General features: G+C 70.6%; 39 protein-coding genes, 1 pseudogene and 1 riboswitch. Of the genes and pseudogenes, 19 read left to right on the top strand and 21 right to left on the bottom strand.

Features of this window, described 5'->3' with window-relative positions; translation table 11 throughout:
* Positions 1-31: 31 nt before the first annotated feature.
* The 5 genes and pseudogenes from ACFWM7_RS07570 to ACFWM7_RS07590 form a co-directional block, all read right to left on the bottom strand.
* Positions 32-735, bottom strand: a pseudogene (locus tag ACFWM7_RS07570) (hypothetical protein).
* A 308-nt stretch (positions 736-1043) separates the two neighbouring features.
* A complete protein-coding gene (locus ACFWM7_RS07575) occupies positions 1044-1763 on the bottom strand; it encodes an ABC transporter permease (protein WP_383256272.1) in 720 nt (239 codons plus the stop codon).
* 30 nt (positions 1764-1793) lie between these two features.
* Positions 1794-2705 (bottom strand): ABC transporter ATP-binding protein, encoded by a 912-nt coding sequence (locus ACFWM7_RS07580; protein WP_356565706.1) that lies wholly within the window; start codon positions 2703-2705, stop codon positions 1794-1796.
* Positions 2702-3610 (bottom strand): ABC transporter permease, encoded by a 909-nt coding sequence (locus ACFWM7_RS07585; protein ID WP_383256274.1) that lies wholly within the window; start codon positions 3608-3610, stop codon positions 2702-2704. The genes ACFWM7_RS07580 and ACFWM7_RS07585 overlap by 4 nt, the downstream gene beginning before the upstream one ends.
* Positions 3600-4643: an ABC transporter ATP-binding protein gene (locus ACFWM7_RS07590; RefSeq protein WP_383256343.1), complete on the bottom strand. Its 1044-nt coding sequence runs from the start codon at positions 4641-4643 to the stop codon at positions 3600-3602. Before ACFWM7_RS07590 ends, ACFWM7_RS07585 begins: the two co-directional genes overlap by 11 nt.
* Before the next feature lie 260 nt (positions 4644-4903).
* Here ACFWM7_RS07590 and ACFWM7_RS07595 point away from each other — a divergent pair, with 260 nt between their 5' ends.
* The 4 genes from ACFWM7_RS07595 (at position 4904) to ACFWM7_RS07610 (ending at position 9248) form a co-directional block, all read left to right on the top strand.
* Positions 4904-5764 (top strand): M24 family metallopeptidase, encoded by an 861-nt coding sequence (locus ACFWM7_RS07595; RefSeq protein ID WP_383256276.1) that lies wholly within the window; start codon positions 4904-4906, stop codon positions 5762-5764.
* A complete protein-coding gene (locus ACFWM7_RS07600; protein WP_383256278.1) occupies positions 5761-7533 on the top strand; it encodes an SDR family oxidoreductase in 1773 nt (590 codons plus the stop codon). Before ACFWM7_RS07595 ends, ACFWM7_RS07600 begins: the two co-directional genes overlap by 4 nt.
* Positions 7530-8507: a MerR family transcriptional regulator gene (locus tag ACFWM7_RS07605; protein ID WP_383256279.1), complete on the top strand. Its 978-nt coding sequence runs from the start codon at positions 7530-7532 to the stop codon at positions 8505-8507. The genes ACFWM7_RS07600 and ACFWM7_RS07605 overlap by 4 nt, the downstream gene beginning before the upstream one ends.
* A 174-nt stretch (positions 8508-8681) precedes the next feature.
* Positions 8682-9248, top strand: a complete 567-nt coding sequence (locus tag ACFWM7_RS07610; protein ID WP_383256281.1) for an RNA 2'-phosphotransferase — start codon at positions 8682-8684, stop codon at positions 9246-9248.
* A gap of 29 nt (positions 9249-9277) precedes the next feature.
* Here ACFWM7_RS07610 and ACFWM7_RS07615 read toward each other — a convergent pair whose 3' ends face one another.
* Positions 9278-10171 carry an LLM class flavin-dependent oxidoreductase gene (locus tag ACFWM7_RS07615; RefSeq protein ID WP_383256284.1) on the bottom strand — a complete coding sequence of 298 codons (894 nt, stop codon included), beginning with the start codon at positions 10169-10171 and terminating at the stop codon, positions 9278-9280.
* A gap of 181 nt (positions 10172-10352) precedes the next feature.
* Between ACFWM7_RS07615 and ACFWM7_RS07620 the strand changes: the two genes are divergently transcribed.
* Positions 10353-11495 (top strand): hypothetical protein, encoded by a 1143-nt coding sequence (locus ACFWM7_RS07620; protein ID WP_383256286.1) that lies wholly within the window; start codon positions 10353-10355, stop codon positions 11493-11495.
* A gap of 123 nt (positions 11496-11618) precedes the next feature.
* Entirely contained in the window at positions 11619-12488 is an 870-nt protein-coding gene (locus ACFWM7_RS07625) for a Cof-type HAD-IIB family hydrolase (RefSeq protein ID WP_383256288.1), read from the top strand.
* Positions 12489-12555: 67 nt separating this feature from the next.
* Here the strand turns inward: ACFWM7_RS07625 and ACFWM7_RS07630 are convergent, their stop codons facing one another.
* From ACFWM7_RS07630 to hisC, 5 genes are all read right to left on the bottom strand, one after another.
* Complete coding sequence (locus ACFWM7_RS07630) at positions 12556-14262, bottom strand: GAF domain-containing sensor histidine kinase (RefSeq protein ID WP_383256290.1); 1707 nt, start codon at positions 14260-14262, stop codon at positions 12556-12558.
* A 103-nt stretch (positions 14263-14365) separates the two neighbouring features.
* Positions 14366-17890, bottom strand: coding sequence for a thiol reductant ABC exporter subunit CydD (cydD, locus tag ACFWM7_RS07635; protein ID WP_383256293.1), 3525 nt, complete (start codon positions 17888-17890; stop codon positions 14366-14368).
* Positions 17891-17968: 78 nt separating this feature from the next.
* Complete coding sequence (cydB, locus tag ACFWM7_RS07640; protein WP_383256295.1) at positions 17969-18970, bottom strand: cytochrome d ubiquinol oxidase subunit II; 1002 nt, start codon at positions 18968-18970, stop codon at positions 17969-17971.
* A gap of 18 nt (positions 18971-18988) precedes the next feature.
* On the bottom strand, positions 18989-20500 hold the full coding sequence (locus ACFWM7_RS07645) for a cytochrome ubiquinol oxidase subunit I (RefSeq protein ID WP_383256297.1): 1512 nt from the start codon (positions 20498-20500) through the stop codon (positions 18989-18991).
* Positions 20501-20773: 273 nt separating this feature from the next.
* Positions 20774-21853, bottom strand: coding sequence for a histidinol-phosphate transaminase (hisC, locus tag ACFWM7_RS07650; RefSeq protein ID WP_383256299.1), 1080 nt, complete (start codon positions 21851-21853; stop codon positions 20774-20776).
* A 404-nt stretch (positions 21854-22257) separates the two neighbouring features.
* On the opposite strand from hisC, the gene ACFWM7_RS07655 reads away from it, so the two are divergent.
* The 3 genes from ACFWM7_RS07655 (at position 22258) to ACFWM7_RS07665 (ending at position 25778) form a co-directional block, all read left to right on the top strand.
* Complete coding sequence (locus ACFWM7_RS07655) at positions 22258-23370, top strand: LacI family DNA-binding transcriptional regulator (protein ID WP_383256301.1); 1113 nt, start codon at positions 22258-22260, stop codon at positions 23368-23370.
* Between the two features lie 195 nt (positions 23371-23565).
* Entirely contained in the window at positions 23566-24744 is a 1179-nt protein-coding gene (locus ACFWM7_RS07660) for a metallophosphoesterase (protein WP_383256303.1), read from the top strand.
* Positions 24745-24947: 203 nt separating this feature from the next.
* Positions 24948-25778 carry a hypothetical protein gene (locus ACFWM7_RS07665; RefSeq protein ID WP_383256305.1) on the top strand — a complete coding sequence of 277 codons (831 nt, stop codon included), beginning with the start codon at positions 24948-24950 and terminating at the stop codon, positions 25776-25778.
* Positions 25779-25914: 136 nt separating this feature from the next.
* Here the strand turns inward: ACFWM7_RS07665 and ACFWM7_RS07670 are convergent, their stop codons facing one another.
* From ACFWM7_RS07670 to thiC, 3 genes are all read right to left on the bottom strand, one after another.
* The gene (locus ACFWM7_RS07670; RefSeq protein ID WP_383256307.1) at positions 25915-26271 is read right to left on the bottom strand and encodes a DUF805 domain-containing protein; all 357 of its coding nucleotides are present in this window, start codon (positions 26269-26271) and stop codon (positions 25915-25917) included.
* A gap of 247 nt (positions 26272-26518) precedes the next feature.
* Positions 26519-26812, bottom strand: coding sequence for a winged helix-turn-helix transcriptional regulator (locus ACFWM7_RS07675; protein WP_383256308.1), 294 nt, complete (start codon positions 26810-26812; stop codon positions 26519-26521).
* A gap of 185 nt (positions 26813-26997) precedes the next feature.
* Positions 26998-28788: a phosphomethylpyrimidine synthase ThiC gene (gene thiC, locus ACFWM7_RS07680; RefSeq protein WP_383256311.1), complete on the bottom strand. Its 1791-nt coding sequence runs from the start codon at positions 28786-28788 to the stop codon at positions 26998-27000.
* Positions 28781-28914: riboswitch (TPP riboswitch) on the bottom strand. (Overlaps the previous gene by 8 nt.)
* 70 nt (positions 28915-28984) lie before the next feature.
* Between thiC and ACFWM7_RS07685 the strand changes: the two genes are divergently transcribed.
* A complete protein-coding gene (locus ACFWM7_RS07685; protein ID WP_383256313.1) occupies positions 28985-30334 on the top strand; it encodes a YibE/F family protein in 1350 nt (449 codons plus the stop codon).
* Positions 30335-30397: 63 nt separating this feature from the next.
* Here ACFWM7_RS07685 and ACFWM7_RS07690 read toward each other — a convergent pair whose 3' ends face one another.
* The 4 genes from ACFWM7_RS07690 to ACFWM7_RS07705 form a co-directional block, all read right to left on the bottom strand.
* Positions 30398-30835, bottom strand: coding sequence for an SsgA family sporulation/cell division regulator (locus tag ACFWM7_RS07690; RefSeq protein ID WP_024263706.1), 438 nt, complete (start codon positions 30833-30835; stop codon positions 30398-30400).
* A 101-nt stretch (positions 30836-30936) separates the two neighbouring features.
* The gene (locus ACFWM7_RS07695) at positions 30937-31713 is read right to left on the bottom strand and encodes an IclR family transcriptional regulator (RefSeq protein WP_383256315.1); all 777 of its coding nucleotides are present in this window, start codon (positions 31711-31713) and stop codon (positions 30937-30939) included.
* A gap of 387 nt (positions 31714-32100) precedes the next feature.
* Positions 32101-32313 (bottom strand): DUF5326 family protein, encoded by a 213-nt coding sequence (locus ACFWM7_RS07700; RefSeq protein ID WP_265600552.1) that lies wholly within the window; start codon positions 32311-32313, stop codon positions 32101-32103.
* Positions 32314-32469: 156 nt separating this feature from the next.
* Positions 32470-32787: a cupin domain-containing protein gene (locus ACFWM7_RS07705; RefSeq protein WP_383256318.1), complete on the bottom strand. Its 318-nt coding sequence runs from the start codon at positions 32785-32787 to the stop codon at positions 32470-32472.
* Between the two features lie 87 nt (positions 32788-32874).
* On the opposite strand from ACFWM7_RS07705, the gene ACFWM7_RS07710 reads away from it, so the two are divergent.
* The 5 genes from ACFWM7_RS07710 (at position 32875) to ACFWM7_RS07730 (ending at position 36608) form a co-directional block, all read left to right on the top strand.
* The gene (locus tag ACFWM7_RS07710) at positions 32875-33252 is read left to right on the top strand and encodes a phage holin family protein (RefSeq protein WP_383256320.1); all 378 of its coding nucleotides are present in this window, start codon (positions 32875-32877) and stop codon (positions 33250-33252) included.
* A 144-nt stretch (positions 33253-33396) separates the two neighbouring features.
* Positions 33397-34521 (top strand): cystathionine gamma-lyase, encoded by a 1125-nt coding sequence (locus ACFWM7_RS07715; protein WP_383256322.1) that lies wholly within the window; start codon positions 33397-33399, stop codon positions 34519-34521.
* 44 nt (positions 34522-34565) lie between these two features.
* A complete protein-coding gene (locus ACFWM7_RS07720) occupies positions 34566-35045 on the top strand; it encodes an NUDIX domain-containing protein (protein ID WP_383256324.1) in 480 nt (159 codons plus the stop codon).
* 107 nt (positions 35046-35152) lie between these two features.
* Positions 35153-35683, top strand: a complete 531-nt coding sequence (locus ACFWM7_RS07725; protein ID WP_383256326.1) for a DUF2269 domain-containing protein — start codon at positions 35153-35155, stop codon at positions 35681-35683.
* A gap of 4 nt (positions 35684-35687) precedes the next feature.
* Positions 35688-36608 carry a GNAT family N-acetyltransferase gene (locus tag ACFWM7_RS07730; protein WP_383256328.1) on the top strand — a complete coding sequence of 307 codons (921 nt, stop codon included), beginning with the start codon at positions 35688-35690 and terminating at the stop codon, positions 36606-36608.
* A gap of 73 nt (positions 36609-36681) precedes the next feature.
* Here ACFWM7_RS07730 and ACFWM7_RS07735 read toward each other — a convergent pair whose 3' ends face one another.
* Complete coding sequence (locus ACFWM7_RS07735; RefSeq protein WP_383256330.1) at positions 36682-37893, bottom strand: MFS transporter; 1212 nt, start codon at positions 37891-37893, stop codon at positions 36682-36684.
* A gap of 140 nt (positions 37894-38033) precedes the next feature.
* Here ACFWM7_RS07735 and ACFWM7_RS07740 point away from each other — a divergent pair, with 140 nt between their 5' ends.
* Positions 38034-38492 carry a MarR family winged helix-turn-helix transcriptional regulator gene (locus tag ACFWM7_RS07740; RefSeq protein WP_383256332.1) on the top strand — a complete coding sequence of 153 codons (459 nt, stop codon included), beginning with the start codon at positions 38034-38036 and terminating at the stop codon, positions 38490-38492.
* A 41-nt stretch (positions 38493-38533) separates the two neighbouring features.
* Positions 38534-38986: a GNAT family N-acetyltransferase gene (locus ACFWM7_RS07745; protein ID WP_383256335.1), complete on the top strand. Its 453-nt coding sequence runs from the start codon at positions 38534-38536 to the stop codon at positions 38984-38986.
* A 59-nt stretch (positions 38987-39045) separates the two neighbouring features.
* Here the strand turns inward: ACFWM7_RS07745 and ACFWM7_RS07750 are convergent, their stop codons facing one another.
* On the bottom strand, positions 39046-40422 hold the full coding sequence (locus tag ACFWM7_RS07750; protein WP_383256337.1) for a serine hydrolase domain-containing protein: 1377 nt from the start codon (positions 40420-40422) through the stop codon (positions 39046-39048).
* 167 nt (positions 40423-40589) lie between these two features.
* Here ACFWM7_RS07750 and ACFWM7_RS07755 point away from each other — a divergent pair, with 167 nt between their 5' ends.
* A complete protein-coding gene (locus tag ACFWM7_RS07755; protein WP_383256339.1) occupies positions 40590-41303 on the top strand; it encodes a dienelactone hydrolase family protein in 714 nt (237 codons plus the stop codon).
* A gap of 6 nt (positions 41304-41309) precedes the next feature.
* Here ACFWM7_RS07755 and dnaB read toward each other — a convergent pair whose 3' ends face one another.
* Complete coding sequence (gene dnaB / locus ACFWM7_RS07760) at positions 41310-42785, bottom strand: replicative DNA helicase (protein ID WP_205080941.1); 1476 nt, start codon at positions 42783-42785, stop codon at positions 41310-41312.
* Positions 42786-43243: 458 nt separating this feature from the next.
* On the opposite strand from dnaB, the gene ACFWM7_RS07765 reads away from it, so the two are divergent.
* Entirely contained in the window at positions 43244-44581 is a 1338-nt protein-coding gene (locus tag ACFWM7_RS07765; protein WP_383256341.1) for an MATE family efflux transporter, read from the top strand.
* The last annotated feature ends 131 nt before the right edge of the window (positions 44582-44712 follow it).

A 44712-nucleotide genomic window follows, 5' to 3' on the forward strand; every position in this document is an offset into this window, starting at 1 on the left:
GCACCGTACCCACGGTGCCGGGCCGCCTCGTTCAGCGCCGGCCGCGCTGCCCGTTACGGCGGCGCAGATCCTTCAGCTGCCCGGCGAAGGCGTCCATCCGCCCGTCGAGCTGCACGACGTCCTGCTGCACATCCGCCAGCCGCAGACTCATCGCGCCGACCACCTGGTGCGTCATCTCCACCTTCCGGTCGAGGCTGTCGAGCCGCTCGGACATCCGCACCAGCACCGGCCCGAGCTCCTGCAGCGCACTGCCGACTCCGGTGAGGCAGCTCTCGATGCGCGTGACGCGGTGATCGAGGGAGGCGTACTGCGTGCGGAGCGACTCCTCGGCGTCGAGGAGGTACGTACGCACGCAGCGGGCGATGTCGCTGTCGCGAAGAAGCATCGCGATGTTGAGGACGGTGCGACGGGTGTAGAGCCGCAGCTGCGTGGCTGCCTGTGGATAACTTTCCACCCCCTCACCGGCCCATAGCGACACCATGTCGCTGTGGAAGGACCGCAGCTCAGCGCCGCGCAGCACGCGCAGGCCGTTTTCGGTGAGCCCTTCTGATGCCGGTCGGTCAGCCTCCTGACCGCCCCTGTGGATACTTCGAAGTAACGAGCCACGTCCTCTGTGCGAACGTGAATTCCGTCCGGGAGCATGACAAGGCTCTTCACCTTGTCGAGGACATCGACGCGCCCCATCTGCTCCCCGCGCAGCGCGCGCGATTCGAGCAGGGCGACTTTCGTGGGCATGGGTGTGCCTTTCGTACGAGGGAATGACGAGGACGGCCCACACCCCGGGCTTCAGGGGTGGAGGACGCTCACGGTTGCCACTCACTCGATGACCGGTCCGGTGGGCTGAGCCTCACCCGGTGCCGGCATTCCTCGATTTCACGATCCCTACGACGCCACGGATTCCAATTGCCTCCACGCACCCTGCTCAACGACCCGATAAACGTACGGTTACCGCGCACACCTGTCCGCTCATACGACGACCCCCGCCCTTGTCGGGACAGGGGCGGGGGTCGTCGGGGCGCGGCAGGGGGCTCAGACCGCAGGCCTCACTCCTCGCCCGCCAGCTTCAGCGTGCGCAGCTTCTGGCCCGCGTACCAGGTGGCGGCCGCCGTGACCGCGACCAGCAGGACCGTGGCGAGCGGCAGGCCGACCTCCGAGGTCACCACGCCGTTGCCCGAAACCTTCTCGGCCACCGCCAGGGACCACTGCTGGACGCTGAGCGTGCGCGCACCGGCCACCAGGCTGCCGAACAGGGTCTCCCAGACCAGGGCGTAGACCAGACCCAGGACCACCGCGTGCCGGCTGACCGTGCCGAGCAGCAGGAACAGAGCGCTGTACGCGATCGAGGCGACCAGCGCCGCGATCGTATAGGCGACGGCGATCTGCTGGCCGTTGCCGTTGAGGATCAGGCCCGCGAGCAACGTCGGCAGCGCGGAGAACACCATGGTCACCGCGATGGCCACGATCAGCTTGGTGAAGATGATCGTGGGCCGCTTCACCGGCTTGGCGAGCAGGTAGACGATCGAGCCGTCGTCGATCTCGGGGCCGATCGCCCCGGTGCCCGCGATCACGCCGATCAGCGGCACCATCGTGGCGATGGCGAAGCCGCCGAGGACGTCCGAGGCGACCTGGTCATCGGCCCCGGCGAACATGCGCACGGCCGCGGCGATGACCAGCAGCAGTGCGGGCAGGACGAACAGGATGGCGGCCCGGCGCCGGCCGAGCAGGGCCCGGTAGGTGAGCCGGGCGACTGTGGGGTCGTACATGACGGTGCACAGCTCCTTTCAGGCCACTACTCAGGCCGCTACGAGATAGGAAAAGACCGATTCGAGGGACTCGTCGGACGGCGAGACGGTCAGCAGCCGGATGCCCTGCTCCCGGGCGACCCTCGGCAGCAGTTCGGTGAACCGCCCGAAGTCGACGGCCTGGATGCGCAGCGCCTTCTCGGTCAGATCGACCTCGATGCCCGCCGTGGACGGGTCGGCGATGAGCGCGGCCGCCAGCGCACGGTCGTCGCTGGAGCGCACCAGATAGCGGTGCGGCCGGTCCTTCATCAGCCGGCGGATCTTGCGGAAGTCGCCGGAAGCGGCGTGCCGGCCCGCCACGATCACCTCGATGTGCGAGGCCAACTGCTCGACCTCTTCGAGGATGTGGGAGGAGAACAGGACCGTGCGGCCCTCGGCGCCCATCCGCCGCAGCAGCTCCATCAGCTGCATGCGCTGACGCGGGTCCATTCCGTTGAACGGTTCGTCCAGGAGCAGCACCGAGGGCTCGTGGACCAGCGCGGAGGCCATCTTCACGCGCTGGCGCATGCCCTTGCTGTACGTGGCGATCTTGCGGTCCTGCGCGTACTCCATCTGGACCGTGGCGAGCGCCTTCTGCGCCTCGGCCCCGCCCAGACCATGGAGTTCGGCGTTGGCGACGACGAACTCCTTGCCGGTGAGGAAGTCGTACATCCCCTCCCGCTCCGGGACGATACCGATCTCCTTGTAGACGGCCTCGTTGCGCCAGATCGGCCGACCGTCGAGCGTGACCTTCCCCGTCGAGGGGGCGAGGAATCCGCCCATCATGTTGATGAGGGTGGACTTCCCGGCGCCGTTCGGGCCGAGCAGTCCGGTGACGCCGGGCCCCACGGTCATGGAGACGTCGTTGACGGCGACCACGTTGCCGAACCAGCGCGAGGTGTGGTCGATCTCGATGGTGGTCACAGCCCGACCCTCCGGTAGCGGCGCATCAGGACGGCGTACGAGCCGGCGACGAGCGCGAGAACAACGATCAGGTAGACCACGCCGGCGCCCGCGCCCGGACCTTCCCCTCCGGGGAAGGCGGAGGTCGCGCCGAGGAACGCGGTCTGGATGCCGTCGATCAGGGAGATCGGCGAGAAGAGGCCGAGCCACTGCACGGCCCCCTCCGAGCCGGTCTCCCAGGCGATGACCTGGATCGTGGAGACGGCACCGTAGGTGATGGTCAACAGGGCGATCACCGCCGCGACGCCGAAACCGCGCCGCGGGGTCAGGGCGGCCATCACGAGGCCGAGCCCGGCGAACAGCACGGACAGCAGCGCCACCGACACCAGTCCCTGGCCGAACCACTTGGTCTGATCGGCGAAGTCGAACTTCGCGAGCAGAGAGCCCACGTAGAGGACGAGCAGCGGCGCCCCGGTGAGGATGAAGAGCGCCGAGGCGGTGGCGGCCAGCTTCGCGACCACGTAGTCGGCGCGTTCGATCGGCCGCGAGAAGTACAGGGGGACGCTCTTGAAACGGAGGTCCCTGGACACCGCCTGCGGGGCCTGGGCGGCGATGAAGAGGCCGATGACGGCCTGGAGGTAGATCGCGTACGAGGTGTACTCGATCACCAGCTTGCTGGCGTCCGGCGCGGCCATGGAGACCGCCACCAGGATCGCCGCGACCAGGGTCATCACGCCGAACAGCAGCATGGGAAGCACCTTGGACTTGGCGGAACGGCCCAGTCCGAAGGAGCCCCGCAGGGTCTGCGAGAACAGGGAGCGGCGGGCGTAGGCCCGGCCGAGCCGCGGTCCGTCGTAGGAGCGGTAGCCGATGTTGTGGATCCGGGAGGCGTCGCGCCCGGTCGCGGTGCCGGTCTCAGTGCTCATCGCGACCGCTTCCCTTCTGCTGGACGACCTGCTGCGCGGACTGCGGTACGGCCTGTCGCGCGGCCTGCTGTACGACATCGGCGGCGGCCGGGACGGCGGCGGCGTGCGCCCCGCCCTGTTCGGTACGGAACACCTCGGCGATCTGGTGGCGGCGCTGTTCCATGCGGACGAGGCCGAGCCCGAGCCCGGCGACACTGTCGCGGACCAGGTCGTACGTCTCCTCGCCCGTCGCCTCGATCAGCAGGATGTGGCCCGCGCCCGGCAGCCCCTCCGTGTCGATCCCGTCGTGGCCGATGAGGGTGACCCCGGCCTCGGTGAGGGCCTTGCGCAACGCGCCGGTGCCGTCGGGGTGGGTGTCGCTGTCGGTCACCTCGACCGCGAGGGTCGCGGTGGTCTGGGTGAAGTCGCTGGTGGAGCTGGAGCGCAGGAGGGTGCCGCCGTCGATGACGACGACGTGGTCACAGGTGCGTTCCAGCTCGCCCAGGAGGTGCGAGGTCACCAGCACGGAGATGCCGAAGTCGGTGTGGATGCGGCGGATGAGGCCGAGCATCTCGTCCCGGCCGACGGGGTCGAGGCCATTGGTCGGCTCGTCGAGCAGGACCAACTGGGGGTCGTGGACGAGCGCCTGGGCCAGCTTGACCCGCTGCTTCATGCCGGTCGAGTAGCCGCCGATGGGGCGGTAGCGCTCCTCGTAGAGCCCGACGTGGCGCAGGGTGTCGGCCGTGCGCTCACGGGCCGCCGTGGGCGGCAGCCCCGACATGCGGGCCATGTGCACGACGAACTCGGTCGCCGAGACGTCGGGCGGCAGGCAGTCGTGCTCGGGCATGTACCCCACCCGTTCCCGGATGGCGGCGCCGCTGGTCGCGACGTCGAGCCCGAGCACCGCGGCCCGGCCTTCGGTGGCGGGGGAGAGACCCAGCAGGATCTTGATCAGTGTGGACTTGCCGGCTCCGTTGGAACCCACCAGACCGGTCACACCCGGTCCGATGTCCAACGTGAGCCGGTCAAGCGCGGTCACCCGGGGGAACCGCATGCTCAGGGCTTCGGTAGCGATTACGGCTGTCACGGACACGACGTTAGTGGCGCGGGCCACAGGGGTCGTCAGCCCTGACGGCTGGATCCGCGTCAGACTCCAGGCGTACGCGCCCGTAGGGGGATGCGCCATGGATCCAACGCGGAGCCGGGGTTTTCCACAGGCCGTCCACACCACTTGACGCAGCCGCCGGACATTGTCACATTCATCAGTGTCACGTTACGGGCACGTACCGCACACGGCAGGGAACGGACGGTGGCATGACCGGCTCGACCAAGGCAGTGCAGGACACCAACACCCCGGAGCTGCGGGGGTTCAGAGAAGTCCAGCGCCTGGCCTACGCCTGCGCGGAGGCGGTCGCCGGTCAGCTGCGGTCGGGGGTGACCGAGCGCGAGGCGGCCCGGATGCAGCGCGTCTGGCTGCGCGAGCGCGGTGTGCGCGACTGGTTCCACCTCCCGTTCGCCTGGTTCGGCGACCGTACGGCCTTCGCCGGTTTCAAGGTGCCGCTGCAGTTCTTCCCGACCGACCGGAAGCTGGAGCCGGGCATGCCGTTCATCCTCGACATGGCCCCGGTCTACAAGGGGTTCACCGCCGATGTCGGATACGCGGGGAGCCTCGGCCTCAATCCGCTGCACGACAGGCTGCTGGCCGATCTGGAGGCGCACCGCGAGCTGATCCTGCGGGAGGTGCGCGATCGCCGTTCGCTGCGCGAGATCTACGAGGACGTCGAACGCCTCATGACCGCACAGGGGTACGCGAACAGACACCGGGCCTACCCCTTCGGCGTGATCGCCCACAAGGTCGACCGCGTCACCGAACGCCGTTGGTCACCCCGGGTGTTCGGCTTCGGCACCCAGGCCCTGAAGGGTCTCGTGAGTGACGCGCTGCACGGCCACCGGGACGGCTGGTCGCCGCTGTGGAGCCCCTACCGCTTCTCCGACCACCCGCCGCAGCCGGGCCTGTGGGCGGTCGAACCCCACCTCGGATTCCGGGGTACGGGCGCGAAGTTCGAGGAGATCCTGGTCGTCACCGACTCCAAGGACCCCGAACAGAGCGCTTTCTGGCTGGACGACGATCTGCCGCACGTGCGGCGCTGGGCCGAGGAGAAGGTGGCGGCGTGAATCTGTCTCAGGCGCGTGAGCGGACCGTGCTTACGGGAGGCGTCGAGCTGTGCGTCGCCGAGCTGGGCGAAGCCGGCCGGCCGACCGTGGTGCTGGTCCACGGCTATCCGGACAGCAAGGAGGTCTGGTCGGACGTCGCCGTACGGCTGGCCGAGCACTGGCACGTGGTGCTGTACGACGTACGGGGGCACGGCAGGTCCACCGCCCCGAAGCCCCTGCGCGGCGGCTTCACCCTGGAGAAGCTGACCGACGACTTCCTCGCCGTGATCGACACGGTCAGCCCGGACCGGCCGGTGCACGTGGTCGGTCACGACTGGGGGTCCGTCCAGTCCTGGGAGTTCGTCACGGTCGGCCGGACCGAGGGCCGGATCGCCTCCTTCACCTCGATGTCCGGGCCCTCCCTCGACCACTTCGGGCACTGGATCAAGCGCCGCATGGCCCGCCCCACCCCGCGCAGGGTGGGCCAACTGCTCGGCCAGGGCGCGAAGTCCTGGTACGTGTACATGCTCCACACGCCGGTCCTGCCGGAGCTGGCCTGGCGCGGCCCGCTCGGCAAGCGCTGGCCGGGGATCCTGGAGCGGCTGGAGAAGGTGCCCGCGGGCGACTACCCCACCGCCTCCCTGCCCGACGACGCGGCGCACGGCGCCTGGCTCTACCGCGACAACGTCCGCGCCCGGCTGAGCAGGCCCCGCGCGGACGCCTTCGCCCACGCACCGGTCCAGCTGATCACGCCGACCGGGGACTCCTTCCTCTCCGAGCGGCTCTACGACGGTCTGGAGGACTGGGCCCCCCGGTTGGTACGCCGCTCGATCCCGGCCAAGCACTGGGTGCCCCGCACCCGGCCGGACCAGCTCGCTTCCTGGATCGGCGAGTTCGTCACCGCGAACGAGTCCGGCGGGCGGGACGGCGGGCCCGTGCAGCAGCCGGTGGCGCAGAGCCCCTACGCACAGCGGTTCGGGGGTCAGCTGGTCCTGGTGACGGGCGCGGCCTCCGGGATCGGGCAGGCCACGGCGTTCGCGTTCGCCGAGGCGGGCGCCCGGATCGTGGCCGTGGACCGTGACGCGGAGGGGGCGGCCCGGACCGCGGAGATGGCACGGCTGATCGGGGCGCCCGCGGCCTGGGGCGAGGCGGTCGACGTCAGCGACGAGGCCGCGATGGAGAAGCTCGCCGCCCGGGTCGCCGCCGAGTACGGCATCGTCGACGTCCTGGTCAACAACGCCGGGATCGGGCTGTCCGGCTCCTTCCTGGAGACCACGAGCGAGGAGTGGAAGAAGGTCCTCGACGTCAATCTTTGGGGGGTCATCCACGGCTGCCGGATCTTCGGCAAACAGATGGCGGACCGGGGCCAGGGCGGCCACATCGTCAACACCGCGTCGGCCGCCGCCTTCCAGCCCTCACGGGCGCTGCCCGCGTACAGCACGTCGAAGGCGGCCGTGCTGATGCTCAGCGAGTGTCTGCGGGCCGAGCTGGCGGAGAAGTCGATCGGGGTCAGCGCGATATGCCCCGGCATCGTCAACACCAACATCACCGCCACCGCGCGTTTCGCGGGGGCCGACGCGGCGGAGGAGGAGCGGCTGCGGAAGCGGTCGAGCCGGCTCTACGGGCGGCGCAACTACCCGCCTACGAGGGTCGCCGACGCGATCCTGCGGGCGGTCGTGCGCAACCAGGCCGTGGTGCCGGTGACCCCGGAGGCGCGCGGCGCACGGCTGCTGTCCCGGCTGAGCCCGGGAGCTCTGCGCTCCGTCGCCCGGCTGAAGCCGCCGCTGTGAGCGGCGCGGGGCCGAGGTCCGGTGCGTCGTCGGCCGAGGGCCGGGGAGAGGCCGAATACCGGATCGAGGACCTGGCCCACGCCAGCGGGGCCACGGTGCGCACGATCCGCGCCTACCAGGACCGCGGGCTGTTCCCGACGCCCGAGCGGCGCGGGCGGGCCAATGTGTACCGGGAGACCCATCTGGCCCGGCTGCGGCAGATCGCGGACCTGCTCGACCGGGGATACACCCTGGCCAGCATCAAGGAGTTGCTGGAGGCGTGGGACGCGGGGCGGGGGCTCGGCGGGGTGCTCGGGCTCGTCGCGGAGGTGCACGGCCCGTGGACGGACGAGGAGGCCGACCGGATCAGCCGCCGGGAGCTGGACACGAGGTTCGGCGGCCGGCAGGACGACGAGGCGATCGCCGAGGCGGTGGAGCTCGGCGTGCTGGAGCGCGTGCCGGGGCGGGACGACGAATTCCTCGTCCCCAGCCCGCAGGAGCTGGCGGTGGCCGTCGAGTTGTACGCGGCGGGCGTGCCGCTGACGGCAATCTCCGGCCATCTGCGGGAGCTTCGCGGCCAGGTGGAGCACATCGCCTCCCGTTTCCTGGAGTTCACCACCGAGCACGTCTTCGCGCGCTATCTCGGCCACCGGCCGCCCACCGACTCCGACGCGGCGGAGGCGGCGTCCTTGGTGCGACGGCTGCGGCCGCTCGCCCAGCAGACGGTGGACGCCGAACTGGCCCGCGCCATGAGGACGTTCGCCACCCGGCACCTGCACCATCACCTCGGCGCGGAGGAGACCGCGATCGCCGAGAACGCGACGCGTCCGGTGCTGCTCCCGGCCCGGACAACGCAGGCTGTGCGGGAGCTGGTTGGCGCGGAGCAGGTGGCCGCCTTCGTGGCAGCCGCCACCGAACGGGAGGTGCAGGCACGCGCCTTGGACGACCTCACAGCAACTCATGCCAAAGCGGGCGAAATTGACAAAAAGTCTTAAAGGTCAAGAGAGTTGTCCACAGATCCGTCAAATAGCTTGTGGATAACTCAAGTTGGCTGTGGATCAAACCTGACGGAGAAGAAAGACCGAAGAAGCGAAGAAGAACGACTGCCGGAAGAAACGACGAGTCGAAATACGGATGCACCGACAAGCCCACCCGGGCACTCTGACGCCATGGACGAACGTCGCACCGTCAAGGTGTCCAAGTACCTCTCGAAGCATCTGCGGCACCAGCCGGAACGCATCGGCCTCGCCCTCGACGACCACGGCTGGGTGGCGGTCGAGGAGCTGCTGCGCGCCGCGGCCCGGCACGGATTCCCGCTCTCGCGCGCCGAGCTCGACCACGCCGTCGCCACCAACGACAAGCGACGCTTCACCGTCGAGGGCAGTGCCGGGAGCGGCGTCGAGGGCGACCGTATCCGCGCCAACCAGGGCCACACCGTCGCCGTCGACCTGGACCTGCCGCCGACCGAACCGCCCGCGTACCTCTACCACGGCACGGTCGCCCGGGTGATGGACGCGGTCCGGGCCGAGGGCCTGCGCCCCATGACCCGCCACCACGTCCACCTCTCGCCCGACCGGGAGACGGCCACCCGGGTCGGCGCCCGCCGCGGCCGTCCCCTCGTCCTCACCGTGGACGCGGGCGCGATGCACCGCGCCGGCCATGTCTTCCGGGTCAGCGCCAACGGGGTCTGGCTCGCCGACGCCGTACCCCCGCAGTTCCTGCTCCTGCGCGCCTGAGGGCCGCAGGAGCGGCGGCCGCGGGGCGGTTATGCCAGCTGAGCGGGCGCCTCGGTCGCGATGCGCTCGAAGACCTCCGGGTCGACGTCGAAGACCGAGTCCGGGATCGGGGCGTGGACGACGATCTCGGTGAAGCCCAGCTCCCCGTGGCGCCCCGCGAAGTCGACGAAGGCGTCCACGGACTCCAGCGGGGCCGTGCGGTCCGGGGTGAACCCGGTCAGCAGGATCCGGTCCAGCTCGCCGGCGTCCCGGCCGGTCTCTGCGCAGGCCGCCGTGAGCTTCTCGTTCTGCGACCGCAGCGCGGCCCGCGACTCCTCCGGGGTGCCGTTCTCGTACAGCTTGGGGTCGCCTGTGGTGACCCAGGCCTGCCCGTGGCGGGCGGCGAGCCTCAGGCCGCGCGGCCCGGTCGCGGCGACCGCGAAGGGCAGCCGGGGACGCTGGACGCAGCCGGGGATGTTGCGGGCCTCCAGCGCGGTGTAGTGCGTCCCGCGCTCGGTCACCGCGTCCTCGGTGAGCAGCCGGTCCAGGAGGGGCACGAACTCCGCGAACCGGTCGGCGCGTTCGCGCGGGGTCCAGGCCTCCTGCCCCAGGGCGGTGGCGTCGAAGCCGCTGCCGCCGGCGCCGATGCCGAGGGTGACCCGGCCGCCCGAGATGTCGTCCAGGGAGATCAACTCCTTGGCCAGCGTCACCGGGTGGCGGAAGTTCGGCGAGGTCACGAGGGTGCCCAGCCGCAGGCGTTCGGTGACCGTCGCCGCGGCGGTGAGCGTGGGCAGCGCCCCGAACCACGGGCCGTCCCGGAAGGTCCGCCAGGACAGGTGGTCGTAGGTGTAGGCGGTGTGGAAACCGAGCTCTTCGGCCCGCTGCCAGTTCTTCTGCCCTTCGGCCCACCGGTGGATGGGGAGGATCACCGTGCTCAGACGCATGCCCCCGACGATACGCGGGCTGCCCGCCACCCCGGACATGCCGCCGGAACGGTTGCCGGAGCGGGGTCATATCGTCGGTGGGTTTGCCGGACGCCGCGACGGTGTTCACGCACTTCATGAAGGCCGGAGCCGAACGCGGCGGACGCCTTGACGCTGGCAGGACGAACGGAGGGAACAGCTGATGGACGGTATCGACGAGACCGACACCACCCCGGCGCGGCGCTCCCCGTTGCGGAGACTCCTGCGCAGCCGCACGGCCCGCACCGCCTCCGTCGCCGGCGTGATCGGCGCACTGCTGGGCGCCGGCGTCGTGGCCTGGCGGACGGACACGCTGCCGCTCGTCGGGCCCCGGCCGTGCTGGGACTCCCTCGACGACTCGGCCATGACGGCTCTCTTCGCCGACCGCAGGACCGAGGTCGAGGAACAGAAGCTGCAACCCGACCCGCAGGGCGACAGGCTCATGTACGGGAACTGCCGGATCACGAGCTACGGCACGGGCAGCGGCGAGGAGAGGGCCGTCCGGCAGGTGACCGTGCACGTCCGCCGGCTGGACTCGCTCTTCGGCACCGACAGCCGCACGTGGCCCGCGGAATTCCTCGCCGCGAACATGGCGCCCCTGGGAGAGGATCTGCCCGGCATGGCTTCGGGCCTGCGCGCCTGGGTAGCCCTGCCGCAGAGCTGCACCGGAGGCGGGGACAGCGGCCCGGCTGTGATCGACGCGGGACGGGGACAGCCGGGTCTGGACCTCGACTCGGCGTACGACCCGGCCGAGCGGGCCGCGCTCGCCCGCACGGTGGTGGCGGTCGCGAACGGCGTCATGCGTGACTTCGGCTGCAGCGGCTCCTACCCCGCTCCCGCGGAGCCGGCCGACCCCGTCGACTGGGCCGACGCCGATCCCCGGGCGTTCTGCGGGATCAAGGGGTTCGTCCTGCCCGCCCACCACGAACTGCTGACCACCACACGCACGGTGGCCGGTGACGGCGGCCCCGCCCGGGTCTGCGATGCCTCCTACGACCGTGGCCGGACGTCCGCCCGGTTCACCACCGTGGTCGAACCGCTCACCGCGAACATCTTCGCCGGGGACCTGCTCGACGGCGGGCCACGGATCAAGGGCACCAAGGGGTACGGAACACTCAACGCCACCCGTGCCGTCTACCAGGCCGCATGCAAGAGCGGGCGGGTGGTCTTCATGGTGGAGCAGCTGAAGAACATGGGGTCGGCCGCCGCCGCTTCCTTCACCCGTGACCTTCTGCCCGCCTACGTCGCCGCCGAAGCCCGGCGGATCGGCTGCGGGCCCGAGAAGGTCACCCTGCCGAAGGGGTGACCTTCACCCCTCCCGACGACCCTTTGGCATATGCCAAAGGGGTGTTCCGCAGTTCAGGAGCGGTCCCACTCACATGTGCGCCCTTCCGCACGCACGTGCAGCCTTGTGAGCGAGAATGGTCCGGTGACCTCAGTGACCGATGCGCCTCTCCCCGCCGTGACCCGTCTGATCGCCACCGACCTCGACGGCACCCTGCTGCGCGACGACAAGACGCTGTCCGCGCGCACGGTCGCGGCCCTCGCGGCGGCCGAGGAGGCCGGCGTCGAGGTCTTCTTCGTCACCGGCAGGCCGGCCCGCTGGATGGACGTCGTGCGGAGCCACGTCCAGAGCCACGGCACGGCGATCTGCGCCAACGGCGCCGTGGTCACCGATCTGCGGACGGACGGCGACCTCCTCTCCGTACGCGCGCTGGAGCGCGGTGCCGCCCTGCACGTCGTGCGCACGCTGCGCGAAGTGGCCCCCGGCACCTCCTTCGCCGTCGAGATGACCACCGGCATCAACTACGAACCGGCCTACCCGCCCTTCCACCTGGACCCGGGCGCCACGGTGGCCATCGCCGAAAAGCTGCTGCACGAGGACGCCCCGGGCACCGGCGCGCCCGTGCTGAAGCTGCTGGCCCACCACACCGAGCTGGCGCCCGACACGTTCCTCGACCTGGCCCGTACGGCGGTCGGCGACCGGGCCGCCGTCACCCGCTCCAGCCCCTCCGCGCTCCTGGAGGTCAGCGGGCTCGGCGTCTCCAAGGCCACCACGCTCGCCGCCTGTTGCGCCGAGCGCGGTATCGCGCCCGCCGAGGTGGTCGCCTTCGGCGACATGCCCAACGACGTCGAGATGCTCAGCTGGGCCGGCGCCTCCTTCGCGATGGGCAACGCCCACCCGGACGCGCTGGCCGCCGCCTCGGGCCGGACCGCGACCAACGAGGAGGACGGGGTGGCCCTCGTCATCGAGCGGATCCTCGCCGCCCGGGCGGAAGCCCGCGCAGAGGCCCGCTGAAACCTTTCGGCACACCGGGGCGTGGAGGCCCCGCCGTCGGCACACCGGGGGCGGCGAGGCCCCGCCCTCACAGCGGCGCCTCCCACACCACCGTCGTACCGCCGCCGTCCTCCCCGATCCCCGCCTCCAGCCGGCTCGCCCCGCCCAGGGACTCGGCCCGGCGGGCCAGATTGCGCAGCCCGCTGCGGCGGCCGCCCTCCGGGACGCCCACCCCGTCGTCGGCCACCGAGAGCCGCACCGCGCCCCGCCCGTCCGGCAGGGCCACCGTCGCGTCGACGACCACGTCGATCAGCGACGCCTCCGCGTGCCGGAACGCGTTGGAGAGGGCCTCGCGCAGCGCGGCGACCAGGTTCTTGCCGGTCAGCTCGCCGACGAGCGAATCCACCGGGCCCAGGAAGCGGTGCGAGGGCTTGAAGCCGAGCGGGACCGCCGCCATGTTGATCTCCCGCAGCACGCGGGTGCGCAGCCCCGAGGGAGCCTCGGCCGGCTCCTGCTGAAGCGCGAAGATGGCCGTACGGATCTCCTGGATCGTCACGTCCAGCTCGTCGACCGCCCGGCCGACACCGGTCCGCACCTCGGGCACCACCGACCGGCGCTGGGCGCTCTCCAGCATCATCCCGGTGGCGAACAGCCGCTGGATGACCAGGTCGTGAAGGTCGCGGGCGATCCGGTCGCGGTCCTCGTACACCGCCAGCCGCTCTCGGTCCCGCTGCGCCTCGGCCATCATCAGCGCGAGCGCCGCCTGGGAGGCGAACTGCGTGGCGAGCGTTCGCTCGGCCCCCGTGAACGGGCGCGCGCCCCGGAGTCTGGGGGTGGCCAGCGCGCCGAGCACCCGGCCGCCGCTGTGGAGCGGCAGCATCATGCTGGGACCGAACCGGCCGGCCAGCCTGGTGATCATCCTGCCGTCGGTGGCCGCGTCGTCGATGAACACCGCCTCCCCCGCGAGGAGTTTCGTCACCACCGCGCTCCGGACCGGGATGATCACCCCGAGCGAGGACGAGGGGTCGTCGGACGACACGGCGACGATCTCCAGACCGCCCTCCTCGGCGGGCAGCAGCACGATCCCGGCGGCGGCGTCGGCGAGCCGGCGGGCCTGTTCGGCGACCACCGACAGCGCCTCGTCGGCGTCCCCGCCCGACAGGAGCGCCGTCGTGACCGCGACCGAACCGTCGATCCAGTGCTCCCGCTGCCGCGCCGCCTCGTACAGCCGGGCGTTGCCGATGGCGATCCCGGCCTCCGTCGCGAGCACCCGGACCATGTGCAGGTCGTAGTCGCTGAACTCCGCGCCGCCGTGCTTCTCGGTGAGGTAGAGGTTGCCGAAGATCTCCCCCTGGACCCGGATGGGCACCCCCAGGAAGGACCGCATCCGGGGGTGGCCCGCGGGAGACCCGGCGCACCGCGGATCGGTGGACAGATCGGCCAGCCGGACCGGTGCGGGGTCGTGGATCAGCGCGCCGAGCAGGCCCCGGTGGCCGTCGGGCCGCCGCCCGATCTCCTCGGCCACCTCCTGCGGAACGCCGTACGTGACGAAGTCCGACAGGCCCTCGCCCAGCTCGTCGACGACGCCGATGGCGGCGTACCGGGCGTGGGCCAGCTCGGCGGCCGTCTCGCAGATCCGGTCCAGGGTGGAGTGCAGTTCCAGCCCCGCGCCGACGGAACGCATCGCCTCCAGGAGCTGCGGCACCCGCGCGGTCAGCTCGGTGGACAGCCCCTGGAGGCTGCGGGTGGCCCGGGTCGCGGCGTCGAGGGAGTCCTTCGGGTCGGGCTCTGCCATGGCCCGAGCCTAGTTAGTGCCGATAGGGGGCGAAAGTCGAGAATGCACGGGATGACCGGAACGGCGGCGGGCGCCCGACGCCCGGTTCGCGTCCCCCACGGCCCTACGACCCCGCCCCCACCGTCTCCCGTTCGCGCTTCAGCATGCGGCGCAGCGGCCCGTCCTCGGCGGCGAGTTCGGCGTACGGTCCGCGCTGCACGACCCGGCCCGCGTCCAGCACCAGCACCTCGTCGACCGCCTCCAGGCCGGTCAGCCGGTGGGTGATCAGGACCGTCGCACAGCCCCGGGTCGCGTCCAGCAGATCGGCGGTGAGGGCGTCGGCGGTCGGCAGGTCGAGGTGTTCGGCCGGCTCGTCCAGGACGAGGACGGGGAAGCCGGCGAGGAGCGCGCGGGCCAGGGCCAGGCGCTGGCGCTGACCGCCGGAGAGCCGGGCTCCGTGCTCGCCGACGGCCGTGTCGAGGCCCTCCGGCAGGGCCAGCACCCAGTCCAGCAGCCGGGCCCGGGAGAGCGCGTCGCGCAGTTCGGCGTCGGTCGCCCCGGGGCGGGCCAGACGGAGGTTCTCGCGGATCGTGCTGTCGAAGACGTGCGCGTCCTGGGCGCACAGCCCGACCGAGCGCCGGACCGTGTCCGACTCCAGCGCGGACGCCTCGACGCCGCCGAGCCGGTACGTCCCCGACGAGGCGTCCAGGAAGCGCAGGAGGACCTGGGCGAGCGTCGTCTTGCCCGAGCCGGAGGGGCCCACGACCGCGATGCGCCGTCCGCGCGTCAGCGTCAGGTCGAGCGAGACCAGCGCGTCGTGCCCGGCCCCCGGGTAGCGGGCGCTCAGCCCCCGCACCTCCAGCGGGAAGGGGGAGGCGGGCTCATCGGCGGGGGCTTCGGGCTCCTGTACGGGTACGGGGGCGTCCAGCACCTCGAACACCCGCTCCGCGCTCCGGGCGACGCGCTGGCGGTACTGCACGGCGAGCGGCAGTCCGGCGACGGCCTCGAAGGCGGCGAGCGGGGTCAGCACCACCACGGCGAGCGCGACGCCGGACAGCCGGCCGTCGTTCACGGCGGGGACGGCGACGCACGCGGCGGCCACCACGGTGAGCCCGCAGACCAGGGCGGACAGACCGCCGCCCAGCGCCGTCGCCGCGGCCGCGCGGGAGGCGATCCGGGTCAGCAGCGTGTCGGCCGCGCGCAGCCGCTGCTGCCGGGCGGGCAGCGCTCCCGCGACCGTCAGTTCGGCGGTTCCGCCGAGGAGGTCGGTGACCTGGGTGGCCAGGGCGGCGCGGGCGGGCGCGAGCTGACGCTCCGTACGGCGGGCGCAGGCGCCGCTGACGAGCGGGACGCCGACCCCGGCGACCAGCAGGCCGACGGCGAGGATCACGCCCGCCTCCGGGAGCAGCCAGCCGGTGAACCCGGCGGCCGCGGTCCCCACCACGACGGCGGTCCCGGCGGGCAGCAGCCAGCGCAGCCAGTAGTCCTGGAGCGCGTCCACATCCGCGACGAGCCGGGACAGCAGGTCGCCTCGGCGTGTGGTGCGCAGACCGGCGGGGGCGATGCGTTCGAGGCCCCGGTAGACGGCGACGCGCAGTCCCGCGAGGAGCTTCAGCACGGCGTCGTGCGAGACGAGCCGCTCGGCGTAACGGAAGACCGCCCGGCCGATGCCGAAGGCGCGGGTCGCGGTGACCGCCATCATCAAGTACATGACCGGCGGCTCTTCGGAGGCCCGGGAGATCAGCCAGCCGGAGACCGCCATGAGCCCCACGGCCGAACCGACCGCGAGGCTGCCCAGCAGCAGGGCCAGGGCCAGCTGCCCGCGCTGCGCCCCGGCCGACGCGCGGACCCGGGCGAGCGCCCGTCCGGCCCGGCTGCCGGTCGGCTCGGGGGAGCCGGGGGACTCCACCGGGCGGGCGGTCGGCAGCTCTCCGCCCGCGAGGGGCTCGGGGACGGCGGGACCGGGGGCCGCGGGGTTCCGGGCGGGCTCCCCGTACGCCTCCGCGCGGGGCTCGGCGCGCGGCTCCAGCGTGACCACCCGGTCGGCGACCGCCAGCAGCGCCGGGCGGTGCACCACCAGCAGCACGGTCCGCCCGGCTGCAAGCCTCCGTACGGCGTCGACGATCCCCGCCTCGCTCTCGCCGTCCAGGCTCGCGGTCGGCTCGTCGAGCAGCAGGAGCGGCCGGTCGGCGAGGAACGCCCGGGCGAGGGCGAGGCGCTGGCGCTGTCCCGCGGAGAGCCCGGCGCCGTCCTCGCCGAGCGGCGTCAGCATCCCGTCGGGCAGTGCGGCGACGAAGTCGTACGCGCCCGCGTCCCGCAGCGCCCCGACGATCGCCTCGTCGTCGGCGTCGGGCCGGGCGAGGCGGACGTTCTCGGCGACCGTGCCCGCGAAGAGGTGGGGGCGCTGGGGAACCCAGGCGATACGGCTCCGCCAGCGGTCCGGGTCCAGGGCGGCGAGGTCCCGGCCGCCGACCCGTACGCGCCCCTCGTCGGGGCGGGCGAAGCCCAGGATCACGTTCAGCAGGGTGGACTTGCCGACCCCGCTCGGGCCGACCAGGGCCACGGTCTCCCCCGGCTCCACGGTGAGCGACGCGGCGTCCAGCGACGGTTCGGGGCGCCCCTCGTGGCGTACGGTCACGTCTGCCAGCTCCAGCCGCAGCGTGTCCGGGACGTCCTCGGTGCCCGGGGTCCGTGGCTCGGTCTCCAGGACCGCGAAGATCTCCTCGGCGGCCGAGAGCCCCTCGGCGGCCGCGTGGTACTGCGCCCCGACCTGGCGGATCGGCAGATACGCCTCCGGGGCCAGGATGAGGACCACGAGGCCGGTGTAGAGGTCGAGTTCGCCGTGGACGAGCCGCATGCCGATAGTGACGGCGACCAGGGCCACCGACAGCGTCGCCAGGAGCTCCAGGGCGAACGAGGAGAGGAAGGCGATCCGCAGGGTGCGCAGGGTGGCCCGGCGGTAGTCGGAGGTGATGGTGCGGATCGACTCGGCCTGGGCCTTGGCCCGCCCGAAGACCTTCAGGGTCGGCAGCCCGGCGACGACGTCCAGGAAGTGGCCGGAGAGCCGGGACAGCAGCTGCCACTGGCGGTCCATCCGGGACTGGGTGGCCCAGCCGATCAGGATCATGAACAGCGGGATGAGCGGCAGCGTGACGACGATGATCGCCGCCGACACCCAGTCCTCGGTGACGATCCGGGCGAGCACCGCCACCGGCACGACGACCGCGAGACCGAGCTGCGGGAGGTAGCGCGCGAAGTAGTCGTCGAGCGCGTCGATCCCCCGGGTCGCCAGCGCGACCAGCGAGCCGGTGCGCTGCCCGCTCAGCCAGTCGGGCCCCAGCCGCGTGGCCCGCTCCAGGAGTCGGCCACGCAGTTCGGACTTGACGGCCGCGCTGGCGCGATGGGCGGCCAGCTCGGTGAGCCAGGCGACCAACGCCCGGCCGAGCGCGACCGCCGCGAGCAGCAGAAGAGGGGTGCGCAGCTCGGTGACCGTGAGCCCGTCTTCGAACCCGCCCACCACGATCTCGGCGATGAGCATCGCCTGGGCGATGACCAGCAGGGCGCCGACCAGGCCGAGGGCCACCGCGGCTGCCAGGAAGAGGCGGGTGGCCCGTGCATGGTGGAGCAGACGCGGATCGATCGGTTTCACGTGAAACATCCCCCCGGCGGGGTCGGTGAGCTCTGCGGGATCGAGAGCTGCCGCGGGCCTCGCGGCAGCTCACTGGAGTCAGTGCGCGTCGGCGATGTGCTGGGTGCCGATGCGCTTGCGGAAGACCCAGTAGGTCCAGCTCTGGTAGAGCAGCACGATGGGCGTGGCGATGCCCGCGCACCAGGTCATGATCTTGAGCGTGTACGGGCTGGACGAGGCGTTGGTGACCGTGAGGTTCCAGGCGTCGTTCAGCGAGGATGGCATGACGTTCGGGAAGAGCGTGAGGAAGAGCATCGCGACCGCCGCCGCGATGGTCACGCCCGAGAACGCGAACGACCAGCCCTCACGCCCCTTGGCGACGGCCCCGATCGCGGCCAGCAGCGCCACCACCGCCACGACCAGGGCGCCCAGGCTCCAGCCGTCCCCGTTGTCGGCCTGGGTCCAGAGCAGGAAGCCCAGCGCGAGCACCGCGGTGACCGGCCCCAGCTTCAGCGCCAGGGCGCGGGCCCGGACCCGTATGTCGCCCGCCGTCTTGAGGCCGGCGAACACCGCCCCGTGGAAGGTGAAGAGGGTGAGCGTGACGAGGCCGCCGAGGATCGCGTACGGGTTGAGAAGGTCCCAGAAGTTGCCGACGTACTCCATGTCGGCGTCGATCTTCACGCCCCGGACGATGTTCCCGAACGCCACGCCCCACAGCACCGCCGGTATCAGGGAGGTCCAGAAGATCGCGGTCTCCCAGTTCGTCTGCCACCGCTCCTCGGGCCGCTTGGCCCGGTACTCGAAGGCGACGCCCCGCACGATCAGGCAGAACAGGATGATCAGCAGCGGCAGGTAGAAGCCGGAGAAGAGGGTGGCGTACCACTCGGGGAAGGCGGCGAAGGTCGCGCCGCCCGCACTGAGCAGCCAGACCTCGTTGCCGTCCCAGACGGGCCCGATCGTGTTGATCAGGACCCGCTTCTCCTTGCGGTCGCGGGCCAGCAGCTTGGTGAGGACCCCGATGCCGAAGTCGAACCCCTCCAGGAAGAAGTAGCCGGTCCACAGGACGGCGATGAGCACGAACCAGACGTCGTGGAGTTCCATGTCTCAGCTCCTCTGCTCTCAGTACGAGAAGGCCATCGGCCGGTCGGCGTCTTCTTCGTCGTGACCGCCGATCTTCGTGGGCGGGTTGAGGTCGTCCTCGGTGAGTTCCGGCGGCCCGGCCTTGATGTACTTCACGAGCAGCTTCACCTCGATCACGGCGAGCACCGCGTAGAGCAGGGTGAAGACGATCATCGAGGTGATGACCTCGCCCTGCGAGACACCGGGGGAGACCCCCGCACGGGTCTGGAGCACTCCGTAGACCACCCACGGCTGGCGGCCCATCTCGGTGAAGATCCAGCCCCAGGAGTTGGCGATCAGCGGGAAGAGCAGCGTCCAGAGCGCGACGAGCCAGTAGAGCTTGGTGAGCCGCGGGCTCAGCGCCTTGTTCTTGAACAGGACCAGATTCGGCACCTCGTCCTCACCGGTCCGCAGCGCCGGTGGCAGCAGGAACTTCTTCCGGGTCAGCCAGAGCCCCAGCAGTCCGAGGCCGAAGGAGGCCATCCCAAAGCCGATCATCCACCGGAAGCTCCAGAACGCGACCGGGATGTTGGGACGGTAGTCGCCGGGCCCGTACTTCTCCTGCGACTCCTTGTTGATGTCGTTGATGCCGGGGACATAGGAGTTCGGGTCGTTGTTGGCGAGGAAGGACAGCACCCCGGGCAGCGAGATCTCCACGGAGTTGTGGCCCTCGCTGACGTCCCCGTACGCGAATATCGAGAAGGGCGCCCGCTCCTGGCCATCCCACAGCGCCTCGGCGGCGGCCATCTTCATCGGCTGCTGCCGGAACATGACCTTGGCGAGGCTGTCGCCGCTGACGGCGGTGAGCAGTCCGGCGACCACCACGGTGATCAGGCCCAGCCGCAGCGAGGTCCGCATCACCGGGATGTGCTTCTTGCGTGCCAGGTGGAACGCGGCGATGCCGACCATGAAGGCCCCGCCGACCAGGAACGCCGCCGTGATGGTGTGGAAGAACTGGGTTACCGCGGTGTCCTGGGTGAGCACGCGCCAGAAGTCGGTGAGCTCGGCGCGGCCGCGCTCCTCGTTGATCCGGTAGCCGACCGGGTGCTGCATCCAGGAGTTGGCCGCCAGGATGAAGTAGGCGGAGAGGATCGTGCCGAACGAGACCATCCACATGCAGGCGAGGTGGATCTTCTTCGGCAGCTTGTCCCAGCCGAAGATCCACAGACCGATGAAGGTGGACTCGAAGAAGAAGGCGATCAGCGCCTCGAAGGCGAGCGGAGCGCCGAAGATGTCGCCGACGAAGCGTGAGTAGTCGGACCAGTTCATGCCGAACTGGAACTCCTGGACGATGCCCGTGACGACGCCCATGGCGATGTTGATCAGGAACAGCTTGCCCCAGAACTTGGTCGCCCTGAGGTACTTCTCGTTCTCCGTCCGCGCCCACGCGGTCTGCAGGCCGGCGGTGAGCGCGGCGAGCGAGATCGTCAGGGGGACGAAGAGGAAGTGGTAGACGGTGGTGATGCCGAACTGCCATCGCGCCAGGGTCTCCGGCGCCAGAGCGAGGTCCACGTCGTCAGTCTCCTTACATCGCCGTGGTCACACCGGCACTGCGCCCCTTTGATCCACCCGATTACGGAGGAAACGGGGCACGCTTGTGAACGCGTTCACATTCACAAGCAATTATGGCGCACACACTTTCGGAGCCTTCGCCGGGGGTACCCCTTTTCGGCCCCCGCCCGCCGGAAGCAGGCCCCCGTTGCCCACGCAAAGGGCCCCGGACCTCGTCGATCGAGGTCCGGGGCCACCGGCGGCAGGGGCGCGGGCGGCGCGCCGCGAGAGGCGCTACAGCTCCGCGCGGAACGCCTCCGCCGCCTTCAGGAACAGGTCGTTGCCCTCGGTCTCGCCGATCGTGACCCGTACGCCCTCGCCCGTGAACGGCCGGACGACCACACCGGCCCGTTCACAGGCCCGCGCGAAGTCGACGGTCCGCTCGCCGAGCCGCAGCCAGACGAAGTTCGCGTGCGACTCCGGCACCGTCCAGCCCTGGCGCCCCAGCTCGGCGCTCACCCGGGTGCGCTCGGCGACCAGCGAGCCGACCCGGCCCAGCAGCTCGTCCTCGGCGCGGAGCGAGGCCACCGCCGCGTCCTGGGCGAGCTGGCTCACGCCGAAGGGGACGGCGGTCTTGCGCAGCGCGGCCGCCACCGGCTCGTGGGCCACGGCGAAACCGACCCGCAGCCCGGCCAGACCGTACGCCTTGGAGAAGGTCCGCAGCACGGCCACGTTCGGCCGCTCCCGGTAGATCTCGATGCCGTCGGGCACGTCGGCGTCGCGGATGAACTCCTTGTACGCCTCGTCGAGCACCACCAGCACATCGCTCGGCACCCGGTCGAGGAACCGTTCCAGCTCTCCCCGGCGCACCACCGTGCCGGTGGGGTTGTTCGGGTTGCAGACGAAGATCAGCCGGGTCCGGTCGGTGATCGCGTCCGCCATCGCGTCGAGGTCGTGCACATCGCCGTCGGTCAGCGGCACCTTGACCGAGGTCGCGCCGCTGACCTGGGTGATGATCGGGTACGCCTCGAAGGACCGCCAGGCGTAGATGACCTCGTCGCCTGGGCCCGAGGTGGCCTGGAGCAGCTGCTGCGCCACGCCCACCGAGCCGGTGCCGGTGGCGAGATGCGCCAGGGGCACACCGAAACGCTCGGCCAGCTCGTTCATCAGGCCGGTGCACGCCATGTCCGGGTAGCGGTTGAAGTTCCCCGCGGCGGCGAGCGCCGACTCCAGGACACCCGGCAGCGGAGGATAGGGATTCTCGTTGGAGGACAGCTTGTACGCGACCGGTCCGCCGGCCGCCGCCGGCTTCCCCGGCACATAGGCGGGAACGCCGTCCAGCTCGGCGCGCAGCTTGGGGCTCGTCTCGCTCACCGCAGGTCCTCCTCGACCGTCCGTTCACAGCAATACTGCACACCTTATGAGGATTGGGCCCCGCCGCGAATGGCCCGAGCGGGAAATCGACCGCAGTGCCCGGGAATGGGACCTCGCGCGGGGCCGGCTCGCGGCCCCGCCGGGGGGAGTGTTTCCCGTTTCGGCGCGCGCCGGTGGCTCGCGCCGTGGCGCGCGTCCCCCGAAGTGGTGAGTTGAGACCTCTTCGAGACATCGCACATACAGCAGGCTGCCCGCTCCCAGTACCTGAAACACGTATGCAGTAAGGCCCAACTCCCTTGCATTGCAAGGAATATGATGGACAGTGACCTTGCAGAAACGTGCCTGTCAACGTGCGCATATGCGACCGGACCGACCACCCCTCGGAGCCCTACTATCGGCTCGCCATGACAGCAGCAGGGAAGCACCAGGTGAGCCGGACGGAGACCCCCCGGCGCAGCGGCCGCCCAGGACGGGCGGGGATCCGTGATGTGGCCGCCGCGGCCGGCGTCTCGATCACGACCGTCTCCGACGCGCTCAACGGCAAGGGCAGGCTCCCGGACGCCACCCGCCGCCATGTCCGCGAGGTCGCCGAGCGCCTGGGCTACCGCCCGTCCGCCGCGGCCCGAACCCTCCGTACGGGCAAGTCGGGCCTGATCGGCCTGACCGTGACCACGTACGGGAATGAACCTTTCACCTTCACCGAATTCGCGTACTTCGCGGAGATGGCGAGAGCCGCGACCTCCGCGGCGCTCGCCCGCGGCTACGCCCTCGTCATCCTCCCCGCCACCTCCCGGCACGACGTCTGGTCCAACGTCGCGCTCGACGGGACCGTCGTCATCGACCCCTCCGACCAGGACCCGGTCGTCACCGAACTCGTCCGCCAGGGACTGCCCGTCGTCTCGGACGGCCGCCCGGCCGGCACGCTCCCCGTCACCGCCTGGGTCGACAACGACCACCGGGCCGCCGTGCTCGACCTCCTCGACCACCTCGCCGCCGCCGGAGCCCGCCGCATCGGCCTGCTGACCGGCAACACCACCGACACCTACACCCGGCTGTCCACGGCCGCCTACCTCCACTGGTGCGAGCGGGTCGGCCAGGATCCCGTCTACGAGTCCTACCCGGCCCACGACCCCTGCGCGGGGGCGGTCGCCGCCGACCGGCTGCTCGCCCGCCCGGACCGCCCCGACGCGGTCTACGGGCTCTTCGACCCCAACGGGACCGACCTCCTGGCGGCGGCCCGCCGCTACGGGCTGCGCGTCCCCGAGGACCTGCTGCTCGTCTGCTGCAGCGAGTCCACCGTGTACGCGGCCACCGAGCCGCCCATCACGACGCTCTCGCTGAAGCCCCGCCGCATCGGCACGGCCGTCGTCCAGCTGCTCATCGACGCCATCGAAGGGGTCGAGCACGACGGGCCGGTGGAGCAGGTCATACCGACGGAGCTCATCGTCCGGACCTCCTCGCAACGCCGCCCACCGCGCACCACGGTCAGCGCGCCGCGCTCCCCCAGCGGGGATTGATCGCCTCTCAGCGGGGATTGATCGGCTCTTTTCGGACCAATCGGCCGGTGAACCGTGCGTGCGCCCGGATTCACCACCCCTGGTGCGTCACACAGATCGATCCGCATTCCTATGATGGGCGCACGACACCGCGGACCACCTCTACCAGGCAGGGCCCGTCAGGTGTACGGCGGCGCGACGGTGGTGGAGGGGTCGATGACTCAGGGGGCCGGTCAGGAACCCGTGGTGCGGACGGCGACGTTGCGTGACTTCCGGGTTCCGCCGTATGCGCAGACACCCGTGCCACCGCAGGCACAGGTGGCACCTCCTTCCACGGTGCCACCGCGTGCGCCGGAGGCGCATCCGTCGCCGCCGGACGCGCTCGCGCCACCGCCCGGCGCATCCGTGCCGCCGCACGCCCCCGCCCCGCACCGCCCGCCGCACCCCGGGAACGCCGTCGTGGGCGACGAGCAGCCGGAGGGTTACACGCCGACCGAGCGGGACCTCCCGGTCATCCGCCGCGGCGACACGGTCCAAGTGCAGACGGCCGAGCCGCGCCCCGTCTCCGACGACGGCCGCGGCCCGCTCTTCGTCGTCGGCGACGTCCACGGCTACCTGGACGAGCTGCTGGCCGCCCTCGGCGAGCAGGGCCTCATCGACGCCGACGGGAGCTGGGCCGCGGGCAACGCCAGGCTGTGGTTCCTCGGCGACTTCACCGACCGCGGCCCCGACGGCATCGGGGTCATCGACCTCGTCATGCGGCTCTCCGCCGAGGCGGCGGCGGCCGGCGGCTACTGCAAGGCCCTGATGGGCAACCACGAACTGCTGCTGATCGGCGCCAAGCGGTTCGCCGACACCCCCGTCAACTCCGGGGCCGGCACCGCCACCTTCCAGGCCGCCTGGCTCCTCAACGGCGGCCAGAAGACCGACATGGAGCGCCTCCAGGACGTCCACCTCCAGTGGATGTCCCGGCTCGACGCGGTCGTCGAGGAGGACGGGCATCTGCTGATGCACTCCGACACGACGGCCTACCTCGACTACGGGTCCACCATCGAGGACGTCAACGACACGATCACGGCCATTCTCACGCGCAACGACGCCGACGAGTGCTGGGACCTCTTCCGCAAGCTCACCAAGCGGTTCGCCTTCCGGGACGAGGGCGGCTCCCAAGCGGTGCGTGAGCTGCTGACGATGTACGGCGGACAGCGCGTCGTCCATGGTCACAGCCCCATTCCGTATCTCCTGGGCGAGGTGGGAACGGAGGAGGGCGAGGACAGCTCGGGGCCCGTGATCAACGGGCCGCACGTGTACGCGGACGGCCTCGCCATCGCCATGGACGGCGGCGTGACCATGGCCGGAAAGCTGCTGGTGGTCCAACTCCCCCTGCATGGCTGACCTTCGGCGGGGAAGGCGCTTCAGGTTCAGCCTGCGCCAACCCCGCCGATCGCCGGGCCCGTCACCGGGCCCAATTCTGGAAACACCCTGTCACCCCGTGCCGTGAGCGCTCTACCATCGGCCTATCAGTGGCAGGCTCTCCTCCGTTTCCGCCCGATCGCCCGGTCCACCGCGGGCAGCCGGGCACGACGGAGCATCGGGGGATGCAGATGACAAGCGCTCCGCACCTGCTGGCCGAGGACGGACCCGAGTACGAGCGGATCCTGGGCGACGCACTGCGCCACGCTCACGAACGCCCGGACCTGGAGGGCGTCGGGGACCGGCTCAACACCGAACAGCTGCGCACCATGGCGCTCGGCGCCACGGCGCTGATCACCGCGGCCGCGGCCACCGAGTACGAGCACTACGTCAAGGCCCGCGGCGAACTGCGCCGCCCCTCGACCGCCGAAGGCGCCGACGGGATCCCGGGTCTGGACGGGCCGCAGAGCACGGCGGCCGGAGCGGGCGCCGGCATAGGCGCGGTCATCACGGTCCTGACCCCGCTGCTGGCCGGCACCGCGGCCGTCATCTTCCTGCTCGTCGGCTATCTGCTGAAGGCGGTCAGCCCCTCGGTGGCCTTCGGCGACTCGATGGTCGCGGCCGGGTGGTTCTTCGCGGCGGTCGCCGCCGCGGCGATCCTCGTCGCGGCCGTCGGGCTGCTCGTCACCGCCCTCCGCAACGGCGCCACGTCCCTGGCCGCCGAGGAGGAGGAGCAGGAGCTTCCGGAGGAGGTGGCACGGGCCAGGGAGGCGTGGCGCCACGCCCTGCTGGAGCGCGGCATCCTCCCGTTCCTCCGGGACGCCCTGGCCGACCCCACCGCGGGGCCCGCCGCCCGGACCCCGCACCGTTCGCCCAACCGCATCCCGAAGATCGGCTACAGCAGGCCGGACTTCTCCGGCCCGGACGACGGCCCGGCGGCCGGACCCCGGCCGACCTTCACCAGCCCCGACTTCACGAGCCCGGACTTCGGCGGCCCGGAAAACCAGCCGGACTGAGACCGACGCGGAGCACGAGGCGGACCGGGCCGAAACCGACGCGGGGCACCAGCCGCACCACCGAAACATGCGCGGGCCGGGGCGGCAAGTGCCGCACCCGGCCCGGGAGATGCTCCGGACGGACCGGAGCGGTGGATCAGATGGCCTGCGGAGCCAGCTTCGGGTTGACGCCGTACTCGTTCGTCTCCGGCTTGCCCTCCGAGGCGAGGAAGACGATCAGGACGATGGCGCCGACGAAGGGGACGAGCGCGATCAGCAGCCACCAGCCCGAGCGGCCGGTGTCGTGCAGACGGCGCACGCTGACCGCGAGCGACGGGATGAGAACCGCGAGGGTGTAGATGGAGGCCAGGAAGTCCACACCGATCATCATGCCGATGATCAAAAGCACCAGGCTGATGACGAAGTTGATGAGCGTGAACATCCAGTACTCCTGGCGGCGCGCGCGTCCGCTGAAGCCTGCGTAATTCTTGAGCACTGCCAGGTACCAGTTCATGGTGATTCCCCTCCCCGGGCCCCGTTCGGGGCCGCCAACTTTCAGCCAAGCAAGCCGGAAAGTAAGCCACAAATAAGGAACGGGTCAAGACCGGTTGACGCAAAGGGGAAACGTACATCCAGCTGCCGCACGACTGTGTCCATACTGTCGCTTAACAAGATGGCTAGACATGCCAAACCACCGCTAAACACCCTTAGTTGCTTGTAAGGCGCAGAACATCCGGAGCCCCGGAGGCCCCCGCCCGGGGTCAGACCTCGGTGCCGCGTGATCGGACCGGCGGACGGCCGCCCGGAGCCGGCACCGTGGCCAGCAGCGCCTCGCCCGTCGCGTAGAGCTCGATCAACAACGGCCGGAGCGCCCGACCGCGTCCGGTCAGGGTGTAGCTCGTACGCACGGGGAATCCGCGCCGACGCTCCACCGGCAGCAGGCCGCGCTCACGCAGTTCCGTGAGCCGCTGGCTGAGCGCCTTCGCCGACAGCTCCGGCAGGCGCGCCCTCAGCTCGGAGAACCCGAGCGGGCCGCCCATCAGTTCGCGCAGCACCAGGATGGTTCAGCGTCCCGACACCGCGGCGAGGGCGGCCCCCTGTGGCAGGCCCGCCCGGGAACGCAGCGGGGACGACGGCCGGATCCCGTTGAGAACCCGACCGCCGTCCCCGACGAGGAGCCGACCGCCGGGGACGAGCCGGCGGTCGGGGACGAGCCGCCGGCCGGCCCCGTTCGTGCAGGTCAGTCCGCGATCGGCAAGTAGACCCGGTTGCCGGCAGCCGCGAACTCCCTCGACTTCTCGGCCATGCCCTCCTCGATCTCCTCCTGCGAACCGCCGTGCTGACGGCGGATGTCCTGGGAGATCTTCATCGAGCAGAACTTCGGCCCGCACATCGAGCAGAAGTGCGCCGTCTTCGCCGGTTCGGCCGGCAGCGTCTCGTCGTGGAACTCCCGGGCCGTGTCCGGGTCGAGGGCCAGGTTGAACTGGTCCTCCCAGCGGAACTCGAACCGCGCGTCCGAGAGCGCGTCGTCCCACTCCTGGGCGCCCGGGTGCCCCTTGGCCAGGTCAGCCGCGTGGGCGGCGATCTTGTAGGTGATCACGCCGGTCTTCACGTCGTCCCGGTTGGGCAGCCCCAGGTGCTCCTTGGGCGTGACGTAGCAGAGCATCGCCGTGCCCCACCAGGCGATCATCGCGGCGCCGATGCCGGACGTAATGTGGTCATAGGCGGGCGCGACGTCCGTGGTCAGCGGGCCGAGCGTGTAGAACGGCGCCTCCTCGCAGATCTCCTGCTGGAGGTCGATGTTCTCCTTGATCTTGTGCATCGGGACATGCCCGGGGCCCTCGATCATGGTCTGGACGCCGAACTGCTTGGCGATCGTGTTCAGCTCGCCCAGCGTGCGCAGCTCGGCGAACTGCGCCTCGTCATTGGCGTCCGCGATCGACCCGGGGCGCAGCCCGTCCCCCAGCGAGTATGTGACGTCGTACGTCGCGAGGATCTCGCAGAGCTCCTCGAAGTGCTCGTAGAGGAACGACTCCTTGTGGTGCGCGAGGCACCAGGCCGCCATGATCGAGCCGCCGCGCGAGACGATCCCGGTCTTACGGCGGGCCGTCAGCGGGACGTACGGCAGGCGCACTCCGGCGTGCACCGTCATGTAGTCCACGCCCTGCTCGGCCTGCTCGATGACCGTGTCCTTGTAGATCTCCCAGGTCAGCTCCTCGGCCCGGCCGTCCACCTTCTCCAACGCCTGGTAGAGGGGCACCGTTCCGATCGGTACGGGGGAGTTGCGCAGCACCCATTCGCGGGTGGTGTGGATGTTGCGGCCGGTGGACAGGTCCATGACCGTGTCGGCGCCCCACTTGGTCGCCCAGGTCATCTTGTCCACCTCCTCCTCGATGGAGGAGGTGACGGCCGAGTTGCCGATGTTGGCGTTGACCTTCACCAGGAACCGCTTGCCGATGATCATCGGCTCGATCTCGGGGTGGTTGACGTTGGCCGGCAGCACCGCCCGGCCCGCCGCGATCTCCTCGCGTACGACCTCGGCCTCGACGTTCTCCCGGATCGCCACGTACTCCATCTCCGGGGTGATCTCCCCCCGGCGGGCGTACGCGAGCTGGGTGACGGGACGTCCGTCGCGGCTGCGGCGCGGCTGGCGCGGGCGGCCGGGGAAGACGGCGTCGAGGTTGCGCAGCCCGCCGCGCGGCGAGGTGTGCTTGAGCCCGTCGTCCTCGGGGCGGACGGGCCGGCCCGCGTACTCGGCGGTGTCGCCGCGGGCGATGATCCAGTTCTCCCGCAGGGGCGCGAGGCCCCGGCGGACATCGGTGTCGATTCCGGGATCGGTGTACGGCCCCGACGTGTCGTACAGCGTCACGTCCTTGCCGTTGGTGAGGTGCACCTGTCGGACCGGCACCCGGAGGTCAGGGCGCGAGCCCTGGACGTACCCCTTGTGCCAGCCGATGGACTTCCCGGCCTCGTCGCCCGTGCTCTCGGCGTTCTGTTTCGAGGCAGGCGTGCGTGCGTCCGCTGTGGTCATGAGACCTACTCCCTACGCCGGCATTACCCGGTAACAGGTTCGGCGGTCGGCGCAGCGTGTCCCGTACGGATGTACGGCGGTCAGCGCCCTCTCAGCCCGGTGCTCCGAGCTCCCGCGTGTGCAAAGGTGCCTCCACGCTAGCGTCCTTTCCGGCGAGCTGACCAGAGGGCCCCTCTGTTCTTGCGATGATCGCCCCGTGACCTCCCCCCAAAACGACCCCGCACCCCAGCCGCCGTCCCCGGGCCACAGCCACGGCCACTCGCACAGCCACGGACCCGCCGCCCCGGTCTCCCGGCACCTGCGCAAGGTCATCGCCGCCGTGCTGATCCCGTTCGCGACGGCGGTCGTCGTCGGCCTGATCGCGTTCTGGCCCGGCGGCGCACCCGACCACGAGCGCACCGGCGTCGGATTCGACCGCCAGACCCAGGACGGCAAGGTCGTCCAGGTCGTCCAGGTCGACTGCGCGGACGTCAACGCCGCGCAGGTGCCCCCGACCGGCGACACCTCCACGCCCTCGGGGCGGGAGGCCGTCAACGAGCAGGAAGGGGAATGCGCGAAGGCCACCGTCGAGGTGACCAGCGGCGACGACAAGGGCCGTAGGTTCGTCGAGGTGGTCCAGCCGGACGCGCCCCGCCAGCTGAAGGAAGGTCAGGGCGTGGTCGTGGCGTACGCACCGGACGCGCCGCGCGACCTCCAGTACTCCGTGACCGACGTGAACCGGAAGGTCCCGATGGCGCTGCTGGCCGGGATCTTCGCCTTGGCGGTGGTCCTGGTGGGCCGGATGCGCGGGGTGATGGCGCTGGTGGCGCTGGCCGTGTCGTTCGCCGTGCTGACCCTGTTCATCCTGCCGGCGATCCTTCAGGGCTCGAATCCGCTGGTCGTGGCGGTGATCGGAGCCAGCGCGATCATGCTGGCGGCCCTCTATCTGTGCCACGGGGTGACGGCCCGTACGTCGGTCGCGGTCGTCGGCACGCTGATCTCGCTGCTGCTGATCGGGCTGCTGGGCTCCCTGTTCATCGGCTGGGCGAGCCTGAGCGGCAACACCGACGACAACACGGGCCTCATCCACGGTCTCTACCCGGACATCGATATGAGCGGTCTGCTGCTGGCCGGTGTCATCATCGGTTCGCTCGGGGTGCTCGACGATGTGACGGTCACCCAGACCTCCGCCGTCTGGGAACTGCACCAGGCCGACCCGGAGATGGGTTGGAAGGGGCTGTACCGGGCAGGTATCCGGATCGGAAGGGACCACATCGCCTCGGTGGTCAACACCCTGGTGCTGGCGTACGCGGGCGCGGCGCTGCCGCTGCTGCTGCTCTTCTCCATCGCCCAGAGCAGTGTGGGGACGGTGGCCAACAGCGAGCTGGTCGCCGAGGAGATCGTCCGCACGCTGGTCGGATCGATCGGCCTGGTCGCCTCGGTGCCGGTGACCACAGTGCTCGCCGCGCTGGTCGTCTCCGCGGACCGCGCGGGGTCGGGCGGCGCACCGGCGGCTACGGCCGCACCCGCACGGACCGGCCGGGGCCGTCGACGTAAGACGGGGTGACGGGGCATCGAGACGGAGTGGCGGGGCATGACGACGGGGTGACGGGGCATCGGGTGCGCCCGGTCAGCCGGCGTTCTGCTCCTCGGCGAGGATGCGGCCGAGCGCATCCTCCAGGTTCCCGTCGAAGTCACCCAGCGTGTGCTCCTGGCCGAGCGGCACCAGCTTGTCCGTCCGGTCGAGAAACGCCACCAGCGGCGCCGTCCCCGCCCGGAACAGCGCACGGTCCGCGCCGACCTGAAGCCGGATGTGCACATCTCCGAGCCCCTCGGGCTCGGTCGGGCCGATGTGCACATCTCCGTCGCCGCTCGGGCTGTTGAGCCCGTCCAGCAGCAGTTCGCGGCCGAACGCCCAGGTCACAGGGGCATCGCCGGGCAGGTGGAACGTCATCCGGATGGCGTACGGATCGCCGACCTCGTACCGGAGCTCCACCGGAATACGGAACGAGAGCTCCTCGGAGACGAGGAAGCTCATCATGACCTCTGCTTGAACCGACTCGCGCATCGTTCAACCCCGCAGTAGATGAAACTGGCCAGGAATGATCCCCCATGGCCCTATTGACGCCATCGTGGTGCACGCGATAGCAGATCACAAGGAGTGATTTTTCAGATACTGATAGAGAACACGAACGAACGCAAGAGGCTGGCGACTTCGCCACGTAGCTGTTCGACTGCGGGCAGCAACCGATCTTCCCGATCCAGGGGTACGGAAATGGCCATCGCCGCAATGGTGGCACCGGCCGTGACCGGAATCGCGGCGCAGACGGTCCCCAGCGTGTACTCCTGGCGTTCGATGACCGGTTCACCTCGTCGGAGGGTGCGCAGCCGTTCCAGAAGCGTGGCGCGATCTCGCACTGAGTAACGGGTGAGGGGGCGCACGGGGTGCCGGTCGAGGTGGTCCTCGCGGGCCGTCTCGTCGAGTTGGGCGAGCAGACACTGGCCGATGGCGTGCGCGTGGGCGGTCTCCCGGAACGAGGCCCACTCCCCCACCGCCGGGGTGTCGGGGGTGTCCGCGACCGCGATCAGCTCGATCTCGCCGTCGCAGTACACGGCGCAGTACACCGGCGCACCGATGACGTCCCGCCAGTGGCCAAGGGAATCGGCGACGGAGGCGGGGCGCGGGCCGCTCCTGACGCCGGGTGCGGCGGTCAGGTTCTCGGCGGCCGCGCCGAAGTGGAAGACACCGTTCTCACGGCGGAGATAGCCCTCGTGGGTGAGGGTGCGCAGCAAGTGGTACGCGGTCGGCAGCGGAAGCCCCGCCTCCCGTGCCAGTTGCTTGGCGGGCGCCCCGTCCCGATGGGTGCCCACAGCCTCCAGCAACCTCAACGCCCGCTGAACCGAACCGATCAACGTCGGGACAGCGGTGCTCGATGCCGTGGTCAAAGGTCACCCCCAGGCATGGTGACGGGCCGTCAGCCCTCCCGTGGGGGCCGCCCCCACGGGCCTGCCGCGATCCCGAGGGCCGGAGGGGACCGGAGATCCGGTGACCCGTGACCGGCGAGGACCGGTCCGGGCGCCGGCGATCGGAGGCCAACGACCGGACTGTCGTACCCAGGACCGATCAGGCGATCGATATGGTGACGGAAGGTCACATTCCGGATGGCGGCAGCGATTTGCCACTGTATCGGCCGCCTGCGGCAGGCGGGTGGTTTCCTCCGGGACTTAGCTCTGCTGGGCTAATCCTCCCGGGCCGGAGCCGGCCGTGCCGCTCCCTGCGGGCCCGAGTCGGACGGGGCGGGCCGGCCCCCGCGACGGCCCGCGGTCCGTGTACTACCAGTCACCGCGCGAGGACGACGACGACATGAACTTGCGGACGACGAAGATCAGTCCGCCGACCACGACGACGAAGACCAGCGCCTTGAAGAGCAGGCTGATCACGAAGCCGACCACGCTGGCGATCAGACCGCCGAACACGAAGATCGCAATGACGGGCACCGCGATCCACTTCACCCACCAGGGCATTCCCGCGAATATCTCCCGCACGGCCATCGCCTCTACCTCGTCTCTCTGAGTCCTTGCCTCGATGCTAAAGGCGCGAAGGCCCCCGGCGGGGCGCAGCAGCCCCTTGAAGACCCCTGATCTCGCCCCTAGGGATCCCCGAGGAGGACGCGCGCTCCCGGCGGATCGGGAACAGGCGCCTCAGCCCTCCGGCGGCGAGAAGACGACCATCACCCGCAGGTCCTCGGTGATGTGGTGGAACTTGTGGGCCACGCCCGCCGGCACGTAGACGACACTTCCCCTGCCGACCTGTGTCGTCTCCGTCCCCACCGTGATCGACGCCCGCCCGCTGACGACGAAGTAGACCTCGTCCTGCTGGTGCGGCTGCTGCGGATCGAGATCGCCCGCGTCCAGCGCGTACAGACCGACCGACATGGTGCGTTCCCGTACGAATTGCAGATAGGCACCGTCGTTGGCGGCCCGCTCCGCCTCCAGCTCGTCCAGTCTGAATGCCTTCATGGCCCGCCCGCCCCTTGTGACCCGTGCTACGGGTTCCGCCTGCGCTGTCGGTGTCCACCACCGATCATGTCTGCCACGATCAGACACATGAAGAATTTCGTAGTCAAGACGATCGCCAACGCGGGTGCGCTGGCTGTGGCCATCTGGCTGATCGGCGACATCACGCTGGAGGGCGGCAGCACGGGCCGCAAGGTCCTCACCCTGATCCTGGTCGCGTTGATCTTCGGCCTGGTGAACTTCCTGGTGAAGCCGCTGGTCCAGCTGCTGACCTTCCCCTTGTTCATCCTGACGCTGGGGTTGATCACCCTGGTGGTCAACGCCCTGATGCTGTTGCTCACCTCCTGGCTGGCGGGCGTGCTCGATCTCAGCTTCCACGTCGAGGGGTTCTGGACGGCGGTGCTCGGCGGCCTGATCATCTCGGTCGTGTCCTGGGCGCTCAACGTCGTCCTGCCCGACGAGAACTGAGTCCGGGATTCGGGAGTCCGGGATTCGAGATTCCGGGCCTCCGGGTAGGGCCGCTCCCGGGCCTCTGGAAGAGTGCAGGGGGCACCGGTTCCACCACCGGGGAGAACCGGTCCACCGCCGGGGGAGAACAGCGAAGGAGCAGGCATGAGCACCATGGGCGACGGAACGCGTGCGGTACGCGCCGGGCTTCCCGAACCGGAGCAGTTCGAGCCCACCCTGCCCGGTCCGGTCTTCGCCGCGCACTTCCACCTCTCCGGCGAACCGGTGGGCCCGTACACCTACGGCCGTGACACCAATCCGACCTGGACCCACCTGGAGCGCGCCATCGGCGAGCTGGAGGCTCCCGGCGAGGAGGTGGGCACGACCGTGTTCGCCTCGGGCATGGCGGCGATCACCGCGGTGCTGCTCTCCCAGGTCCGCTCGGGCGACGCCGTGGTCCTGCCCGACGACGGTTACCAGGCGCTGCCCCTCGTACGGGAGCAGCTGGCGGCGTACGGGGTCGAGGTCCGGACCGCGCCGACCGGCGGCGACGCCCAGCTGGCGCTGCTGACCGGGGCGAAGCTGCTGTGGATCGAGAGCCCCTCCAACCCGGGTCTGGACGTCTGCGACATCCGGCGGCTGGTGGAGGCCGCGCACGCGGCGGGCGCCCTGGTCGCCGTCGACAACACCCTGGCCACCCCGATCGGCCAGCGCCCGCTGGAGTTGGGCGCCGACTTCTCGGTGGCCAGCGACACCAAGGGCATGACCGGACACGGCGACATCCTGCTCGGCCATGTGACCTGCCGCGATCCCCGGCTGACGGCGGACGTGCAGCGCTGGCGCAAGGTCGTCGGGGCGATCCCCGGCCCGATGGAGGCCTGGCTCGCCCACCGCTCACTGGCCACCCTCCAGCTGCGCATCGACCGCCAGTGCACCACCGCCCTTGCCCTCGCCGAGGCGCTGGCCGAGCGGACGGAGGTCACCGGGCTGCGGTATCCGGGTCTGCCCACCGACCCGTCGTACGCCGTCGCCTCACGCCAGATGCGGCGCTTCGGGTCCGTGGTCTCCTTCGAGCTGGCCGACCGGGACACCGCGGAACGCTTCCTGTCCGCGCTGCGCCTGGTCGACGACGCGACGAGCTTCGGCGGCGTCCGGTCCACCGCGGAGCGCCGGGGCCGCTGGGGCGGCGACGCCGTCGCGGAGGGCTTCATCCGCTTCTCGGTCGGCGCGGAGGACCCCGAGGACCTGCTCGCCGACGTCGAACAGGCGCTGGACACGGCGGTCCAGTAGGCCGGAGGAGTTTCAGACGGCCCTCCGCGGGCCACTCTCTTGCCATGACCGAACGTCCTGTGGTCAAGCGCACCGCACGCGCCGTCCTGCTCGACGGCGACGATCTCATCCTGATCAAGCGCACCAAGCCGGGAGTCGATCCGTACTGGCTCACGCCCGGCGGCGGAGTCGAGCCCGAGGACGCCACCGTCGTCGAGGCGCTGCACCGCGAGGTCGACGAGGAACTCGGCGCGAAGATCGTCGACGTGGTCCCGTGCTTCGTCGACACCGTGGAGCACATCGCGGACGGCGGCGTGACGGGGGTGAAGGTCCAGCACTTCTTCGTCTGCCGACTGGCGTCGATGGACATCTCCCTGCGGCACGGCCCGGAGATCGACGAGCCCACCGGGGAGTACGAGATCGTGCGGGTGCCGTTCAGCCGGGTCGGAATCGCGGCCGTGCACCTCGTTCCGCTCTCCCTGCGGCACTACCTTGACGGCAACATCGAGGGCGTACGGGCGATGCACGCCCCCGACCTGGGCTGACGTCCCTCTCGTCGGGCATGCGCCCCGGCAGGTACTCCCCGCCGGGTACGCGCGGATACTCCCGCTGCCGGACGCCCCGCGGCGTCCGGCTCGGCATCGTGTTTCACGTGAAACCACTCAAGCGCCCCGTACGCCGAGGGCTCCTCGTCGCCCATGTCGCCGTCTCCGTCAGCTGGCTCGGCCTGACCGTGGGTCTGCTGACGCTCGGCATCACCGCGTTCGCCACCGGAGATCCCGCCACCGCGGGAGCCGCCACCCGGGCCATGAAAATCTTCGGGGACTGGCTGGTGATCCCGGTGGCGCTGCTCGCCCTGGTGAGCGGCCTGGTGCTGGCACTGGGCACTCCCTGGGGTCTGGCCCGGCATCGCTGGGTGTGGACCAAATTCTGGCTGACCCTGATCACGACCGGACTGTCGATCTTCTCCCTGCGCCCCGGCATCGATGCGGCGGCCGCCGCCGACGAGGCCGTGGACATCAATCTCGTGATCGCGCCGTCGGTGGCCACCGCCACCTATTTCTTCATCACCGCGATCTCGGTCCTCAAGCCCTGGGGGCTCACCCGCCGCGGCAAGCGGCTGCGGTTCTCGGCCAGTTCCGCGAAATCGGTGGACGCGCGATCACCCCGTCAGACAGCCTGACCCCATGCACAGCCCATCACCCCGCTCCCTCGTCGACCTGCCGATCCGGCGCCTCAACCGGGGAGATCTGATCCCCTGTGCCGACCTCTGCGAGGACCGCGGCTGGCCGCGCGACGAACGCCGGTGGGGGCTGCTCCTCTCGGCCGGCACCGGGTACGGGATCGACGCCCCGGACGGCAAGGGCCTGGCGGCGACCTGCCTGACCATGCCGTACGGATCCGACTTCACCGCGGTCGGCATGCTGCTCGTCGCCGAACGCTACGCACGTCGGGGACTCGCCCGCCGGCTCATGCGGTACGTGATGGAGACGGTGGGCGACATCCCGCTCGCCCTGTACGCCACCGAGGAGGGGCGGCCGCTCTACGAGGACCTCGGCTTCTCCGCCGTGGGCCGGGCCGAACGCGTCGGCGGCCGGTTCGAAGCGGGCGGGCCCGACGACGCCCCCTCGGACACAGCCTCACCCGCCCACTCCTCTCCGGCGCTCCCGCCCTCGTCCGTGACCACACGGCCTGCCGCGGCAGACGATCTGCAAGCGATGATCCGGCTCGACCTCCCCGCGTTCGGCGCCGACCGGACGCATCTCCTCGCCCGGCTGCCCGCCTTCTCCGACCGGCTGCAGGTCGCCGAGGCGCACGGCGAGCTGGTCGGTTACGCGGCGCTCTGGCCGAGCGGGCACGCCGAGGTGGTGGGGCCGCTGATCGCCCGGGACACGGCCACCGCGCAGGCCCTCGTCGCGGCCCTGGCAGCCAGCACGGACCGGCCGCTGCGGGCGGAGGTCGACGCCCGCCACAAGGAACTGCTCGGCTGGATGGCGGAGCACGGTCTTGAGCCCCTCTCCGGGACCACCGTGATGACGTACGGCATCCCGGATCTGCCCGGTGACGCCGCCCGCAGGTTCGCCCCGCTCACCGTCGCGACGGGCTGACGCCGCAGCAGCCGCGCCGCCTTGAGGGCGGTGCGGCTGCTGGGGGTGCGGGACGGCTTCTGGGGAGCCGGGCTCAGTGCCGGGCCGCCGCCACGGGGGCCGGCTCGGGGCTGCTCCCGGCGACGATCCGGCCCCTGCCGGTCTCCCGGCGCTCCAACAGACTGGAGAACACCGCCAGTACCAGAGCCGAGGCGGCGAGCACGGCGCCGACCCAGTTGGGGGCGGTGTAGCCGAGACCGGCCGCGATGACGAGACCGCCGAGCCAGGCGGACAGGGCGTTGCCGAGGTTGAAGGCCCCGATGTTGACGGCGGACGCCAGCGTCGGCGCACCCGCCGCCTGGTCCAGGACCCGCTTCTGCAGCGGAGGCACGGTCGCGAAGCCCAGGGCGCCGATCAGGACGATGCTGACGGCCGCGGCGAACTTGTTGTGGGCGGTCACGGTGAACAGGCCGAGGACCAGGGCGAGCGCGCCGAGCGAGACGTACAGCAGGGGCATCAAGTGGCGGTCGGCGAACTTGCCGCCGATCAGGTTGCCAGCGACCATGCCGAGGCCGAAGAGAACCAGCAGCCAGGTGACGGACGAGGCGGAATAGCCGGCGATCTCGGTCATCATCGGGGTGATGTAGGTGATCGCGGCGAAGACTCCGCCGAAGCCCAGGACGGTCATGGCCATCGCCAGCAGGACCTGGACGTTGCGGAACGCGGCCAGCTCGTGGCGGATGCGCACGCCTTCCGCCTTGGGCTGTTCCGGGACGAGCTTCGCGACGCCGAGCAGTCCCACGACCCCCAGGGCGGCGACGACGAGGAACGTGATCCGCCAGCCCGCGGTCTGGCCGAGATACGTGCCGAGCGGCACGCCGACGACGTTGGCGACGGTGAGGCCGGTGAACATCATGGCGATGGCCCCGGCCTTCTTCTGCGGGGCGACCAGATCGGCCGCGACCACCGAGCCGATGCCGAAGAAGGCACCATGCGCGAGGGAGGCAATCACCCGTCCGGCGAGTATGACGCCGAAGACCGGGGCGAGCGCGGACACGAGGTTGCCCACGATGAACAGCCCCATGAGGAGCATCAGCATGCGCTTACGGGTGACGCGGGTGCCCAGCAGCGTCATCAGCGGGGCTCCGATGACCACACCGAGCGCGTAGCCGGTCACCAGGAAGCCCGCGGTCGGGATCGAGACCTGGAAGTCACCGGCGACCTCGGGGAGCAGCCCCATGATCACGAATTCGGTCGTTCCGATCCCGAATGCCCCGATGGCAAGGGCGAGGAGCGCGAGCGGCATGGGTTTCACCTTCCCTGGAGATTGCGTCTGCGCCTTACGAGCGTCCACAATAATTGCAGACGCTGGTTAATTGCAAACGCGGGCTATTGCAGATGTCCCCTATCCTGGAGTCAGGCAGCTCCCGTACGGAGGAGAGAGACATGACAGCGACCGACCCCGCCCTGACCGCCATCGCCCAGAGCTGGTGCACGCTCTCCCTGCTCCACGGGAAGATCGAGGCCCGTATCGAGCGGGCCCTCCAGGCTGGCCACGGGCTCAGCGCCCGGGAGTATTCGCTGCTCGACGTGTTGAGCCGGCAGCACAACGGCGTCGGCGGACACCTCCAGATGAAACAGGTCGCCGACGCCGTCGTCCTCAGCCAGAGCGCCACCACCCGGCTCGTCACCCGGCTCGAGGACCGTGGTCTGCTGACCCGCTACCTGTGCGACACCGACCGCCGGGGCATCTACACCGACGTCACCGAGGCCGGACTCACGCTGCTGGAGACCGCCCGGCCGACGAACGACAGCGCACTGCGGGCGGCCCTGGACGAGGCGGCGGAGAACCCGGAGCTCGCCCCGCTGGTCAGGGCCGTCGAAGAGCTGAAGGTCCCGGTCTGACCGACCCTGGCGTCCCCGGCGCCCGCCCTAAGATGCCGATCATGAGCGATCTCGAAATACGCCCCGCCACGCCGGACGACCTGGTCGCAGTGGTCGCGATGCTCGCCGACGACCCGCTGGGTGCACAGCGTGAGTCCCCGGACGACCTCGCCCCGTACCGGGAAGCACTCCAGCGGCTGGCCGGCGACCCGAACCAGCACGTGGTCGTCGCCGTCCGCCAGGAGCGGGTCGTCGGCACCCTTCAGCTGACCATCATCCCGGGGCTGTCCCGCCGGGGCTCGACCCGCTCGATCATCGAGGGCGTCCGCATTCACGGCGACGAGCGGGGCAGCGGCCTCGGCACCCAGCTCATCCAGTGGGCGGTGGACGAATCCCGCCGACAGAACTGCCAGTTGGTGCAGCTGACCTCGGACGCCACCCGCGAGGACGCGCACCGCTTCTACGAGCGACTCGGCTTCACAGCGAGCCATGTGGGCTTCAAGCTGGCGCTCTGACAGAAGGTGAACGGGTGGGTGTTTCACGTGAAACACCCACCCGTTTACCGGACCTGAACTCAGCCGCCGAGCCCCCGCCAGCCCTCCGCGTCCACCCCGCCGGGCACGGCCGCCCCCGCCTCGTACGGCTCCCGCGTGAAGACGAACGAGCCGAGGTCGAGGTGGTCCACCGAGCCGTCGTCCTTGCGCACGACGCGCAGGGTCTCCCCCGCGTAGTAGTCGTTCTGGCCCGTCCAGGTGCCGTCCGGGCGGTAGGTGAAGGCCGCGCCCCGCCCCTTGCCGCCCAGCGGCGTGAGCTGCAGGCCCCGGTCCCCCGTGAGCCTCAGCGTGAACGGGTTGGTGCCCCAGTGCCAGACACCGGTCAGCGCGAGCAGCTCGTCGTCCACCTCGGGCAGCGGGCGCCAGGGTTCCGGGATCCGCGGCTCGGCCTCGACGACGATGCCCAGGAGCTCGGCGGCCACCGTCGCGGCGGGCAGCCCGGAGGTGACATTGGCGAGGACGACCGCCGCCACATCCTCCTCATCGCACACCCAGAGCCCGGCGACGAACCCGGGAAGCGATCCCGTGTGCCCGAAGAGCACGCGCCCCTCGCCCCCGACGATCTGGAGTCCGAGGCCGTAACCACTGGCACCCGTCTCGACCGGTGCGGCGGGCGTCCGCATCTCCCGCACGGAGGAGGCCGACAGCACGCGGTCGTCGCCCTCGGTCAGGAAGGCGGCGAACCGCAGCAGGTCCTCCGCAGTGGACCAGAGCTGACCGGCGGGCGCCATGATCCCGAGGTCCTCCGCGGGCTCACTCAGCATGACGTCGGCCCAGGGGTGGACGGCCCAGCCACCCGCGTGCGGTGCCACGGGGTCGCTCGTCGTGCGGTGCATGCCCAGCGGTTCCAGAATCTCGCGGCACAGCGCCTCCTCCCAGGCGACGCCGCGTACCGCTTCCACCAGCGAACCGAGCAAGGTGTAACCCGGGTTGGAGTAGTGGTGGCGATGACCGGTCGGGTGCGTCATCGGCCGGTCGCCCAGCACGTCGGCGAGCTCGGGCCGCAGGGTGCCGGGCGTCCGCTCCCACCAGGGCGCGGGCGCTTCGGCGCCCAGCCCCGAGCTGTGGCAGAGCAGCTGAAAGACGGTCACCCCGCCCACGCCCGTACCGGGGAGGTGCTTCTCCAGGGGGTCGTCCAGATCGATCAGGCCCTCGTCCCGCAGCCGCAGGATCAGAACGGCCGTGAACGTCTTGGTGATGGAGCCGATCCGGTACTGCGTGTCGGCGTCGGGAGCATGCCCCTCGACGCACGTACGCGCCCCGCTCCAGGCCGTACGCCCCTGCCGCCCCACCGCTGCCACGAGGGACGGCGCCCGGCCGTCCCGCTGCGCGACGGCGATGCGGTGCAACAGGGCCCGTTGCGTACTGGGGAGCAGGTCTTCGCCGGTAGAAGTCATGGACCCACCCTTATCCCACGGGCCGCCCCCTGACGAACCCTTTTCCACGGGAAAGTCCCGGCACGCTCACAGCGAGTCGAGAAATCCCCTGACCGCAACGGCGAATTCCACCGGCACGGTCCCGTGGACGGTGTGTCCGGCGCGCCTCCAACAGCCCGGGTGCCCAGATGCTCCAGCACGGCGGCGTCCTCGACATAACCGGAGCGGGAGTAATCGGCGGCACGGTCGGAATGACCGTGCCCCCGCTGGCGGACGCCTTCGGTATCCGGCCCACGATCCGGGAGATGGCCCGCGAACTGGCCGGGCACGGGTACTACGTGCTCGTCCCCAACTGCTTCTACCGGGAAGGGCCCACACCGATCATCGACCTTCCCGGCCACATCGGAGAAGCGGACCGGGACGCGCTCGTCGCCCGGTTGATGCCACTGATCAAGGGCCTCACCCCCGAACGCGTCCTGAGCGACGCCGACGCCTACCTCAGCTTCCTCACGGCCCAGCCCGAGGTGAGCACCGGACCGGTCGCGGTGACCGGCTACTGCATCGGCGGCCTCCTGGCGACACGCACTGCGGCCGCCCACCCCGGACAGGTGGCCGCCCTCGCCGCGTTCCACGCCCCCGTCGCGGCCGACGGACCCGAGAGTCTGCTCCGTCTCACCGCCGACGTCCACTTCGGCCACGCCGAAACGGACATCACACCCGAGGCACTCGCCGAGCTGAACCGGTCCCTGGACGCCGCGGGGGTCGATCACACCTCCGAGATCTACCCCGGCACCGTTAACGGCTTCACCATGACCGACACCGACGCCTTCGACCCGGCCGGCCTGCGGCTCCACTGGGACCGCCTGCTTCCGCTCCTCGGCCGCGTCCTGGCGAAGCGCTGAGCCGGCTCAGGTCTGCGCCATGTCCACGAAGCGGGAGTAGTGGCCCTGGAAGGCCACAGTGATGGTGGCAGTCGGGCCGTTACGGTGCTTGCCGACGATGATGTCGGCCTCGCCCGCGCGCGGAGACTCCTTCTCGTACGCGTCCTCGCGGTGCAGCAGGATGACCATGTCGGCATCCTGCTCGATGGAGCCGGACTCACGCAGGTCGGACACCATCGGCTTCTTGTCCGTACGCTGCTCGGGACCACGGTTCAGCTGCGAGAGCGCGATCACCGGCACCTCCAGCTCCTTGGCCAGCAGCTTCAGGTTTCGAGACATGTCCGAAACCTCCTGCTGGCGGCTCTCGGACCGCTTCGATCCACCGGCCTGCATCAGCTGCAGATAGTCGATGATCACGAGCTTGATGTCGTTGCGCTGCTTGAGCCGACGGCACTTCGCGCGGATCTCCATCATCGACAGGTTGGGGGAGTCGTCGATGTAGAGCGGAGCGGCCGAGACCTCGGGCATCCGGCGCGCGAGCCGCGTCCAGTCCTCGTCCGTCATCGTGCCGGACCGCATGTGGTGCAGGGCCACCCGCGCCTCGGCCGACAGCAGACGCATCGCGATCTCGTTGCGCCCCATTTCGAGGGAGAAGATGACGCTGGGCAGGTTGTTCTTGATCGACGCGGCGCGCGCGAAGTCCAGCGCCAGCGTGGACTTACCCATGGCGGGGCGGGCCGCGATGACGATCATCTGGCCGGGGTGCATGCCGTTCGTCAGGGCGTCGAGGTCCGTGAAGCCCGTCGGCACACCGGTCATCTCGCCGCTGCGTGAGCCGATGGCCTCGATCTCGTCGAGCGCGCCCTCCATGATGTCGCCGAGGGGGAGGTAGTCCTCGCTGGTGCGCTGCTCGGTGACCGCGTAGATCTCGGCCTGGGCGGAGTTGACGATCTCGTCGACGTCCCCGTCGGCCGCGTATCCCATCTGCGTGATCTTCGTGCCCGCCTCGACCAGCCGCCGGAGCACCGCCCGCTCGTGGACGATCTCCGCGTAGTACGAGGCGTTGGCCGCGGTGGGCACGGACTGCACCAGGGTGTGCAGATACGGGGCTCCGCCGACCTTGGTGATCTCTCCGCGCTTCACCAGTTCGGCGGCGACCGTGATCGGGTCGGCCGGCTCGCCCTTGGCGTAGAGGTCGAGGATCGCCGAGTAGACGGTCTCGTGGGCGGGGCGGTAGAAGTCGTGCCCCTTGATGATCTCGACGACGTCCGCGATGGCGTCCTTGGACAGCAGCATGCCGCCGAGCACCGACTGCTCGGCGTCGAGGTCCTGGGGCGGCACCCGTTCGAAGCTGGGGGCACCGCCTTCCCAGGCCTCGTCCGAGCCGCGGTCGTGGCGGTCCTCGCGCCCCTTGCGGTCCCCGCGACGCTGACGGGAGACAGGCAGACGGTCCCCGGGGCCGGTCTCGGTCCAGGGGTCGTCCAAAGGCTCGGGAATGCTCACCGGGCCGCCTCCTCCCGTCCGCATCGCGGACCTAGCCGTGCCACTCTTTCTTACGGCACGGCACCGACAAACAGGTCGCCCGACTCCACTTCCGGCGCGTCTGGTTCGGTGGATTCCGGTGCCGGAACGGAGTGCGGGCGCCGCACCACGGTAGGCCCCTCCGCACCGTCAGCCAATCTGGTTATCCACAGGGCATGTGGACGACGGACCAGATGCTGTGGAGAACCCTGCCGAACCTGTGCACGGACCGGGGGACAGCACTGTGGACAAACTCATAGCGATACCGGTGCGACCACCCTGACCTGCATGTTCTCCGTCCACTGACTGTGGGGGAGAAAAACTTTCGCCCTCATTTCAAGATCACCGCCAACGACGCGGGGAGGACAGCCCCACCGGGGCGCAAGTAAGGGCCAAGAACCAATTGCATCTCTTACCTGTGGAAGATTAGATTGGCCCTCATGACCCAGGCCCCCGCGACCCCGAAGAACGGCCGCCGACGACACGACCGCGAGATCGTCGCCCTCGCCGTCCCGGCGTTCGGCGCACTCGTCGCCGAGCCCCTCTTCGTGATGGTCGACAGCGCCGTCGTCGGCCACCTCGGCACCCCGCAGCTGGCCGGCCTCGGCATCGCCGCAGCCCTCCTCATGACGGCCGTGAGCATCTTCGTCTTCCTCGCCTACGCGACCACGGCGGCCGTCGCCCGCCGCGTGGGGGCAGGCGACCTGCCCGCCGCCATCCGTCAGGGCATGGACGGCATCTGGCTCGCCCTCCTGCTCGGAGCCGCTGTCGTCGCCCTCGCGATCCCGACAGCCCCCTGGCTCGTCGACGTCTTCGGTGCGTCCGACACCGCGGCCCCGTACGCCATCACGTATCTGAGGATCTCCATCCTCGGCATCCCGGCCATGCTCGTCGTGCTCGCCGCCACCGGCGTACTGCGCGGCCTCCAGGACACCCGCACCCCGCTGTACGTCGCCATCGGCGGTTTCACAGCGAACGCCGTCCTGAATGTGACCCTCGTCTACGGGGCCGGGCTCGGCATCGCCGGATCCGCGTGGGGCACGGTGATCGCCCAGGTCGGGATGGCCGTCGCCTACCTCGTCGTGGTGATCCGCGGAGCACGGAAGCACGGTGCCTCCCTGCGCCCCGACGCGGCCGGCATCAGGGCCAGCGCACGGGCCGGCGTACCTCTGCTCATCCGGACCCTGTCCCTGCGCGCCGTCCTGATGATCGCCACCGCCGTCGCCGCCCGGCTCGGGGACGTCGATATCGCCGCGCACCAGATCATCCTCTCCCTCTGGAGCCTGACCGCCTTCGCGCTCGACGCCATCGCCATCGCGGGGCAGGCCATCATCGGCCGCTACCTGGGGGCGAACGACGAGAAGGGCGCGCGCGAGGCCTGTCGCCGCATGGTCGAGTGGGGCATCGGCTGCGGCATCGTGCTCGGCGTCCTGATCGTGCTCGCCCGGCCCCTGTTCATCCCGCTCTTCACGAGCGACCCCTCGGTGAAGGACGCCCTGCTCCCCGCGCTGCTGGTCGTGGCGGTCTCGCAGCCGATCGCCGGCGTGGTCTTCGTCCTGGACGGTGTCCTGATGGGAGCCGGTGACGGACGCTATCTCGCCTGGGCGATGCTGGTGACGCTCGCCGTCTTCGCTCCCGTCGCGCTTCTGGTGCCCACCCTCGGCGGCGGGCTCACCGCGCTCTGGTGGGCGATGACGCTGATGATGGCCGTCCGCCTCATCACGCTCTGGCTCCGTACCCGGTCGGGCCGGTGGATCGTCACCGGCGCTACGCGCTGATCCGTACGTTTCACGGCGCGGGCGGCTCGTTTCACGTGAAACAGGCCGCCCGTTTCACGTGAAACGTCCGCGGTGTTTCACGTGAAACACCGCGGCCTCCGGAAACGGTGAAGGGCCGCACCCAACGGGTG

The sequence above is a fragment of the Streptomyces sp. NPDC058375 genome (genome assembly GCF_042723425.1).
GTDB classification, from domain to species: domain Bacteria; phylum Actinomycetota; class Actinomycetes; order Streptomycetales; family Streptomycetaceae; genus Streptomyces; species Streptomyces durocortorensis.

Excerpts from the sequence above, each read along its gene's own strand:
- ACFWM7_RS07575 (WP_383256272.1), bottom strand. The coding sequence starts at position 1,763 with ATGTACGACCCCACAGTCGCCCGGCTCACCTACCGGGCCCTGCTCGGC.
- ACFWM7_RS07585 (WP_383256274.1), bottom strand. The coding sequence starts at position 3,610 with ATGAGCACTGAGACCGGCACCGCGACCGGGCGCGACGCCTCCCGGATC.
- ACFWM7_RS07590 (WP_383256343.1), bottom strand. The coding sequence starts at position 4,643 with ATGCGGTTCCCCCGGGTGACCGCGCTTGACCGGCTCACGTTGGACATC.
- ACFWM7_RS07595 (WP_383256276.1), top strand. The coding sequence starts at position 4,904 with ATGACCGGCTCGACCAAGGCAGTGCAGGACACCAACACCCCGGAGCTG.
- ACFWM7_RS07610 (WP_383256281.1), top strand. The coding sequence starts at position 8,682 with ATGGACGAACGTCGCACCGTCAAGGTGTCCAAGTACCTCTCGAAGCAT.
- ACFWM7_RS07615 (WP_383256284.1), bottom strand. The coding sequence starts at position 10,171 with ATGCGTCTGAGCACGGTGATCCTCCCCATCCACCGGTGGGCCGAAGGG.
- ACFWM7_RS07620 (WP_383256286.1), top strand. The coding sequence starts at position 10,353 with ATGGACGGTATCGACGAGACCGACACCACCCCGGCGCGGCGCTCCCCG.
- ACFWM7_RS07630 (WP_383256290.1), bottom strand. The coding sequence starts at position 14,262 with ATGGCAGAGCCCGACCCGAAGGACTCCCTCGACGCCGCGACCCGGGCC.
- cydB (WP_383256295.1), bottom strand. The coding sequence starts at position 18,970 with ATGGAACTCCACGACGTCTGGTTCGTGCTCATCGCCGTCCTGTGGACC.
- ACFWM7_RS07655 (WP_383256301.1), top strand. The coding sequence starts at position 22,258 with ATGACAGCAGCAGGGAAGCACCAGGTGAGCCGGACGGAGACCCCCCGG.
- ACFWM7_RS07660 (WP_383256303.1), top strand. The coding sequence starts at position 23,566 with ATGACTCAGGGGGCCGGTCAGGAACCCGTGGTGCGGACGGCGACGTTG.
- ACFWM7_RS07665 (WP_383256305.1), top strand. The coding sequence starts at position 24,948 with ATGCAGATGACAAGCGCTCCGCACCTGCTGGCCGAGGACGGACCCGAG.
- ACFWM7_RS07670 (WP_383256307.1), bottom strand. The coding sequence starts at position 26,271 with ATGAACTGGTACCTGGCAGTGCTCAAGAATTACGCAGGCTTCAGCGGA.
- thiC (WP_383256311.1), bottom strand. The coding sequence starts at position 28,788 with ATGACCACAGCGGACGCACGCACGCCTGCCTCGAAACAGAACGCCGAG.
- ACFWM7_RS07690 (WP_024263706.1), bottom strand. The coding sequence starts at position 30,835 with ATGCGCGAGTCGGTTCAAGCAGAGGTCATGATGAGCTTCCTCGTCTCC.
- ACFWM7_RS07705 (WP_383256318.1), bottom strand. The coding sequence starts at position 32,787 with ATGAAGGCATTCAGACTGGACGAGCTGGAGGCGGAGCGGGCCGCCAAC.
- ACFWM7_RS07710 (WP_383256320.1), top strand. The coding sequence starts at position 32,875 with ATGAAGAATTTCGTAGTCAAGACGATCGCCAACGCGGGTGCGCTGGCT.
- ACFWM7_RS07715 (WP_383256322.1), top strand. The coding sequence starts at position 33,397 with ATGAGCACCATGGGCGACGGAACGCGTGCGGTACGCGCCGGGCTTCCC.
- ACFWM7_RS07720 (WP_383256324.1), top strand. The coding sequence starts at position 34,566 with ATGACCGAACGTCCTGTGGTCAAGCGCACCGCACGCGCCGTCCTGCTC.
- ACFWM7_RS07730 (WP_383256328.1), top strand. The coding sequence starts at position 35,688 with ATGCACAGCCCATCACCCCGCTCCCTCGTCGACCTGCCGATCCGGCGC.
- ACFWM7_RS07735 (WP_383256330.1), bottom strand. The coding sequence starts at position 37,893 with ATGCCGCTCGCGCTCCTCGCCCTTGCCATCGGGGCATTCGGGATCGGA.
- ACFWM7_RS07740 (WP_383256332.1), top strand. The coding sequence starts at position 38,034 with ATGACAGCGACCGACCCCGCCCTGACCGCCATCGCCCAGAGCTGGTGC.
- ACFWM7_RS07745 (WP_383256335.1), top strand. The coding sequence starts at position 38,534 with ATGAGCGATCTCGAAATACGCCCCGCCACGCCGGACGACCTGGTCGCA.
- ACFWM7_RS07750 (WP_383256337.1), bottom strand. The coding sequence starts at position 40,422 with ATGACTTCTACCGGCGAAGACCTGCTCCCCAGTACGCAACGGGCCCTG.
- ACFWM7_RS07755 (WP_383256339.1), top strand. The coding sequence starts at position 40,590 with ATGCTCCAGCACGGCGGCGTCCTCGACATAACCGGAGCGGGAGTAATC.
- ACFWM7_RS07765 (WP_383256341.1), top strand. The coding sequence starts at position 43,244 with ATGACCCAGGCCCCCGCGACCCCGAAGAACGGCCGCCGACGACACGAC.